Source organism: Bradyrhizobium sp. (assembly GCF_004799405.1).
GTDB lineage: Bacteria > Pseudomonadota > Alphaproteobacteria > Rhizobiales > Xanthobacteraceae > Bradyrhizobium.
This window is the reverse complement of the sequence record NZ_SSMW01000135.1, coordinates 1-57671: the sequence shown is the minus strand read 5'-3', so window position 1 is coordinate 57671 and position 57671 is coordinate 1. Positions and strand designations below refer to the sequence as shown.

Genomic DNA, 57671 nt, shown 5'->3' with positions numbered 1-57671 from the left:
TCGACCGCGAGGCGCGGATCGGCGACAACTGGCGCAATCGCTATCACGCGCTGACGCTGCACAACCAGGTGCAGGTCAACCACCTGCCCTACATGCCGTTTCCGCCGAACTGGCCGACCTACATTCCCAAGGACAAGCTCGCCAACTGGTTCGAGGCCTATGTCGAAAGCATGGAACTCGATTTCTGGACCGGCACCGAATTCGAAGGCGGCAGCTACGACGAACAACAGCAGCGCTGGACCGTGACGCTGCGCCGGGCGGACGGCAGCCGGCGCCGGATGCATCCGCGTAACGTCGTGATGGCCACCGGCGTGAGCGGCATTCCGAATTTGCCGGATATCCCGTCGCTGAAGAATTTCGCCGGCACGATCGTTCATTCCAGCCGTTACAGCGACGGCGAGGACTGGACCGGCAAGAAGGCGCTGGTGATCGGCACCGGCAACAGCGGCCACGACATCGCGCAGGATCTGTATTCAAGCGGCGCCGAGGTCACGCTGGTGCAGCGCAGTCCGACGCTGATCGTCAGCATCGAACCGTCGGCGCAACTGGTCTACTCGCCGTATAACGAAGGCACGGTCGACGACAACGACCTGATCGCGACCTCGATGCCGCTGTCGCTGGCGCGAAAAAGCCACCGGCTGGTGACGGACCAGTCGAAGGAACTGGACAAGGACCTGCTCGAGGGCCTGCAGCGCCGGGGATTCAAGCTCGACTACGGCGAGGACGGCACCGGCTGGCAGTTCAAATATCTTACCCGCGGCGGCGGCTACTATTTCAACGTCGGCTGCTCCGATCTCGTGATCTCGGGCGAGATCGGCCTCGTCCAGTTTTCCGATATCGAAGGGTTCGTCGCGGAAGGCGCGCGGATGCGCGATGGCACGATGCTTGCCGCCGACCTGATCGTGCTGGCGACCGGCTACCGGCGCTGGGAGGAACTGGTGCGCAAACTGTTCGGCGATGATGTTGCCAAGCGCATCGGCCCGATCTGGGGTTTTGGCGACGACCAGGAAATGCGCAACATGTTCACCCGCACCGCGCAGCCCGGTCTCTGGTTCATCGCCGGCGGCTTGGCGCAATGCCGGATCAACTCGAAATATCTGGCGCTGCAGATCAAGGCGATCGAGCAAGGGTTGCTGGCGAAGGCGGTCTGACTTTCTTCCCTTCTCCCCTTGCGGGAGAGGGAAAAAGGGAGAAACACATGCCGACCATTCTGGGCGCAGGCGAGCATCGCTACCGCGTGGCGGAGAACTGGGCCAGGCTTCCCGGCGGCTGGCATCTCACCGACGTTGCTTCCGTCGCGGTCGACAGCAAGGATCGCATCTACGTCTTCAATCGCGGCGTCCATCCGATGGTGGTGCTGGATCGCGACGGTAATTTCATCACCAGCTGGGGCGAAGGGCTGTTCAGCCGCGCGCATGGGCTGCATATCGACGGCGACGACAATCTCTACTGCACCGATGACGGCGACCATACCGTGCGCAAGTGCTCGACCGGCGGCAAGGTACTGCTGACCATCGGCATCCCGCACCAGCCGGCGCCCTTCATGAGCGGCGAGCCGTTCCACCGCTGCACCCACACCGCGCTTTCGCCCAAAGGCGAGATCTATGTGTCGGACGGCTACGGCAATGCCTGCGTCCACAAGTACACCCCGGACGGAAAGCTGATCAAAACCTGGGGCGAGTCCGGCACCGATCCCGGCCAGTTCAATATCGTCCACAACATCGTCACCGACGCCGACGGCTGGGTCTATGTCGCCGACCGCGAGAACCACCGCGTCCAGGTGTTCGACGGCAACGGCAAGTACGAGACGCAGTGGAACAACCTGCACCGGCCCTGTGCGCTGCATTGCTGCGGCGGCAAGGCGCCTGTTTTCATTATCGGCGAACTCGGCCCCGGCATGGCGGTCAATCGAAGGCTGCCGAACCTGGGCCCGCGGCTGAGCTTCGTCGATTCAAAAGGCAACCGCATCGCGCGGCTCGGCGGCGAGCATGGTCCGGGCATCGAGACCGGCAAGTTCCTGGCGCCGCACGGCATCGCGATGGATTCAAGGGGCGACATCTATGTCGGTGAAGTCGGCGTCACCGACTGGAAGACCAGCTTTCCGGACACGCCGATGCCGGCGGAGGTTGCCGTGGTCCGCTGCCTGCAGAAACTGGAAAAGGTTTGAACGATCTTACACCGCGCGCTTGACCAGCACCGCATGCGGCAGCTGGGCAAAGTTCGCGTTCTCGTGGGCGATCCACAGCATCAAGCCCGAGACGGCGAGTGCGAAGACAATGACGGCGACCTTGAACATGGCGGCCTCCTCTACGAGGGATATAGGTCGCGCCACTCCGCACGCCAGTTCGACGCGGCCGGAGTCTTCCGGCGCCATGTCAGGATCGTTGCCATTTGTTCATGGAACCGGCCGCTTCATTCGGCCTTGAGATTGGCCGCCTTGATGATCGGCCACCAGCGTTCGGCCTCGGCCTTCTGGAACGCTGCCAAGGCCTCCGGCGATTGCTGGTCGAGCGGCGCGATCTGGATGCCAAAATCCTGGAAGCGCTGCTTCACCGGCGGACTGGCAAGCAGTTGCGACATGGTGGCGTTCAGCTGCGCGATGACGTCTTTTGACGTCCCCTTCGGCACCCAAAGCCCGTACCAGAGCGAGGCGAAGAAGCCCGGCAAACCCGCCTCGTCCGCAGTCGGAATATCGGGCAATGCCGGCAGCCGCGCCATGCCGGTGATGGCAAACGGCTTGACGCTGCCGGCCGAAAGCAGCGACCTGAAATTGGACGACGGTTCGATCATCAAATCGATATGTTCGGCCAGCAGGTCCTGCATCGCAGGACCATTGCCGCGATACGGCACGAACTGGAATTTGGTCCCGGTCTGCTTCTGAAACGAGAGTCCGGCGAGTTGACCGGTCGCGCCGACGCCGGCGATGCCAACCGATGCTTTGTCGGGATTGGCCTTGAGCCAGGCAATCAACCCCTTCAAATCATCCGCCGGCAGGCTCTTCTTGCCGACGATCAGCAGCGGTTCGCTACCGATCAGGATGATCGGCTCGAGGTCCTTCAACAGGTTGAACGGCAGCGCGTAGAGGCCGCCGGTCAGCATGTGCGTGGTCGAAGTGCCGATGCTCAGCGTGTAGCCATCGGCGGGCGAGCGGACGGCGCGGCTGACGCCGATACTGCCGGCTGCCCCGCCGATGTTCTCGATGATGACGGGTTGGCCGAGAATTCCGCGCATCTGTTCGGCGAGGTATCGCGCCAGCGTGTCGGTGGCGCCGCCGGCGGGGAATGGCACGATCATGGTGATCGGATGGGTCGGATAGGTCTGCGCCGCGGCGATGCCGCTCCACGCCAGCCCAAGCAGAGCCGGGACAGTCATCGCCAGCAGTCTACGCATGGAGTTCCTCCGGGATAGGTACGCAGATTTAGAACTCGCCGACGGCCTCGCGCCGCCGCCGCTCGGATTCCTCCGCATAGCGCCGCATCGCGTGGGCTTCGGTGAGGATTCCGATCGGCCAATGTTCGGCGCCGGGTTCGACCACCGCCAGCGATTCGGCTTCCGCGGCGTCGAAAATCGCGATGGCTTCCTGGATGTTCATGGCCGGATGCAGCACGACATCGCGGTAATGCAGCAGGCCGGCAAGAGCGCTGGTCGCCTCGATGTCCGGTGCGTGCGCGTCGGCCACCACCGCCAGCCCGACATAATGGCCCTCGGGATCGACCGCGACCACCTGGGTCTTGGATCCCAGCGGGAATTTGCCGCGAAATTCCTCGATCCCGATATTGGCGTCCACGGTGGCCACGTCCGGCCGCATCAGGCTCCGAACCGTGAGATCGCGGATCCAGCCGATATCCGCGGCACTGCGGATGGTTTCGCCGCGCAGATGGAATCGCCAAGTCGCGAACGAGTAACCGAACAGCTCGCGGGTGATCATCGTCGAGATCATGACCGCGACCAGCACGGCGGTGGTGAGCCAGAGATTGCCGGTCGATTCCAGTGCGATGAACGACATCGTCAGCGGGCCGCCGATCACCGAGGCCGATAGCGCACTCATGCCGATGATCGCGTAGACATTCGGATCGAGGTCGAGACCCGGCCAGATCGTGTCAAAGCCGGCGCTGAACAGCCGGCCGCCAAGCGCCCCCAGAAACAGCGTGGCAAAAAACAATCCGCCGCGAAAGCCGCTGCCCAGCGATATCACGGAGGCGATCGCCTTCAGCACGAACACGCCCGCAATAACCTTCAACGGCAGCGAAACGATGTTGGAAAAATGCAGCGCGCCATGCCCCGACGACATCACTTGCGGCGTCAGCAATGCGAGCAGGCCGACGCCGAGACCGCCAAACGCGGTGCGCAACGGCGGCCAGATTCGGCTCTTAGCCAGCAGCGTCTCGCACAGCGCCACGCCGCGCATAATGCCGATGCCGACCAGCGCCGACAGGATCCCGAGCAGCGCGGCGATGGCAAGATCGCGCCCGAGGATATCGCCGACCGGGCCGATGCCGATGCCCATCGACAGCGCCGCAAATCCATGGGTCATGAAATAGCCCGCCACCGCGGCGATTCCCACCGGCGTCAGGCTGGCCGGGGTGTATCCCCCGATCACTAGCTCAAAGGCATAGAACGCGCCGGCCAGCGGTGCCCCGAACGCGCCGGCAATCGCGGCCGCGGCACCACAGCCGACCATGATGCGCTGATCGACGCGGCGCAGATGAAAGCCGCGGCCGAGCGAGGCGGCAAGGCCGCTGGCAAGCTGGGTATATCCTGCTTCAAGTCCGACCGAGGCGCCGACGCCGCTGGACCAGATCGTCTGCAAGGCCACGATGACGCTGCCGCGAAACGACATCCGTCCGCCATGGAGGGCATTGGCTTCGATCGGATCGATTTCGCGCGCCGGCCGCCATCGCAGCAAGAGCAGGAACACTACCCCCAGCAACAACCCGCCGAGGCTCGGCACCAAAAGGGCACGCAGCGGCTCAATGCTGTCCTGGCTTGAAAGACGTTCCCGGATCGAAATGTTGAACAATAGCGCGTGGAGAGCGGCGACCGCGACGCTCATCGCAACGACCACCAATCCGCCGATGGTTCCGATCAGCGCTGCAAGGACGACCAGGCTCGTTTCGTGCGCGCGGACGAACGCCCGTAACCGGCGCGGGGCTTCGAGATAACGGGACGTCGGGGCCATGTCGCTTTGCGTCCATCCGCGGCCCAAACGCGCCGCCAGCCCCGATTTAGCGGTCTTCATGCCGGATATGCAATCGGGATGCGAACCGGCGCGGCGTCGGATAAGCCCCGGAACGCTCTTCACAATCCCGTCACGCTGCCTATAGTATGTCAACTCACGCTGCTTCGCAGCTCACATGGGGGCTCGCGCGTACTCCGCAAAAGTGAGTACCGGTTTTGCGAAATGAGTACGCGCAAGTTATAATTGGGAGCATTTTCTTGCGGCAAACCGGTTCCCACTTTGCCGGAAAATGCTCTGGAGGCGTTACTTGAACGCACATGTCTCGCAAGGCGGTTGGCCGGTATTGGTGCTGAATGCGGATTTCCGGCCGCTCAGTTATTATCCGTTGTCGCTCTGGTCATGGCAGGACGCGATCAAGGCGGTGTTCCTCGATCGGGTCAACATCGTCGAGCACTACGACCGCGCGGTGCGCAGCCCATCGTTCGAGATTCAACTGCCGAGCGTGGTGTCGCTAAAATCCTTCGTCAAGCCGACCACGCATCCCGCCTTCACCCGGTTCAACGTGTTCCTGCGCGACCGTTTCGTCTGCCAGTATTGCTCGGCCGACGACGACCTCACTTTCGATCACATCCTCCCGCGCAGCAAGGGCGGCCAGACCACCTGGGAGAACGTGGTCGCGGCGTGTTCGCCCTGCAACCTGCGCAAGGGCAATCTGACCCCGCAGCAGGCGCGGATGTTCCCGCGGCAGCCGCCGTTCGCGCCGACGGTGCATCAACTGCACCGCAACGGCCGGCTGTTCCCGCCGAACTATCTGCACGATAGCTGGCTGGACTATTTATACTGGGATACCGAGCTCGATCCGTAACAGGTGGCCGGCGCGCATGGGCCCCAGCCCGACACATCAGACGGTCATCCATCACGAGGGTGACACGGATTTTGACAGCAAAACCGTCGCCTGATTCCAAATCTCCGGCGCTCCTAGGTCAAAAGTGGATTATTATGCGCACGAGACCTTTGTCTCATCGCCCGGTTGTCGAGATACACAACCCCGTTCGAGGCCGAGCTATTGATGAATTCAGCGACAAAGGCGCGCCCGATATCGTCCTGCTCAATCGTGCCAAATGGTCCCGGAATCAGACGCCCCAACCAGGCTGCATAGCGCGGCGTGTGAGCATTGCCTGCGATAACTCCCGGACGAAAAATTGCCAGGCGTTGGAAGCCTATTCCTTGGACCGTTTCTTCTTTCAACCCCATGATCCGCACATAGCGAATCCTGCTTTTCGCGGTGCTTCCGGCTGCCGATAGCAGAGAAAATCGCGTGATACCCCCAGCCTGACAACCGCGGGCAAAGCCGCCGACCACGCCAATTTCGAGGGCCTTTAATTCCTCCTCGCTCCACTTCATGCTGCCTTTACCGACGCCAACACAGGATGCCCCGTAGACAGGATCGCCTTGCGTAACCAAGCTCTGCGCAAGCCTGGTCACTTCTGCCGGAAACTGGGCAGCTGCCGTATCCAAGATCACCTGCCGCACACGGGGATCAGCGGTGAGAGAAATCGCCCTGCGATTGACCATCACGACTTCAGCGCAGGACGGCTCTGCGGCCAGCGCGCGCACCACCGCAGCTCCCACCTGCCCAGTGCCACCGATGATCAAGACACGAAATGCCATTTTCCTTCAGCTCCGACGGTACGGCCGAGAACGACGCGAGGCTTTTTCGTGGCGCCGCGGCGATGACATCATCGTATCGCGAGACTTTCAAGATCGCCATTTGCGACGTAAGATCGCGATATGCTTCGCGCGCCCCCGTTCGCTGGAATTTGCGAGGAACATGCGCACCTGATTGGCCAGGAGACCCTTCATGCCCCAGCTGACCGAATGGAAAGTGCCGCCGGCGAACCAGCCGCGCCCGGGCGATTACAGCTTCGATCTCGATCGCGTACTTTCTTCCGTGGTCGGCCTGCATTCGATCATCCCCGCCGACGCCTTTAGCGCCGACAGTCTAGGCACCGAACGCGCCGGCAATGGCGTGGTGATCGACGATGGGCTGGTGCTGACCATCGGTTACCTGATCACCGAAGCCGAATCGGTGTGGTTGCATCTCGGCGACGGGCGGGTGGTGGAGGGCCATGCGCTCGGCTCCGATTCCACCACGGGTTTCGGCCTGGTGCAGGCGCTTGGCCGCATCGATCTCGATCCGCTGCCGCTGGGTTCCTCGGCGGAGGCCCAGATCGGCGATCGCGTGGTGGTCGGCGGCGCCGGTGGACGCACGCGGTCGGTCGCCAGCCACATCGTCGCCAAGCAGGAATTCGCCGGTTACTGGGAGTATCTGCTGGACCAGGCGATCTTCACCCATCCTGCTCATCCGAACTGGGGCGGCACCGGAATGATCTCAAGCCGCGGCGAACTGATCGGTATCGGCTCGCTCCAGCTCGAGCGCGAACGCGAGGGCAACGCCGAGCATGTCAACATGATCGTGCCGATCGATCTGTTGAAGCCGGTGCTGGATGATCTGCGCAAATTCGGCCGCGTCAACCAGCCGGCGCGGCCATGGCTCGGGATCCTCTCGGCCGAGATCGAGAACAAGGTCGTGGTGGTCGGCATTTCCGCGAAAGGGCCCGCCGCGCGCGCCGAACTCAAGGCCGGCGACGTCATCCTGGCGGTGAATGGCGAGAAGGTCGCGAGCCAGACGCAATTCTACCGAAAACTCTGGTCGCTCGGGCCCGCCGGGGTCGACGTGCCGCTCACCGTCTACCACGAAGGCGTCACCTTCGATGTGGTGCTGGCCTCAACCGACCGCACCCGGCTGCTTAAGGGCCCGCGGCTGCATTGAACGCCTGACAACATGCGGTACTGGAGCGCGCGATGAGCGAGGCGGTCGTCGATGACATCGTGGCCGTGCTGCCGCCGTTGCTGCAATCGATCGAAGCGCTCGGCTTCGTCGCCCGCCATCTCAACCCGCCGGATTTCGGACGCGTGATGGAAGCTGCCGGTACGCCGGATCAGGCATTGCGGGCTGTTCGCCCGCGGCTGGCCGACTGGCCGGCGGAGTTCGTGAGCGTACGGACCGCGCTCGAAGCGGCAAGCGATGCGGCACTCGCGGCGTTCGACGGTTTGCGCGCGGTACAGCACGCCAACGGCGATCTCGTCGCCGTGTTTCGCGCGTTGCGTTATGCTCCCCGCGCACAGGAGGCGCTGTATCCGCTGGCCGCGAGATTGCCGCCGATCAGCGGTTTCTTCATCGACCCTCCTCTGCGCGACGACGCGGCTCTATTGGCGCGCCTCGCCGAGCCGGCACGCGAAAACACCGGGATCGTCCACGACCACAACGAGCCCGGCAGCCGCGGCGGTTTCTCGCTTTATGTGCCGGAATATTACACGCCCGATCGCGCCTGGCCGCTGGTGATGGCGCTGCATGGCGGCAGCGGCAATGGCCGCGGCTTCCTGTGGAGCTGGCTGCGCGATGCGCGCAGCCATGGCGCCATCCTGATCGCGCCGACCGCGACCGGCGGCACCTGGTCGTTGATGGGCGAAGATGCCGACACGCCGAACCTCGCCCGCATTCTCGACCTGGTGCGAAGCCGCTGCAACGTCGATTCGGAGAAGCTGCTGCTGACCGGGATGAGCGACGGCGGCACCTTCTGTTATGTCAGCGGGCTGGAGAGCACTTCCCCCTTCACCCATCTTGCGCCGATTGCCGCCACCTTCCATCCGCTGATGGCCGAGATGGCCGATGCGCAGAGATTGCGCGGCCTGCCGATCTACCTGGTGCATGGCCGGCTCGACTGGATGTTTCCGGTGCAAGGGGCGCGGCAAACGCATCAGCTATTGCAGGCCGCGGGCGCCGAGGTGACCTACCGGGAGCTTGACGATCTCAGCCACTGCTATCCGCGCGAGATGAACGCGCCGATCTTGAAGTGGCTCGGTGGTGGACGATGAAATGAGTTTAGTTCGATCGATTTGCCCCCCGCGCTGGCACGGCCACCTCTCCCATAGGGAGAGGTGGACCGAACACGCGGGGAAGGGCCGTTTCAAACAAGATTCTCCGAAAGAAACGCGCTCCGCGGAGTGGTCCGTTTTCCACAACCGCACAAACAATCCGGTCGGAATTTATCGCCGTAAACTAAGGGGTTTGGCGAAGGAACCATCCGCCCTCGACAACGTTGTCCGCCATCACAGGAGGGTTTGCCATGCGCGTTTTTCTTGGAATGATTTTGGGCGCGCTGCTTTTGGTCGCGGGCGTCTACGTTTATGACTCGATGTCGACCTCGACCGTCGCCAACGGCGAAGTCGCGCAGGCCAACCGCACCATCGTGAACTGGGACGTTGCGGCTCTCGACTGGAAGGCGCTGAAATCGCGCGCCCATGACGACTGGATCAAACTGTCGTCGAAATAGCCGCGCCCGCACTCAAATAGCCGCGCCCGCACTCCTTGCCGTCGGCTGCCGCTATTTTTTCGCCGCGGCGGCCTTGCGCGCGTCGGCGATGACCTGATCGAACTCGGCCATGGTCAATATGCCCGGCACGCGAAACTTGCCGACGATAAAGGAAGGCGTGCCCTTGAAGCCGAACGCCGTGGCCTGATCGTTGTTGCGCGCGAGAATCGCATCGATCGCCCTGGCGTTGGCGGCAAGGTCGCGGGTGGCGCGGTCGACATCGATGCCTGCGCCATCGAGCAGTTCGCGGATGCGCGGCTCGGTCAGCTTCGAGCTGACGCCGATCAGCGCATCATGGGCCTTGACGTATTTGTCCTGGAATTTGCTGGCCAGCACCATCCGCGCTGCGACGATTGAGACCGGGCCGAGGATCGGCCAGTCCTTCAGCACCAGGCGGACCTTGCCGTCGTCCTGCACCACCTGGCGCAGCTCGGGCTCGATCTTGCGGCAATACGGACACTGGTAGTCGAAATATTCGACGATCGTAATGTCGCCATCGGGGTTGCCGGCCACCGGAATGTCCGGATCGCGCAGCACCAAGGCTTCGGTCAGCACCTTATCCTCGCCGTCTTGCGCCAACGCCGATCCCGGCGCGATGCCGATACCCGCCGTCATCGCGACCGCGCCGAGCGCACAAAGCGCCTCGCGCCGGGTCTGTAGCGGGTTCAGCCGCGCCGGATCGATCGATTTATGCATGTCTGTTCCCGCATCTGCCCCTTGGGCTGCCTAACCGGCTTCTACGCCCAGGATAGGGATATGTTACGCACCAGCATATAGAGCGCCACCGCAATAATGACAGTAGCGAACACGGTGTTGAGCGCGCCGCGCCGCGCCGACAAGTGGCGGGCGAAGCCGGTGCCGATCAACCCGCCGGCGATGCCGCCGGCCACGAACAATCCCGCCAGCCCCCATGAGATCAACCCGGACCAGGCGTAGCTCGCCGCGGTGGTCAAGCCGAATGCGGTCACCGCCACCAGCGACGAACTGACAGCGTTCATGATCGACATTCCTGTCGCCAGCATCAAGGCCGGCACGATCAGGAATCCGCCGCCGATGCCGAAGAAGCCGGACAGCGTCCCGGTCGCAAGACCGAGACCGACAATGGCGGGCATGTTGGTCCAGTTCATCCGCACGTCGGGCAGGCCGACCCGCGACCGCGTCTTCAGCATCAGCACCGCGATCACTATCATCAGAAGCGCGAACAGCGACAGCAGTTTCTGGCCATCGAGCATCTTGCCGAAGATCGATCCGACGAAGGCGCCGATAATCCCGGCGGCGGCAAACGTCAGCGCGCACGACCATCGCACGGTGCCGCCGCGCGCATGATTCGACAAATTGACCGCGGCATTGGCGGCGACCGCGATGGCGCTGGTGCCGATCGCCACATGGGCGTCAGGCACGCCGACCACATAGACCATCAGCGGCACCGCGAGGATCGATCCGCCGCCGCCGACGAGGCCGAGCGAAAACCCGACCAGCACTCCCGATGCCAGTCCAAGCATGCCTTGCGTTGCGGAGAGGATCATTCCGTGACCTGAGCAGAACCCGCCGCATCAAGTGGTTTCGGCGAACGCTTGTCAATGTCCGGTCATTGCGCAGCCGGAAATGAGACCCGACGTGCGTTTTCGCCGTCGCGCAGCCATCAGACAGGCATCATGCGGTCACGGGAAATTCGTCCGGCGCTGGCTTGAAACAGGCTCAATCCTTCAGGCGAGCAGCCGACGCTTGCCTTGTCCCAATGGAACGGCGCGCTTCTGGCCACGCGGCTGTCCAGCGCCGCCAGGGCTGTTTGCAACCATACCATCAGCCCGATTGAGGCAGCTACATTCCGGCAAATTTTTCTCGTGCCCTGCTCGCGAAATTGCGGCTCGCGCCCGGCAATCATGTTCGGTCTCGTTCCGCCAGCTTTTGCCGGCCAACAGGCCCGGGCAAATCAGCCCGGGCCTGCCATGGATCGAAGGATACTTATCCCTTCAAACGCTTGTTGCACTCGGGATAGAAGCCGCCGCCGCCTTTCGGATTCCAGTGCATTCCTCCGGTGGTGTTGGCGGCCTTGTTGGCCTGCCATTGTGCGGAGCATGTGTGCATGCGCGCTAGGTGCGGCTTCTCCTGAGCGAATTTCGGATCGACGGCCGTCGGGAATACCGCGTTGCCGACCGCGACTGGCGCAGCTGGCGCGGCTGGCGCGGCGGCAGGCGCTGCCGGCTTTTCCTTCTTTGGCTTGGCTTCGGCAGCCTTCGGTTCCGCAGGCGCTGCCGGAGCCGCGGCGGGCGCAGCCGCCGGGGTGGCGTCCGCACTGCATTCGGCTTTGCGGAAATCGTTCCACTTCTTGCCGTTGAGCGTGCCGGCGGTCTTGGCGGCCTGATATTTTGCACTGCATTCCTGCATGGTCACGGCCTGCGACGGCGCTGTTGCCGCGAACGCGGCAAAACCCGACACCGCAACGGCGCACAATAATTTTGCTTGAATGGTCATCCTTGGTCTCCTTGGGGCATGGCAGAGGTATCTCGAGACCCCGATCCTAGCGCAGCGCTGGCGCGTGACAAAGGGCGATCCATCGCGGCGCCAAAATATCGTGATCACGAAAGCACGGCCTTCCCGGCTTTATTCATCCGCGGTTCAGCATTGTGGCGCGACGTTGCGCGCCTCTTCCAACCCGAGGTGCTTCCATGATGACCCTTTCGTCCCGCGCGGTCGCGACCGCCTTTGCGTCCCTGCTGCTGATGAGCTCCGCGTTCGCGCAGACCCCGGCGCCGGCCACGCCGGCTCCGGCGGCAAAGACCGCGCCTGCTCCGGCTGCGGAAAAGAAGGCCGAGAAACCGCGCACCGCCGCCTCGATCGAATGCTCCAAAGAGGCCGATGCCAAGGGACTTAAGGGCAAGGAACGCAAGAAATTCCGTTCCGAATGCAAGAAGGCTGCAAAGGACGCCGCTGCAAAGCCGCAGTGATTCCTCCTGCCTGATTTTATACCCAACCCTTCCCCTGTCGGGGAAGGGTTGGCCGGCTCGAAACACGCATTGCTGCAGTTGCTCTGACGCATTTGTCCCCCGCAAGGGGATTTGCCATAAGGCGGCGTGAGCCCAATTCCCGCATCGCTGGCGTTTGCCATTCCCGGCCGCGCCAAAGTCCTCCACACGCTCGAAACGCTGGCGACCGGTGCGGCCGGTGGCGCGCTGTTTTTATGGGCACACCTCCCGGGCGGGCTGATTTCCGGCGCCATGATCGCGGTGGGCGTCGCAGCCATTGCCGGACGGCCGCTCAGCGTGCCGCCGATCCTGACCCAGACGGTCCTCGTGCTGCTCGGGATCTCGCTGGTGTCGCGCCAGCTCTTGCAGCATGTGGGCGCCTATCCCCTGACCATTGCGCTACTGGCGCTGGCGACGTTCTGCTCGACATTCGGCAGCAGCCTCTATCTGCAGCGCGTCCATGGCTGGGACCAGACCTCGGCGTTCCTGGCCGGAAGCCCCGGCGCGTTGTCGCAAATCACCCTGCTCGCCGCCGAGAAGGGCGCCGATGTGCCGGCGATCGCCGTGGTGCAGACCGTACGCGTGATCATTCTCACCGCCGCTTTGCCGATGCTGCTGACGCTGACCGGAATGGCGCCATCGTCCGCACCGGCCGCGGCGATCGCCATCGCTTCGCCGCTCGAACTGACCGAACTGATCGCAGCCTCGGTGGCGGTCGCGCTGTTGCTGCGGCTGACGAATTTCCCGGCAAGCTGGATGTTCGGCGCCATGATCGGCTCGGGCGTGCTGCACGGGGCCGGACTGGTCGAAGGCGGGCTGCCGCCATGGGTGCGCGGGATCGCGCTGGTCGGCATCGGCGCGCTGATCGGCGCCCGGTTCGCAAGGATGAAGGCGAGGATCCTGCTCAGCCATGTCAATGCGGCGCTGGGATCGTTCGCCGTCGCGATTGTTATCTCCGCGGTCTTTGTCGCGGTGATCGCGCTGACCACCCATGTGCGGTTCGCCGACACCGTGGTGGCGTTCGCGCCGGGCGCGATGGACGCCATGCTGGCGCTGGCATTGACGCTGCACATCGACCCGATCTTCGTCGGCGCCCATCACCTGTCGCGCTTCGTGTTCGTCACCATCGCGACGCCCGGCATCGTCCATCTGTTCGGACGCCCGCAGGATGACGTGGATGATTAGGTTCGCCTCGCGGACCTGACGATGCCCCAGCCCGCGATTGCTGCCATCAGAAGCGAGATCAGCACGTTGTAGCCGGCCAGCGACAGGCCGAGAAACCGCCACTGCACCTCGTCGCAGCGGATCACCTTTACGGTATTGAGCCGCTCAAGCAGATTGCTGGCGCTGCCGAAGTTCACAATAGGCCCGGTGCATTCGGTCGGTCCCTGCCAGAGACCCCATTCGACGCCCGCATGATAGGTGCCGAGCCCGGCATTGCCGAGTGCCGCCAAAGCAAGAATGGCAAGGCCCGCGAGCAGTACCGCGCGCGATACGTTTCTTGCCGCCGCGAACGCCACCAGCGCGCCGAGCGGGATCGCCAGGTAGTAGGCATAGCGCTGCTCGAGACAGAGCGGGCAGGGAAGGATATCCAGCACCAGCTGGAAGAACCATGCCCCCGCCAGCGTCGCCGCCGCAATGGCCGCAACGGCCGCAGCCGCCGTCAGCGCCGGATTGGCATCGTCGCGCGCATGCGCCTGACCGGCGGTGGCATTAAGCGTCACGGTGATCTCCTGTTTGACAGCGTCCTATCCCGCACGGAAGCCGATGTCGAGACGAAGCGCTATCACACTGGAGTGTTTTGACTTGTCGGGCGCGGCCGGACGTTTGTGAAATTTGGGGCCGTGAGCCCTTACGCTCCGGGCCAATCCGATGCGCGCGGGTTGACCGGCCGTGCGCGCCCGCTATATTCCGCCGGCTTCGCGACAGCGGCCTTCCCGGCCGATGCGCGACGCGCCCCTGTGGCGGAATTGGTAGACGCGCTCGACTCAAAATCGAGTTCCGCAAGGAGTGCTGGTTCGATTCCGGCCAGGGGCACCAGAGGGAGCCCGTCAAAAGCCCTTCAAATTGTCGGACGGTGGCGGGCTTTATTTGCTGGTACAGCCCAACGCCGCGAAGTTCTGGCGACTCGCGTACCGCTTCGACGGCAAGCAGAAGCTGCTGGCGCTCGGATCCTATCCGGTGACGTCCCTGGCTGACGCACGGGCCAGACGTGATGCGGCGAAAAAACTGCTAGCAGAAGGTTCTGATCCGTCGGTCGAACGCAAGGCGGAGCGCAACGCCGCCCGCCTTTCCCGAAAAAACACATTCGGAGCTGTTGCCGAAGAACTAATGGAAAAATGGAAAGCCGAAGGCGACGCTCCCGCAACGCTGAAAAAGAAGAAGTGGCTGCTCGACTTTCTAAATGGCCAGCTCGGCAACCGACCGATCGCTGAAATCAGGGCACCTGAATTGCTCGACGCTTTGCGCAAAATCGAAAAGCGCGGACGATATGAAACGGCGACCCGGGCCCGCAGCACGGCGGGTGTCGTCTTTCGCTACGCGATCGCAACTGGCCGAGCCGAACGCGATCCCTCGGCGGACTTACGCGGTGCGCTGATCACCCCGACCGTCACGCATCGCGCCACGATTGTTGAGCCTGGGCAGATCGGCGCGCTCCTGCGCGCAATCGATGGCTTTGAGGGCCAACCTACGACAAGGTTCGCACTTCAGCTGGCTCCGCTGCTGTTCGTCCGCCCAGGCGAACTGCGAATGGCGGAATGGACCGAATTCAATATTGCGGAAGCCGAGTGGCGGATACCAGGTTTAAAAATGAAAATGCGCAGGCCGCATCGCATGCCTCTCGCGCCTCAATCGCTGGCGATCCTTCGCGAACTCCGCGCGATTACCGGAAACTCAAGATATCTCTTTCCGTCGGTGCGATCCTGGCATCGCCCCATGAGCGACAACACGCTCAACGCAGCGCTGCGGCGTCTCGGACAAAACCGAGCTGACGGCGCACGGGCTGCGAACTACGGCGTCCTCGCTCTTAAACGAAAGCGGCAAGTGGCACGCTGACGCGATTGAACGGCAGCTTGCACACCAGGAGCAAGATGAAGTGCGCGGCGCATATACGCACGCGGCCGAGTTCTGGCAGGAACGCATCCGGATGATGAAATGGTGGGCTGATTATCTCGACGAATTGCGAGCGCGCGGACGCATGATAGCCATTAAGAAGCGGGCCCAATCTCGCGTTTAAGCCACTCTTTGCATGATCTCAAACACGTAACGCTCGAGGGGTGCCAGTTTTCTTGAATTTTTACCAATTGCTCATCATCCCGCCAGTTATTGGCGCGCATTTACGATTGTCGGTTCGGTCGAGCGATTTTTCCCAGAATGCGGAAAACCCTTCAGCGCCGGAAAATTTGCCGAAACGAAAGCGTTCAATAGGTGATGGTAATCAGCGCGCTAGCTTCCGGCTGCTAACAAGCGCCGTGAGCATTCCTCACCGGGAAACTCACGTTGCAGTCAAACATCGTGGGCCGAAGCCCCGTGCACCCCAGTATCACAGGCTTATGTGAGGTGCGATTAGCACTCGCTTATTGTGACTGCCAATCCAGAAAATAAAGCAGCCGAACCGCCCGGACGAGCGACCCATCAACGAGTTGCTCACGCCAGCAATTGACCGCTACCTCGGCCAATACAGGCCGGTGCTGGCGCGGACAGGTAACCCACCTCCAGCTCTCTGGCTCTCCTCAAACGACGGCACGCCCATAAGCGACAAACAGGTGGCAATTGTGATTAGAAGGACCGCCCTCGCAACCGTGGGTGTGGAGGTGAGCCCGCATCTGTTTCGTACCTCTGGCGCCTCCGCCGCCGCGACCCACGGTGGCGAGAACCCCTATCTCGCTAGCGCGCTTTTGCACCATACCCATCCCAGCGTCACCAACGCGCACTACAACAGAGCAACAAGTCTGAGTGCCGCGGAAAGTCTCCGGAAAATTGTTCGACAGTACGAGAAAAAATGAATGGGACGACCAATAATCGAGGCAACACAGCGAATGCAGCAGATTGTCGGCAAGTCTAACGGCTAAGACCCAGAGTTTGCGGGACTGATCAGCTACAATCTGTATATGCTGGCGTTGCGCGGACTCGAAGAACCTTGCGGTTGGACGCAAGGCGAAACATGGGCCGCGATGAACATCGACGAAAATGCATAATTTCGATTACTTCCAACTCCCTTGGAGGTCACGTGTAGAAGCTGCAGGTCGTTCCCGTTCCGAGGGTCCTCCATTTAGCAGCGCTTCTCAATCACTACGGTATATGCAAATGTATGGAGGCAGAAATCCGTGAGCCTGCGCGAACGCTACACGCCGACGGGCATCGTTTTCACCGAGCAGGTGACTTCATTCCGCATCGCAGACAAAAATGCGAGCAAGCGGGAGGATGATCTGACCGACGCGTATATACCTATGGCTTATCAATATCTCTCGGCAAACAAGATGGGTGGTAATTTTACAGCTTCTGATCAATCCCAAGTGTCCGTTCAATGGCGGTGGATGCGGAAAATTCCTCGATGTGACGCCCATAGACAGCTTGTGACACCGGTGGAGACACATCCCCTAGGGAAGCGGCATACCGGCGTTGGCAACGATCAGTTTGTCGGTAAGCGCCGGCGCCAATTCGCTGGTCGTGTCGCCGCCGAGAAACTTATCGAGCGTCGCCTGAATCCTCTCTTTTGCAGAATCCGGACCGCGATCGCTCATCCAGGTGTGCTGAAACTGTGTGCGGATAATATCGATTCCATCCGCCTTGGCCTGCTCAGGCGTCGGCAGAACGCCGGGATCGGTTTGAAAATTGGGATCCTTGGATCGGAACGAAAGAATCTTCAACTTATCGCTGAGCACGAAGGGGACGCGCAAATTATCCAGCGTGACAACTTTCGATACCAGTTCCGGATGCTGCATGGCAAAGTACATGGCGGTGTCTCCGCCGTTTGAGTGTCCAACGAGCGTCAGGTGGCTGTAGTCAGCATTCGGCTGCAGTTTTTTCAATTGCCCCAGCACAAAAAGAATGTTGGCTTCGCCCTTTTCATATAACCCCTGCCTGCCCACGTAGGGCAATCCGACCTTGGTCATCAAGGGTGGGTCGGTCGGGATATCTTGCTGAATGCTGGCAACCAGATATCCTCGCGCCGCAAAGACGTTGGCAAGGAACGAATACTCAGTGTTCTTGACGGTATTGCCGTTGCTGATGATGGCGACCGGGAGCTTCCAGTAACCGGCATCCGCCTTCATTTCGTAGTCGCGGCGCACAGCGAGATCGACCGCGACCGGCCGCTGTCGCGCGGCATCGAAGAGATTAAGCGTCTCGTGCTGGATGCCCCATTTGCTGATGGCAAAATAGACGGCGCCAGTGAGCGCGCAGACGCAGAGCAAAACGGCTATTCCCCGCTTCATTGTTTCCTTCCCGATCACTTTTCATTCAACAGATAGCGTTGAAACGCCTCAGCGCCGCGGTCCGTTGGCACCGTCAAGATTAAATTTAAGCAACGTTCGTTGATAGGCTTGGCTGGAGCTCAAGTTCCATGGCTTGACGACCGTTACGGGGCAGTTGGCGTATCTATCGACGACCAGCAGGCCCGTGGCCGTGGCTGGCAGGCTCATGCTATCAACACCGCTCTGGCGTCGACGGGCAAGGATGAGCGGGCATTTAACGTGTCCGGCTATCACTTCCGCGGCTTGTGCAAGATTGCAGACGCGGCTTTCAACAAGGTCACCACGTATAATCGCCGCACACTGGATCACTTCACCGAGGAGGTGAATCCATTCCGTATTGCGGATAAGGACGCGAGCAAGCGCGAAGATGACCTTACCGACGCATATACCTATGGCTTATCAATATCTCTCGGCAACCAAGATGGGTGGTAACGCAGAACAGAGGCACGACGCGTTCGTTTCCATGGAATTTTGCAGCTTCTGATAAATGCCAAACTTCCGCTCAGATAACGGCTAGCGAATAACCGAGGCGCCCGAGCTGGTGGTCAATACCGGTTTCCCGGCTTTGACAACGCCAGCGGTCTGGGTCGAACCGATGTCGGCCCGGAATGACAGCCCGAGACCTATTCCGGCGATACCGATCACCAGAGCGACGATCACGATCTTCCGATGAGTCGCGCGATCGGCGCTGTAAATCGAATGGTTCATTGGAAACCCCTGTTATCCCTAGCCGTGCCTGCCGTCGGCATTGTCGGCGCGGCGATCCATCGGCAGCACGATTACCTTGGTCCCGACGTTGACCCGCGAATAAAGATCAGAAACGTCTTCATTGGTGAGACGGATGCAACCCGACGACACATGGGTGCCGATCGTCGCCGGCGCGTTGGTGCCGTGAATACGATACACCGTGCCGCCGAGGTACATGGCGCGCGCGCCGAGTGGATTACCGGGGCCGCCAGCCATGAAGCGCGGTAGATAAGGTTGACGCGCGATCATTTCGGCCGGAGGCGTCCAGTTGGGCCACTCTGCCTTCTTGGTGATTGATTGCGTACCGGACCAGGTGAAGCCATCACGGCCAACGCCGATGCCGTAACGGATCGCCTGACCGCCACCGAGCACATAATAGAGATAGGTGTTCGGCGTATCGATGATGATCGTGCCCGGTGCCTCGCGGGTCGGATAACTGACAACCTGGCGCTTCAGCCGCGCCGGCATTTCCGCCACGGTGCCCTCATCCTGAGACGGCTGCGCAACCTGCGGAGCTGGCTGTATCTGCTCGGCAGGCGGCGTCGTGATGAAGGGAAACAGTTGCAAGGGCGCCGCGGCGGCGGTGCTGGAAAATGCGACAACACCGATTGCCAATGCGCCGAAGGCGATGGCACGGTATGAATTCAACTTGATTGGATCCAGATTGTACATCTAACGTCCCCTGTGTAAGCGCCTGCGCCTTTTCAGCGCGTTGCACAGACAAGTAAGCGGAGACGGTTTCAGGATGATTGCCTCCGATTCCGAAAATGGTTTCGTCGCGATGAGTATTATGTCTTCGCTGCGATGCGTACGCAGCATCTCGCAACGCTGATCGAAAAACAGCGGTGCGATGACTCCAAAATTTCGGAGGTCCTCCGAATTTTCGGAGTGTCTCAATCAAACAGGCGTCCGCCTTATCTAACGACGTTTGGTCATATCACTGATCCATCACGCATTTCTTGCGAGCCTACGCCGCCTGATATGCTGGCCCGGTTCTTGCGATTGGAAAGGTGGGACGTTGTCTGTCATTTAAGCGAGCTACGTGCGGCTTCGAAAAACTGGAACCTATCGGCTCTGGCTGTCGTCACCGGTATCGGTTTCCGCCGATGCTTGGTGCGGCCGACGTCGACAGGCAGGGAGGCATTCGTTGTCGGAAAAAAGCAACAGCGGTGCGACGGCGATTAAATCATCATCCGTCGTGCTGTTTCCCCACCAACCCGCTTTACAGCTGATCTACGACACAGCGCCGATCGGTCTTGCGTGCCTCTCTCCTGACTGTCGCTATCTACAGATCAACCAGCGTCTCACAGAGATCTGCGGAATTTCCGTTGAGGATCATTTGGGACGGACGGTCAGGGATTGCGTACCGGCTTTGGCCAGCGCGGTTGAAGACATCGTCCGATCGATCATGGAGACCGGCGAACCGGTAACGGGCATCGAGGTCGCCGGCCAGCGCGCCGATCAAACCGACGAACGGTTTTGGGTCACCTATTGGCATCCGTTGCGCAGCCCGAGCGGCGAAATCGTCGCTGTCAATGTCGCTGCGGAAGAGATCACCGAGCGCAAACACGCCGAGGCGGCGCTGCAGGCCAGCGAACGCCAGTTCCACACCTTGGCCGATTCCATTCCACAACTGGTATGGATGGCCGACGCCATGGGCAAGATTTACTGGTTCAACAGTCATTGGCACGACTACACCGGCACATCGGTCAATGATACCAGCTCACACGATTGGCAGGCGACCCTTGCGCCAGTCTCGCTGGAAGAAGCTCGCTATCGCTGGACGCAGGCCTTGGAAGCCGGAACGTCTCTGGAACTCGAGTTGTCCTTGCTCGGCAAGGACGGGCAATATCGTCCATTTCTGACCCGCGTGATTCCGCTTCGCGATCCCACGGCCGTCATCTATGGCTGGATCGGCACCCATATCGATATCAGCGAGCGCAAGCGCAACGAGCAGGCGGTCCGCGATGCCAGGGATACCGCCGAGACAGCACTGCAAAATCTGCGCGAGACGCAAAACTCCCTGATCGAGATGGAGAAGCTCGCTGCCCTTGGGCGGCTGGTGGCGGGTGTTGCGCACGAGATCAATAATCCTGTCGGGACCAGCCTCACAGTCGCCACCGCGCTGGAACGTAAGACCACCATGATCGCGACGGAAATGGCGCAGGGTACGCTGCGGCGATCGAGCCTGTCTGAATTCCTCGAGATCAGCCGCCAAGCGTCGTCGCAACTGGTCGCCAACCTTAACCATGCCGCGGAACTGATTCAGTCGTTCAAACAGGTGGCGACCGACCGTAACCAGTCGAATCAGCGCACCTTCGATCTCGGCGATCTGACCGAGCAGATCGCCTTGAGTCTGCGGCCGGGTCTAGGTAAGAAGAATCTCACCCTCAAGGTCGAGTGCCAACCCAACCTGACCATGATCAGCTATCCCGGTCCCTACGGACAGGTATTGACCAACCTCTTTCTCAATTCGGCCACCCATGCGTTTGCCGACAACAAGGAAGGCAGCATCGAGATCAAGGTGCTGGCGGCTGGAAAAGATAGTGTTGAAATTATCTTCTCCGACGACGGCTGCGGCATGAGTGTCGATGTCAGGCGTAAGGCATTCGATCCGTTCTTCACGACGCGACGCGATCAAGGCAGTACCGGCCTTGGTCTGCATATCGTCCACAGCATCGTCACGAATTACCTGGGTGGCCGGCTCCATCTCGATAGCGAGGCCGGTGAAGGAACGAAAGTCCGGCTGGTCCTGCCGCGCGTGGCGCCGGCGAGTTCGTAGACCAGAGACGTCGCACCCAAATCTGGAATAACCCGAGCGCACACCCTTGTAACGCGCGACCGACTGTCAAAGATTCAGATCCGCCAGCCAGGCGGCGGCCTGGGCTTGCGTCATAGGCCGAGGATAGATCCGTGACAAGGCAACCCTGCCATCCCGCACCAGCCGGATAGCTGTCCTTGGATCGCTCGCCGAGATGACATCGAACAACGTCGACTCATCGAGAATCTCATCGATCACCTGACTCCGGCCGAGCTCAAAATGAGATAGCGCCAACGTCCGGGACCTGAACGCCCTGAAATTCACAATGCCATCGACTGATTTCAGACGAACCACATACATCGATAGGCCTCTTATAGTTCTCTAGGCGGCAGAGGCGATCACCGGTCCCTTCTCAAGCGCCGCTCGCCGATCGTGAACCAGGTTCTCCAGACGATGAGCTACAACATTCAAGGTGGTAGCATCCACGGCGCTCTCATCGCCATCAGCGGCCCTGGCACGTTGGGTCTTCAAGATGCCGTCGATTTCTTCTTCGATGGCGTCGAGTTCAGCCTGTGTACCGGCCTTGCGTATTCGCCGACCCAGCGCATACAACGCGTCCAGAGGTGCCTCGCTTTCGGACTGTCCAATCCTCAAAAATTTCCACGCGGTTGCAAGCGCCGTTGCAAGAGCGCCTAAAATCATCGGAGCCAGATAGATCCAGTTGCCATATTCATCCATAAAGCTTTGTTGCGTTCCGTTGTAGAAAGCTGCCGCTCCCGGATGCAACGGAAGGTATGCGTCGGGGTCCGTGCTGGGAGCCGTAATTTGGGCGAAGATGGGTTGTTCGACCAGCAGTTCCCGGCGCACCTTCATGATGGTTTGCGTGAGCGTCGTGACCAGATCGGTGCTGAGCTTCTTGTTCGCCACCAGATAGAGCGACGTTCTCAGCGTCGTCAGGTCGTCGTCCGGTACCGGAGGGTTTCCGCGCAGCGTTCCTTTCGGGACGTCAAAGCTTTCATAGGCGCGCTCGGCTTCTGCTATGGCGCCGGCGGAATCGATCGGTATCAGGACAGGCGACAATTTCGGATTCTGCTGGAATAGCCCGCGCACCAACGCCAGATATTTTTCCGATAAGGGGATCACAACCAGCAGTGCGCTGATTTCCTTGGTTTGAAGCGCACGCCGGGCATCCGCCAGGGTTACGTCCTTGAAGGTCTTGGCTCGAACCAGGCCGTATTGCGTACTCAAGGCATCGATGAGCTTGGTGTTCGTCTCCTCGCCGATCACTCCGACGGTGTGGCCTTTCAGCGCCGCGACACCGTCAATGGTCGATCCGGGAGGTGCCACCAGCAGCGCGACCACGCGCGCGACAATGACGACGGATCCTCCTTGCGACAGATCTCCGACATCGCCACGAACCACGGCGAGCTTGACCTTGCCTGCCGCGAACGCCTGGGCGGCTCCGAGCGCAGTCCCGGTATCGACGACCTGGAACCTTACGGGTGCGTCGATCGAGACCAGATGGCTGGCAATGGCGGACATTGCCTTGGCGGCTTCGCCATCGATGGAGCCGACCGCAACGGTTAGCGTCACCGGATGGGTGTAATAGCGATAGCCAAACAGACCGGCCGCCGCCGCGAGGATCAAGACGACGACGACCAGAATGGCGCGAAGCCAGAGCGGCAATTTTATCGAAGCCACGTGTGTCACTCCCATGCCACCATTCGCGGTTGCTACGCTAGTAGCAGCGCGAATAAATCCGTCCGTAGGGATCCACAGCCTGCACACAACTGGGTGCTACGACCACAGGCGCGGGCACGACTACCACCGGTGCGCCGTACACCGCTCCGCCGTAGACCGCTCCGGCTCCGACGGCCCTCGCCGTCGTGCGCCGTGCGACGCCGGCATAACTGAGCGGCGTCAGCGGGCGGCCGATGATGGCCTCGGCTGACGACACCAGTGACGCCTGCGAATTCAGCGGCGGGTTACCGTTCCAGACGAGAGCAGCGACGCCGAGCATGGTTGCAATTGACAGACGGGTAATGGATTGTGCAGCACGGTTCATTTTTTCTCTCCTGTAACGGTTCCCGGCGGGACTTCATCGGTGTCGGCCAGCGCTTCCATAGCCACCTTCTTTGCCCCTTGGACAGATTTGAACGCGAATGCGTCGGCCGCGACATCCGTCCGCCATTCCTTGATACGGAGCGTGTATTGAGGCATTCCGGTCACCGCTTTAGTAGTAATCACATATTTGTGGGGAATCGGACGAGCACCAAGCTCGACCCAAATCTGCCAATCGGTGTCCGTGTTTCGGAATGCCAAATGCTCGCACTCGACTCCGTCGATGACGCCACGGCCGATATCCTTCGCATCGATGACATCTGCCATCATTTCATCGAAAGAGCGAGAGAGCAGAAGGTCGCCGCCCGGAGCCAAGACCCCAAATTTATCCCTTAGTGTGCCAACTAGCTGATCGACCGATCCCGGAGCATCAACCTGCGCGAAGATATTCTTGTCCTTGCCATTGATCGTGAGTGTCTTGCCATCGAAGACAACCTCGACATCGGTGTATCCGCCCGTACGGGTGGCGCGGAGCTTGTCCGGGCGGCTCAACTGCACCTGACCCGAACTGGTGAATTGAAGCTTCTGTAGATCGGAGGTGATCACCTCGATATCCGAGTCGAAGGTCACCGAAAGAGTCTTTTGACCCGCGACGTAGTCGGACATCGCCTTGAGGGTCTTGATGGCTTCTGCATCCTTCTGGGCGTAGGCACTTGGTGCAAACGTGGTCATTGCCGCCAGCACGCCGACGGCGACGACGGGCCCAACGAGTGTTCTTCGACTGAGTTTCGATTTTTCTTTTGACTTCATCTGGTCTGCTCCTCCGTTGATTTCGCAGCGTCGTTCGCTTTCTCCATCGCAAGAAGCGGGCCAACGCGATCGCGGCCGGCGCGTGCTTGAAAGAGTCTGACGAACCAGTGGGGTAACAAGATCACGGCCCGGCTACGGCGCATCGGGCAACAAAAAAATCTCCGAATTTTCGGAGGCGCTCCGAATTTTCGGAGATTTAAACATCACGGATTTGGTGTGGCTCGCATTGGGGCCCCGTGTACTGCGCTGATCCATCGAACGTTTCTTTTTCGATCCAGGCTGCTCTTCATTGGCCCGTTTCTTGCGGAGCGGATAAGGGTGGCGGTTCGCAAACTGGCGCGCGGATTTGGCTATCGGAAGGAAACATCAATGATAAAGAGCAGTTTTCTCGCAACCGCGATACTTGCGCTCGTGTTTGGCGGCGCGGCATCCGCGCAGACGACGGCAAAGAAGCCGCCCAATATTGTCATGATCATGGGCGATGACGTCGGCACATGGAATATCAGCGCCTTCCATCGCGGTATGATGGGCGGACGCACGCCCAACATCGACCGCATCGCCAAGGAAGGCGCGCTGTTTACTGACTATTATGCCCAGCAATCCTGCACCGCCGGCCGTGCCGCCTTCATTCTCGGCCAGACGCCGTTTCGCACCGGTCTTGTAATGGTCGGGCTGCCGGGCGCCAAACAAGGCATACAGGACACCGATCCCACGATTGCTGAACTCCTCAAACCGCAAGGCTACGCGACGGCGCAGATCGGCAAAAACCATCTTGGCGACCGCAATGAATATCTACCAACGGTGCATGGGTTCGACGAGTTCTACGGCATCCTCTACCACCTCAACGCCATGGAGGAGCCCTATGCGTATGATTATCCCAAGCTGCCAGGATTCCATGAACGCTTTGGCCCGCGCAACATAGTCGATACAAAGGCTACAAACGTCGATGATCCGACGACGGACCCCCGTTGGGGCAGAGTCGGAAAACAGACTATTGCGGACGGTGGCCCATTGCCCCCGCATCCGAATATGGACCCTAAAGCAAAGACCAATATGGAGGACATCGATACGGAGCTCGTTCGCCGGTCCAACGATTTTATGGATCGCTCGGTGAAGGCCGGTAAACCATTCTTCCTCTGGCACAACGCGACGCGTATGCACGTCTGGACCCACCTCTCACCCAAGTGGCAGGACAAGAGCGGTTACGGTCTCTATGCTGATGGGATGATGGAGCTGGACTGGGAGGTCGGCGAAATTCTCAAGAAGATCGATGATCTCGGTATCGCCGACAACACCATTGTGATGTTCACCAGCGACAATGGCGCAGAAATCTTCACTTGGCCTGATGGTGGCAATCATCCATTTCGGGGCGAGAAGGGCGTGACATACGAGGGAGGCTTTCGTGTTCCGATGGTTGCGAAGTGGCCCGGAACAATCAAGCCCGGCACCATCGTGAATGACATCATGGCGATGGAGGACTGGATGCCGACGCTGCTCGCGGCCGCAGGCAACCCCAACGTCAAGGAAAATCTTCTGAACAGTATGAAGGTGGGCGACAAGACTTTCAAAAACCATCTCGACGGCTACAACTTCATGCCGTTTTTCAAGGGCGAAGTTGCCGCCGGGCCGCGTCACGAGTTTTTCTATTTTGGTCCCGACGCCGACTTGTTGGCAATGCGTTATGACGATTGGAAGATCAACTTCAAAACCATCAAAGGCAACCTCTTCAATGGTCAAATCGAAACGACAACTGCTCCCATCGTGACGAACTTGCGGCAAGATCCGTGGGAGCGTTACCAAACTGAGAGCATGAATTACGGCAAATGGTGGGGAGAAAAACTCTGGACCATGGTCCCTGCTGTTAATATCGTTGGTGGATTCCTCCAGACTTTTAAGGAATTTCCACCCAGCCAAGCCAGCGGCTCGCTCACCGTCAGCCAGTTCTTGGAGGCTGTGACAAAAGGAGCCTCGCGCAGTGGTAAATAAGGCGACGCCGGCGGTGGCAGATAGCCGGCATAGCCGCCCGAATTCATTGATGGCCGCCTTGCGCGGCCATCACAGTCCTAGCTCAGATGGTCGTACAAACCATCGACCGAGTCATAAGAAGGAAATATCATGACAAAAGCGGCCTTGATTTTAGTCTGCGGTCTGGCGGGCTCGATATTGTCGTTTAGCGCGCAGGCCGTCCCAAGCTCGCCCCCTCTCCAGTTGATGGCATCCGAAATAATACCGGTGCGTGGCTTTTGCGGACTCGGCTTTCATCGCGGCCCTTACGGCGGCTGCGTTCCTAACGGTGTGCCATACGGATATGTAGCTCCAGTGGTCGTTGCGCCCTATGCGCCGGTTGTAGTCGCGCCAGCAGTGGTGTGCCCATACGGCTATTATTACTATGCCCCCTACGCCCGCTGCGTGCCTACGCCGTAATGGATTTACTGCGGTAGATTTTTCGCTGGATATTGGGCGCGACGGTCCGGTCCTCGCGTTGAAGGCGGCGGCAAATAGCCGGCATGATCGCTTGATCCTGTAATGGCTGCGAAATCGCGGTGATCACAGCGTTCGCTTAGCGCAATGCAACAATATGAAAGATACGCCTATGAAAAACACAAAGGCACTTGGGTTTTTCGCCTTAGCGCTGCTTTGCGCGCAACTCACCGCCACCCGTGCAGCCGAGCCGATCACCGAGCAGGAGGCGCACGCGATCGGCGTCGATGCCTATGTCTATTTTTACCCGCTACTGTCGATGGACATCACGCGCAAGCAATTCACCAACGTCGAGCCGGGAAAGGTATTCGGCAGAGGCCCGATGAATATGTTCGTCAATGTCCCCGAGTATCCGCCCGCGGACTTCAAGGGCGTGGTGCGCTCGAACTTCGACACGCTCTATTCCATCGCCTGGCTGGATCTCACTAGGGAACCGCTGGTGATCTCCGCGCCCGACACGGCCGGCCGGTTTTATCTCCTGCCGATGCTCGACATGTGGACGGATGTCTTCGCGTCTCCGGGCTCGCGGACCACCGGAACCAACGCGGGCGATTTTCTTGTGACACCGCCCGGCTGGACAGGAACGGTTCCTCAGGGATTGACCCGCCTTGCGGCACCCACACCCTACGTCTGGATCATCGGCCGAACCAAGACGGACGGACCGTCGGATTACGACGCCGTGCATAAAATTCAGGCGGGTTACAAGGTCACGCCACTCTCGCTCCTGGGTAAGGCACCTGAGCCGGTGACGGTTAAGATCGATCCAGGCGTCGATATGAAGACGCCGCCGAAGATTCAGGTCGATACCATGCTGGCTGCCAAATACTTCGCCTACGCGGCTGAACTGCTCAAGCTGCATCCACCGCACGACACCGACCAGCCGATCATCGCGCAGATGAAGCGGATCGGCATCGAACCCGGCAACAGCTTCGATTTCGAAAAACTCGATCCGGCCGTAAAGAAGGCGCTCGAGAGCGCGCCTGCGGACGCCCAGCAGCTCATGGCCTGGAAACTTGCGACGCTCGCCCGGGTCGTAAACGGCTGGTCGATGAATACCGACACTATGGGCGTCTACGGCAACTACTATCTGAAACGCGCTATCGTCTCCCAGATCGGCCTCGGCGCCAATCTTCCAGAGGATGCCATCTATCCGCTGAATCTGGGCGACGATGCCGGCAAGCCGCTCGACGGCGCGAACAAATACACAGTTCACTTCGACAAGGGAGCTGCGCCTCCGGTGAACGCTTTCTGGTCTATCACCCTCTATGACCCGGAAGGCTTTCAGGTCGCCAACAGCCTGAACCGCTTCGCCGTCGCCAGCTGGATGCCGTTCACGACCAACGCCGACGGCTCGCTTGACCTCTATTTCCAGAACGAGAGCCCCGGAAAGGACAGGGAAGCTAACTGGCTGCCAGCGCCAAAGGGAGCGTTCAACCTAACCATGCGCCTCTACGGACCCCAGTCCGACGCCCTCACGGGCAAATGGAGCCCGGCGGCGGTGAAGAAGACACCATAAGCGTGTCAGATGAGCCAACGTCAGAATGGGGTGTCGGAGCGGCCTATGCGGCGCTAGTTTGCTCCCTTGAGTATCGAGGACGAACGCAGCACACTCACCTTGATATAGGCGACCGCACAGCAAAGGGACGACGTTGGCGCGTAAACGAGGAAAGCTTCCGAAGAAGGGCGGATCTCCCGGCAAACCCGCAACTTCATCGAAAGTCACGGCGCCGGCGCCTGCGCCTGACGTCACCGGATCGGGAGCCTTCTCGCTGCGCAAGACCTTGGTCCTGGCGGCGCTGGCTGCCATTGCCGTGCTCGCTGTCGGTCTTCTTTTTCAGTTCCAAAGCGGTGGCCTCGGCAAAACATCGCCCTCCCATGGCGTTGAAGCCAACGCGACATTCGTTGGCAGCGAAACCTGCGCCGGCTGCCATCAGTCCGAAGCCAAACTCTGGCAGGGCTCGCAGCACCAGCTTGCGATGGCGCATGCTACCGACAAGTCGGTGCTGGGCGATTTTTCCGGCGCGACGTTTGATTATTTTGGGATGCAATCGCGTTTTTTCCGGAAAGACGGAAAGTACCTTGTCGAGACTGACGGTGCGGATGGCAAGCTGGCGGTCTTCGAGATCAAATACACCTTTGGTGTCGACCCGCTGCAGCAATACCTCGTGGAATTCCCCGAGGGCCGGCTGCAGGCGCTGTCGATAGCCTGGGACAGCCGGCCAAAGGATGCCGGCGGTCAGCACTGGTTTCACCTTTATCCAAAGGAAGAAATCCGTCACGACGATGTGCTGCACTGGACCAAGCTCAATCAAAACTGGAACTTCATGTGCTCCGAGTGCCATTCGACGGGCGTCCGGAAGAATTACGATGCGGCGAACGATCGCTTCGCGACCAGCTTCGCCGAGATCAGCGTGGGTTGCGAAGCGTGCCATGGTCAGGGCTCCCGCCATGTCGCGTGGGCGCAGGACAAGGCGCGTTGGTGGTCGTTCGGAAGGATCGACGATCCGACCAAGGGATTGCCGGAGCGATTCAGCGAACGCCGCGATGCGACGTGGGTGCCCAATGCCACAACCGGCAACGTCAGCCGAAGCAGCCCTCCTCGGGTGCTACGAGCGGAGGTCGAGACCTGCGGTCTTTGTCACGCGCGGCGCAGCGAGTTTTCCGAAGCCTGGATGCCGGGACAATGGCTGTCGGACACTCATATGGTGTCAACGCTTGGCCGCGGTCTCTACAGCGCCGACGGACAGATGCTGGATATCGAAGAGGCCTACAACTACGGCGCGTTCAAGCAGAGCAAGATGTTCGCGGCCGGTGTGACCTGCAGCGATTGCCATGACCCGCATAGCGCCAAACTGCGAATATCCGGCGACAACACCTGCCTGCAATGCCACTCGCAGGAAAAATACGCCGCCGTAACGCATCACCGTCATGAGTCCGTGAGCCCGCCGCTGGCCTGCGCGTCATGTCATATGCCCACCCGCAACTACATGGTCATCGACAAGAGGCACGATCACAGTTTTAGGATACCGCGCCCCGACACATCGATGAAGCTCGGCACGCCCAATGCCTGCAACGATTGTCATGCCGACAAACCGCCCGAATGGGCCGCAGCGGCTATCGAACAGTGGCATGGACCCAATCGGAAGGGGTTCCAGAATTATGCGGCGGCGTTCCATTCCGCCTGGAATGACCAGGCCGATGCCGCAAAGCTGCTGGCCGCCGTGGCTGCCGATAGCAACGCACCGGCCATCGCGCGGGCCAGCTCACTGAGCGAGCTCGCCACGCGCGCGACCCCGGCCACTCTCGGCCTCGTACGCGCTGCGATATCAGATCCCGACCCGATGGTACGCATCGGCGCGATTGATATGCTGGAGAACGCGCCATTGGATCAGCGCTGGTCGATCGCATCGCCCTCCCTGACGGATCCGATCCGAAGCGTCCGTATCCGCACCGTGTCAATTTTGGCCGACGTGCCTTCGGCGCGGCTGTCGGAGAACGACCGCGGGCGGTTCGATCGAGCCGCCGAAGAATTCATTGCCGCGCAAAGATTCAATGCAGATCGGCCAGAAGCGCGAACGACCCTGGGCGCTTTTTACGCCCGGCGGGGCCGCACCAGCGAAGCCGAAGCTGAATATCAGGCAGCGCTTCGACTAAGCCCGCAATTTACCGGCGCGGCGATCAACCTTGCCGACCTGTACCGGCAGACCGGACGGGAAGATGCCGGCGAGAAGGTCTTGCGCACGGCGATCAACACTGTCCCCAGCGACGCTGGGCTGCACCATGCGCTCGGCCTCGGTCTGGTTAGGCTCAAGCGGCTTGACGAAGCTTTGGACGAATTACGCCGCGCCGCCGAACTGGACCCCCATAGCGCCCGATACGCCTACATCTACGGCGTGGCATTGCATTCGGCCGGGCATCAGCAAGAGGCGATCGCCTATCTCAGGGATAGCCTCAACGGGTATCCGGAAAACCGCGATATCATCATGGCGATTGTCAGCTTTAGCCGCGAAGCCGGCGACGTCGTTACCGCGTTGCAATATGCGGAACAGGCGGTCAGGATCGCACCTAACGATTCGGCGGCCAAAGGCCTGGTGGATGAGTTGCGACGCCAAGTTACGCCGCGCTAAGATCGCTCTGCCAGATCAGTCCTTTGGCAACTTTCGAGCTAGTTGCTGGTCCTGAAGACACGTTTGCAATTCAACGTAACTGGGAGGAGTTGCGCTATCGTCGGTTGTCATCCCGACGCACATTTTCCGGTCGGCGTTGGTAAACCCCGACCATTGTGTCTGAAGCTGATCTTTCGCCTGCTGCTCGTCGTCAATGCATCTTTTTATTGTTCCGCTCAGGCCGGCATTGGGATCGAATGCAGAAGCGCTGTCGATCTTGCAACCCCGCGCAATATCAAATTTTGGAACATCGTCGGCAACGGCGATGACCAGGCGCGAAGCAAGGATCAGCATTGAAACCGGAATCAGCATTTTGGCCTCCGTACCGAATTGCGGCTTTTACCTATTGAAACGCCGTAGCCAGTTTCAAACCAGATATACCCAGTCCAAGGGCAACTTCGATCTCCCCCTCAAGGGCGACCGGCCGCAAAGCGAGGTTCCGATTCGAGCCGCCGAAAAGCACATTGACGCCTATCTCAGTCTCCACCGAAATGCCGCCGTTGGCGCCCAAGTAAGCGCCAGCCAAACCTCCAGCTGGAGGACCACTGGTCGAGGCAAAAACATCCCACACCAATACTCCGCCGGTCGTGATTCCAACTTCAGGTCCGACGGTATTGATCTCGCCAAGATAGACCTGTTGCGGATAACCTCCGTCGGGGGTGAAGCGGCAGCTAATCGACTGCACGGCCACGGTGAGGCCGGTTCTCGGCGCCATCTGGCAGTTCAATATACCGACTTGCGTTCCTGGCTGTGCCGTCTGTCCGGCCGCCGGCGGCAGCAATACCAACACCGCAGCTGTAGCTATCGCTAAGGTGCGATGCATAGACATGATTATTTTTCCCAAGATATTTCTCATATCTATTTAATTGCTCCCTACGACGAGCCTCTCACTCGTCTTTCGCAAGAAACGGGCCAACAGCGAGGACAGCGCGCACCAAGGGAAAATATTCGATAGAACAGCGCAGTACCAAAAGTGGAATGCAAACCACGGATCGGGGTGCACTCTAATCCTCCGAATTTTCGGAGGGCCTCCGAAAATTCGGAGATCAACATTTGGCGCAAACCGGGCATCCTCACGAGGTATTTAATCGGGGATCAAGCGAGTCGACCAAAGCTTGCAAGAGACCTAAGCTACAAAAATCGGTTCTGTCCTCCAGGGGCGATGCAGTCAACCAATGGCGTCAGCCTCGATAGCACGGGCTCAAGGCGCCTTCGGGAAGATCATCTAAATCAGCAATCGGCAACAACATGTCCAGTGCGAACCTGAATACCCCCCTACATCGCCTGCGAGAGCGGTGGAACGATCCACTCCTGACGACGCTTACGATTCTGCTGATATTGATGTTATTCGTCTTCGCGCCGCTGCAGGCCATTGGCATCAAGGTTTTTCAAATCCTGGGATTCGCATCCGCACTTGGCATCATCGGCGGCTTATTCCTGATGTCGGGTAGTCCGGCCGTCGTCGTAGCGATGCTGGCCGCATTCATCATGGCGGGCACCGCCGCAGTTTCCCGCCTCAATGCCCCCTCCATTCTCGACGTCTATCTGCTTTCCGGCGCGCTTCTCATTATGGGGGCAATGCTGGTCTGGGTGGTTGCTCGGGCGGTGTTTTCTCCGGGTCGCGTAACCTATCATCGAATTATAGGCGCTATCCTGGTTTATCTGAGCGTCGCTCTGACATTTGTGGCTCTCTACTCGATCGTTGGCTTGCTGGTACCCAATGCATTTTCGGGTATGTCATTTGAGGACAACCCGGCGCTCGCCAGCAAAGTTATCTATTTCAGCTTTGTGACACTGACTTCGACTGGCTATGGCGATGTCTTCCCGGTGCATCCGGTGGCACGCAGTCTTTGCAATTTGGAGACGATTGTCGGCCAGCTTTATCCCGCAACTTTGCTCGCAAGGTTGGTATCGCTGGAGATTGAAGGACGGCGCTGATTGTTGGTGGCTCTGGAACTGCCGCAGACCTGCAGTTCGAACGTCCTTGGGCATAAACGGATATTCAGGGTGAATGGACGTCGGATTTTAAACGCTCAATCGCGCTATAGATAAGCGGTATAGGAACTGATCCAGACTGGGATGGATGCGAGAAGTCCGATAACGCCCGAGTTCTCGGAAAATGCCGTCGCACTGCCGGACATACCCAGACGAAGTGATTCACGGCTCATCTCGTCCGGTATTGATATCACTACCGGAAAAGCCGTCGCGCCACCGAGTGCGTTGGTGCGCGCGAGTGTTCCCGACACTGCAATCTGCCCTTGGCCAACGCCCTTGGGTATTGCCAAGATTTTTGCGTGATAGATATGTCCCGGGGCGTTATCGAAAACAATGTCAACGGCCGTACCCTCCTTGATCGTCTGAAATCCGTTCTGTAAAAACATTCCGACCAGCGTGATCTCGTTCTCGACGATAAACGACATCGTTGAGCGTGCTTGGAGTGCGCGGTCACCGACGGACAATGCCACGGCCGTCACATCGCCGTCGGCGGGTGCACGAACGACCGTCTGCGACAGTTCCCAGCTTGCGTTGTCGAGTTGTGCCTGAATCTCCGCGACTGTGGTGTTAACGCCGCCTATCTCAGACTCCAACGCGAGTTTGGCGCTCTGCTGGGAAGCCTTGGCCACGTTTAGCTGCGCTAGCGCCGTCTCGTATTGGTTCTGCCGGTCCTGCGCTTGGAACTGTGTGTTGGCACCCACCGCTACGAGCTTCTGAATGTCCGCATTGCGTTGTGTGTTGAATGCGACCTGTGCAGAAAGCCCGGAGACGTTCGCCGCCGCTTGCTCGTAATTGGATTTCAATATTTCAGCCTGTTGCTTTGCCGCGGCGAGCGACGCCTGCAATTGCGTGACTTTGTATTGAAATGGCGCCGGATCGATTTGGAAAAGCACTTCGCCGATCTTTACCGGTACGTTCGGCTTGACCGGATCGCGATGATTTGTCCTGTCACGTTCGGTGTAACCTCCACCACCCGGCCTGCCACTGTCACGCGTCCCGATGGTGTGAGATAATTAAAAAGCGCAAGAAATACCGCGAGAATCATTGCGCCAACAAGGGCCGCTACCGTTCCGGACAGCCAACCCCATCGTATCAGCTTGAATCTCGAGAACAGGGCCCAAAGCGCGACCACGTAAAGACACAGAATAATGATCACGAAACCCTCATTATTATGATGTGTAGCACGACCGTTGTTCAGTGATAGTCAAACTCGTGGAGCGCGATCCGCGTCTCGCGGGCAAAATTAACAAGGGCAGCGGCAAAAAATCCGAGTGTGATCACAAACAGCACCGCGATCCCGCGTTCGTGCTGGATGTCAAAGAAGGCGGTCACAAAGGCGACCATCACCAGTAACGTCGCGAAAATCGCGCTCAAGGTGGCAAAAAACGTCGCATTGTTGAGAAGTTTGGCGCGCTGTTTCATGCGCGGGAGGTCGGCCTTGAGCCGAACCCTTGCTGTGTCGCTTTCGTCAATCGCGTTCAGCATCTGCGATCGGTCGACGACGCGATTCATGCGCAAGGTCAATACCGACATGAACGCCGCCAGCGCGCCCAGGAGAAACGCAGGCGCGATAGCCTGGGTGATGACCTGCGAAAGCTGGGTGACAGATGGGGTTTCGGTAATCACCTCTCGCTAGCCTCCGAAGCGGTAATTCACGCCGACTCGCACCATGTTTTCATACAAGGTGTTGGCCGCACCGGCACCAACCCACAAATATTCGAGTTTGGTGCTAAGGTTCGGTGTCCAGCCGTATTCGATGCCAGCGCCAGCCGCCAGTCCGGCGTGCCAGTCGGACTTCGAGGTGCAGGCGACCACTCCGGTGTTACAGGTAAAGCCTACCGTTTGGGTGAAAGCAGACGTGTTGTTTGTCAAGGCGACGCCCACGGTTCCGTAGAAAAGCAGATTATCCTGAGCATAACCAATCCGGGTCCTGAGCGTATCTATAATAGACACCTTCGAAGCGATCGTCGCGGAGCCCTCGAGAAAACCAGCCTTAACCACCGGGCCCGTTCCAACCCCGCTCATGCTGGTCCAGTCGATGTCGCCTTCGAGGCCCATCACAACGTGGCCGCTCTGAATTTGGGCGCCAAGTGTGCCGCCAATCATTCCTCCGCTTAGCTTGTAGTTGAACGCGGAAAAATCATCGGAGAACAGCCCGAGCGGATCCTGCTTGCCGAAGCCATAGCCGGCGTTGGCGCCCAGATAGATTCCGGTCCAGTTATAGATCGGCGCGACCACCGGTGGGCTCACGTAAACCTGCTGCTGGGTGGGAAGGTCCGCGGCGTTGACCCCGACGGATCCGATCGCGATCACCGCGACCAGCGACGTGGCAAACAACGCTAACCTAGCCGTCGTCGATCCTGAGATAGTCTTTTTCATTGCAGTTGTCCCTGAACTGGAGTCGGTAGTCGCATGTATTCAAGATAGCGTCGCACCTTGCACTTCGGATTGACCGCCAGAAACCCCCGGTGAGGTTTTGGCGAATAGAGAAACATGTCGTAACAAACCGGATACTTAATGCGAGGACCTGACCTCAATTCTCCGATATCTCGGAGATAATCTCCGAAATATCGGACTTTTTCTGATATTTCGGAGGCAGCGTGTGAAGCGAGAACGAAGGGTGAGCTAACGCTTTGCGGAATCGCTTACTGCACCTTGATCCCCATTCTTTCCCGCATGCTTTTGAAAACGATATCGATAGCCTGAATAATTCTGAGCTGTGGGTTTGCCTTGCAATAAACGATCAACTCGTGCTCGGCTTCCCTTCCTTTTCGGATGTCCATGTAGTGCTTTTTCGCCAGACCGTTGTACCAACCGCTGTACCAGGAAGCGAGCAAGTCAGCCTGATCCTGCCATGTTCCCGCGAGCTGCGCACATGTCAGGGCTTGCACGTCCAGAAACCCTTCAGGATCGGCATACTCGCTGAGATTCACCTGAGCCCTGGCGCTTGAGCCCGCCATCAGCATTCCGGCGCCGACTGTAACAGCTATCAAAGTCTTGCGCATGTCTTCCTCTTTCTGCGAATCAAATCTCGCGTTTGGTGTCGGTACTTCCTCTGGTCTCGATCAAAACTGTCTGGAGGCCCCCGGCGACGCTACGATGAAGTGCCAGAGCGTCCACGCCCTCCTCCCTCTCGACGGCGTCAACGCGAACTACCGGTGCCTCGCTTGAGAGCTCAATAGCCGCAACGATTGCACTGAGTTTGGCCATATTCAGACTTCGATCGAACTGTTCTCGCGACTCCCACTCTTCAACGAGAAATAGCGTCTTGCGCTTGTCGAGATCCGAATAGAGACGAGCGTCCAGACAACCCGGCGCAACCCGGGTCGGACCGAGCATCGATCCGAGAGTACGCATCAATGCCGTTCGCTTTTCGTCGGGGGCTATGATCTGCATCGAAAAGACGATCAAGATCCATGTCTTTCAGTAGTCGTCTGCAAAAGTAAGAACGGACTTCCTGCTTCTCATCGCAAGAAGCGGGCCAAGGCGAAACCCGTGATACGAGCGGCGAAAACTATTCAATAAATCAGCGGGGTAACGATAATTTTACGCGGATGATCGCGCTCATCGCGTTCCCAAATTCTCCGAAAATTCGGAGAGCCTCCGAAAGTTCGGAGGTCGTCGGTTGGTAACGGCCCGACCGGACACAATTTCATTTAGGGTTCAGCGCGGACAGCCCTTGAATAAAGATCTCTATCGCAAGCTCATAGCTTCTCTCGTATTCCAGTGAGTCCAGATACGACGCAGCCATCTCGTGTATGACGAAGCCGCGTATCAAGCTCCTCAAAACTCGAAGCGCATGCTGAACTTGCTCACCCTTCAAGCCGAGCTGCGAAAATACCTCTGACACCGTTCGGGCCAATTTACTGCCCGCTTCCAGCCATTCAGGGCCATCAACGACAGGATCCCGAAACGTCGCCGCGGACAATCCCGGACGTTCCAACGAATAATTGCGCATGGCATACGCCATCGCTCGTAACGCATCGGAATCCTTCTTGCCCTCAATTTCGCGCTCGATTCGCTGATGAAGCTCCCGGTACCCCTTTACGGCGAGAAAGCGTCGCATCTCGGGGATAGTGCCGACTTCAACCAGATGCCTTTCGATCTCCGAAATAAGATCTGCCGCTATTTTTTTGTGCCAACTGGATGTTGGAGTTGCGAGCAATTCGTTGATATCGAAATTGGGCTGATTCATTTTGATTCTGCAATTTTGTTTTCTAGGCGCAAACTGTAATTTGTGATCTTCGGAATGAGGCCAGTGTGGAGAGCGGAACCTTCCGGTTAACGAGAACTGGTCTCGTCCTACCGACGCCACGTGTGAGGATTCTCACTCTGCTTCGTCGCGCGCGCGATGAAGTCTTCCAGGGAGATCACCGCGTCTTCAATACCGCAATCGCCGACGCTATCGATTGACAGTTGCCTATCATGGTCAAAAAGCTCCATCCAGAATTTGGCGGCATTTGCGGGAGATGCCCCGGGCGATTGAACCAGCCGAATTTCAAGTGAACCAAGACGCACGAGGGTTACCGTCGGTGGAACCCTAGTACCTTGGCCTGCAAGCTGCTGGAGTCTAACGTGCGCCTCGATTAGTTGTGCTTCGAGTTTTGGTCTTGACGGCTTGGACAACGTTTTTGACCTAACGAGATGCGAACACTACCGGCTAAGTAGAAGATCCCGACGTACAATTGACTCGACAATCCGCTACTGCAGATATTGCTTTTTCGAGGGCGGCCTTGGAACAATAGCTGTGGTCCTACACGTGACTCCGCGTGTTCGTCTTGTTATCGTCGGCCAAAGAGTTGTTCCTATCTACCAGTCTGAATTGCGGGTAAACACTGCATGCCGAATATCGATGGCAGCGTTAAAGCCCCTCGACCGGCGCATTTTCCTACGGCCGGCGGCGGCATGACACGGTTAGCCTATAAACGCGCGGTCGAGGGAGACCTCGACGTCAAGCCGCTGCTCAAGAAAGCCGGCCTGACGCTTCAACAAATTGACAATCCCAATCTCCGCCTGAATGTAACAAGTCAAATAACGTTTCTCAATCTCGTAGCTAAAGGGATGGACGACGAGACATTGGGACTCAATCTGGCGCTAAATTTCGATCTTCGCGAAATCGGAACGCTCTACTATGTCATGGCGTCGTCCGACACGCTTGGTGACGCGTTACAAAGAGCGTCTCGCTACAGCCGGATAACCAACGAAGCAGTTCATCTTGAATATCGGACAAACAAGGAGGTCACCATTAGATTTGAATATGTCAATGTTGCCCGACATCACGACCGACATCAAATCGAGTTCTTCATGATCTCGCTCGTCCGGTTGGTGCGCCACCTATCGGGACGCAACCTCCTTCCAACCCGCGTCAGTTTTGTACATCGTCGCAATTTCTTTCAATCTACATTTGAGAAGCTTTTTGGCTGTGACGTCGTATTCGGCAGGAATATCGACGAAATCGTATTCCCTTCAGCGATTCAGGATATACCGTTAGCGAGCGCAGATTCGTTCCTCCACGGATTGCTGATCGCTCAATGTGAAAAAGCCAATATCGACCGTCCCCGATTAGCCGCCCTGCGGGTTAGCGTCGAGAACGAAATTGCTCCGCTTCTACCTCATGGCAACGCGCAGGCCGCCGATGTTGCACACAGACTCGGGATGAGCCAAAGAACGCTCGCCCGTCATCTCGCATCTGAGGGATTAAGTTTTACCACCATCCTTGATGAAACAAAATGCGATCTCGCAACGCACTATTTGAGTCAAGCCGACTTACCGATAACCACAATCGCGTGGTTGCTGGGATACCAGGAAGTCAGCGCCTTCACGCATGCATTCAAACGATGGACTGGAACGACACCAAGACAGGCGCGGCAAAAGGGCAATTGGTAGCTTTCTGCGTCAAGTAGGTCGACCGCGGCTTCGAGCCGCAACCTTTGTCGTTCGTAAGCCGGTCAGGGATTTTTGGGATCAGCGTAACAAGGACAACGCCGAGCGATAGTTGCGTTCGGCGGGTCAGATTGATCGAAAACTCCAGGGTTACCGCTTGGGTGTAAAACCGAGCTTTTTGATGCGGGATTCCAGCGTCGTCGGCTTGATGTCGAGAAGTGCTGCGGCCCCGTTCGGGCCGCGAATACGCCAATTGCACTGCTCGACCGCCTGCAGAATGATGGCGCGCTCGGCTTCGTCGAGCGAGCCTGCCGTCGCTTTGAGGGCCACCGGTCGAAGCGACGTATGCGCTAGCTTGATGCACAGTCTCGGGCTGTGACTAAGAATCATTGCGCGTTCGATCACATTCCGGAGTTCGCGAACATTGCCAGGCCAATGATATTCTTGAAGCGCGGACATCGATTCATCCCCGATTTCGTCGATCGGCTTACCCATCGAATTGCTGAATTCCTTCACAAAGGTCCATGACAGCATCGGAATGTCTTCCCGCCGCTCGCGCAGCGGTGGCACTTCAATCGGAAATACGTCGAGCCGATAGAAAAGGTCTTCCCTAAATTTCCCTTCCTTGACGGCCTGAGCGAGTGGCCGGTTGGTGGCCGCAATCACGCGCGCGTCGACCCTGATCGTCTTGGTACCGCCCAAGCGCTCAAACTCGCCTTCCTGAAGCACGCGCAGCAATTTTGGCTGTAATTCGAGCGGCAATTCGCCGACTTCATCGAGAAAGATCGTTGAACCGTCTGCAATTTCAAAACGTCCCGCCTGCCTTGCCAGAGCTCCCGTAAAAGCACCCTTTTCGCGACCGAACAGTTCCGACTCGATCAGGCTGGCCGGGAGCGCTGCGCAATTGACCTTGATCATCGGACGATCTTTTCGGCTACTGGCGTCGTGGATTGCCTGCGCCAGAACTTCCTTGCCGCTTCCGGTTTCGCCGAGCAGCAGAACCGTAGAACTGGTTTGCGCAACTTGTGCAGCCTCTCCGATAACGGACAGAAAACATGGCGAGTGGCTGGTAAGACCTTGCGGCGGCCTGATCTGCGCGGCGTGCTGCAGATAGGCATTCTCCCGCTCAAGACGGTCCTTCAGAAGCTTGATTTCCGCCACGGCGGCCACAAGTTTTTCTTGCTCCCGTTTCCGGGCGAGCGCCTGGGCAAACACCTCACCTACAAGCTTGAGCCGTGTAACCAAACCTTCCGGCCACACGCGGGTTGCACAGACGGCTCCGAAAGTAATGACACCGACGATGCGACCGCCGATGCGGAGCGGGATGCTCAAATGAGAGACCAAACCCACCTTTCGCCAATATTCAGTCTCAACGACGGCTTCGGGCGGTAGCTCGTCGGCAAGCCCCTGGAATGCGATCGTTTCGCCAGCACGAAGTTTCGAAAGATACCAAGGCACATGCAGCATAAACGGGCCCGGCGGCAATTGCTCGACATTTTCGTTGGCGCTTGAGGATATGACGATAAGTGGGCCGTCTCCATCATCGAACTCGGAATAGTTGCACCGATCAAACCCGAGAAATTGCCGAAGTGCCGTTTGCGCAAGTTGGATCTCGAATTCGACCTTTTCGGCAGACACGTTCGCAAATCGCGCAGAGAGATCGGCAAGCATGCGCTCGAACGCCAGTACGTCCTCGGCGGATGCTTCGCTCAGCGTCGTGTGCGGGACTACGGACTGAAACCGACCGAACACCATGTTGCTTTCCGACGCGCTCATATTACCACCCCTCTTTAGCTATCGAGGCCGTAAGACAAGTTCAACATGCGTAAAAACCACAGGTTGCTCCATAATACTTGCGGAAAGCTCGGCCTTTGAAAGGATTCGATGATCGATACGTTGGTATAGTTCCGATCTGCACCAATATCCAGCGCATGATCGCGGCGCAAAGCAGCTTTCGCTGCCTGAGGGTCGATTCAGGGAAAGCATTCCTTCACAACCTGAGCGATGATCTCGGCGGAAAGCGGTTAGCCGGAGCTTCCAAGCGCGGTGTCGAGGCACTTGAGCAGACTTTCCTCGGTGAAGGGCTTGCCAAGATACCCCACCGCACCGGCCTTCATTGCATGAAGTCGCGTTCTCTCTTCCGGAAAAGCTGTAATGAAAATCGTGGGTATTTGAACGCCCCGATCGATCAGCCCACGTTGCAGGTCGATACCGTTCAATCCGGGCATCTGCACATCGGTGATCAGACAGGACGTATCGCCCACGCGATCCGATCCCAGGAACTCTTCAGCCGACGCAAAAGTCTCCGCCTGGTAACCAAGCGACCTCACGAGTCCCCTGGTGGACTCACGTATGGACTCGTCGTCGTCGACTATTGAGATCAAAGGTGCGCTCCGCATTCGAAATTCTCAATTCTCTAAATAAGCAAGTCGGAGTCATCGCGCCTTCATACGTTGGTGATAATTCAAGGCAAATAAGGCCGAGAATATTATACGTCAGTATAGATGCTATGCCCTGGTGCGTCGGATACCCAACATATCCGCCATCAGCACCAGATCGGCGAGCGAGTTTGCCTTCATTTTCCGCATAGCATTGCCGCGATGAACCTTCACGGTAATCTCGCTCACGCCCATTTCCGCCGCGACTTGCTTGTTCATGAGACCCGTGGTCACCAGCGCAATGACTTCTTGTTCGCGCGGCGTCAACGATTCGAACAGGAAACGAACGCCCGCAATTGTCATCTGGCTTTTCCGCTTGGCCTCATCCTTTTCGAGTGCAGTTTTCACGGCATCCAGCAGATCCTGATCCCGAAACGGCTTGGTGAGGAACTCGACGGCACCCGCCTTCATGGCTTTCACAGTCATGGCGATATCCCCATGGCCGGTGATGAATATGATCGGAACGTCGATGTTGGCCTTGTTTAATTCTTCCTGAAAATCGAGCCCACTCAATCCGGGCAACCTAACATCCACAACCAGGCACACGGCGGCGTCGGGAAGTTTCTCTACGAAAAACTCCGATGCAGAACCGAATGCTTTAACGCGCAAACCCACCGAGGAAAAAAGGCTTCTGAGGGACTCGCGCATGGACGCGTCGTCGTCAATCACGTAGACGGCCTTTTGCGCTTCCACTGTCTCTTTCACGTTCAACTCCTGCGTTTCTCCGCGGCCATCATGCGGCATTTAACTGATTAGCCGGAAGTTCAAGCCGAAATACCGATCCATACGGATAACCGGAGGAGACAGAGAGCTGTCCGCCGTGAGCCACCGCAATCGAGCGGCAGATCGAAAGTCCCATGCCTATTCCGTGCCTCTTTGTTGTGAAGAACGCTTCAAATATTTGACTTATAATACTCCTGTCGATCCCTGTTCCTGAGTCCTCTACCGTTACTATCAAGTTCGCAGACCCATTTCGCTCAGATCGCAGCTTTAAAACCCTGGGACGACTGCTCAAAGCTGCCATGGCGTCGATGCCGTTCAGTACCAAATTCAGCACGACTTGCTGCAGCTGGATTCGATCGACGAGAACTTCCGGCAGATTCTCGTTTAGTTCGGCTCGAACCATAATCCCTTTGTTCTCCAGTTCGGCATGAGCAAACACGAGAACTTCGCGAACGAGTCCATTTATATCGAGCAGCTCCCTTTCGCCGTCGCCCTTTACCAGCATCGTCCGGATGCCGTTGATCACCTGGCTTGCCCGATGCCCGTCATTCACGATCCGTCTGAAGCAGGCGCGCGCCTCTTCGAGATCCGGTTTGGCGTTCGCCAGCCAGCGAAGTCCCGCCGATCCGCCGGTGACAATGGCGCCCAGCGGCTGATTGATTTCATGCGCAATCGATGCCGTCATCTCGCCCATCGTGGTCAGCCGTGTGACCCGCGCGAGGTCCGATAGCGCGTCCCGCGAGGCAGCCTCTGCCCGTTTGCGACCTGTGACGTCGATCGCGGTAGCAAGGAAGAGAGGCGCCTCGGATTCATTGTCCTGCATCCTCGATACATAGGCGTGTACCCAGATCAGAGCGCCATCCTTGCGCTTGTACCGCTGTACCGATTCGTAACTTTGCTGTTTGCCTTCGTGAACCTGCTCAAAAAGCAATTTCAGTGATTCACGCTCCTCCTCTGCGCTGAGATCGAGCGGAGTAAGCCCATGGAGTTGTTCGTCCGTTCGACCAAACATTTTTTGAAAGGCCGTATTAGTGGCCTGAAATCGGAAATTGCGGTCAGCCAGGGCGATACCTACTGTCGACATCTCAAAAACGGATCGCCAGCGCTCCTCACTTTCTCTCAACCATTTTTCGGCGCGCCTGCGTGCAAGCATTTGTACCAGCAGTGCCGTGATCATGATCGCCTGCAGCAGGATTACAAAAATGGTTGCAAGCACCAGGTTGCGGTGTTCTTCCCAGATTGTCGGCTGTCTGAAGGACACGAGCGTACTCTTGGGAATATTCCTCTCCGGAATATGCCATCGCAGCAATTGCCGGGCATCGACCTGAAATTTGCGATTCTCGCTGGATCTCGGGGCGAGCATAGCCGGGTCCCTGCCAGCAAGAATCTCCAACGCCATATCAGCCGCGTCAGCACCCATGGATTCGAACGAACTCATGTGGCCGCCCACGATTCCCCGGCCGAGATAAGTATCGGAAGGACCGTAAACGGGAGCGCTAGCGGCAGTAGCAAGGGCCTCCACAACAAGCGCCGGCACAAATGGCCGTCCCGTGCCGTCGCCGTAAACCGTTATGAAAATCACAATCGTGTCACGCGACAAATGCGAGGCGCGCTCGAGCAGCGTTTCGTAGGGAAGTCCAACCCAATATTCGATATTGAAACTGTGCTCGTAAGGTTCGATTCCTGTTCGAAGCGACTTTAACCAGCCCTGATCAATCTCCGAGGAACCGGAAACGATTATGAGATTGCGCGCGTCAGGCTGAAGTTGCTGCGCTAAGGCAATCGTTTTATTGGCGTCAAATTCGCTGAATACGCCTGTAACATTTGCAGGTCTATCGGCGGCCATAGCGACCTCGGGCCGCGCGCAGCAAAAGACAATTGGAACATTCGGAGCGATGATGCTGCGGTATTTAAGTAAGAAGTGCTCAGCCTCCGAGTTCAATGCCACTATGAGATCGAGCGGCTTGCTTGCGTATTTATCGGCCAGATGGTGAGCCGACCGAAGTTCGTCCGCCTCAGTGGGAAACCGGGCGAGATCCAGAAAATCGGTGTAGATATCGAGCTTCGAGGGAGACTTTTCGACCAGCCGTTTCCTCATCCCGGCCCCAGCTTCTGCCGTAGAAGGATGGACATCATCGTAGGGGTAAAGCAAAAGAACACGCCGCTGGTAGTTTTGGGCGTTGACCGCACAATTACCCAGAACGAGCGCTACCGCTGCGCCGAACATGACAGATCTGGATAAAGAACGAATCTGCGCCACCCCACCGCTCCGACGCTGCTTAGCGTTTACCCTCGGATTGCGGATCGTATCCCAGGTTCCGAACTACAGCCAACTCTAAGGAGCTGACTGTAAGATTTCTGAATCAAACCAAGGGAGCTTTCGTGAGCAGCGAAGCCGTTGAATTTGCTAACGAAACAAGAACAGCCTGAACTGCGGCGGAGCGTGGCCGGCAATATGGCGCCTTGGCTCAGCTATATCGTCCCCTTCTGACTGCCTGCACATAACCGCGCCAGAAGAGACCGTTGCAAATTCCATCGCGGGCATTTCATCGGGGCTCGCCGCGATCGTAGATCCGCTTACTTATGGATCAACGGTGGGGACGCAGCACTCGCCGGCGCCGGCGGCGCATCCGAGATTGCGAAGGTCAGCCAGGTATTCCAGCCTTGGGGTCGGTTTTTGGCTTCGAACTCGAAATACGACTTCAAGCCAAGGAACCCCTGCTTTCCGGCAATCGGGAAAATGTATCCCAATTGGGGGCCGACCGAGAAAACCCGCGACTCGAACGCACCAAGCTTGTCGCCAGCGCCGCTGTCGGCCGTGAGCTGGTCATAGGCATAACCGACGAGGCCGATGAAAAACTGCTTGGACAGGAATTGCGACGCGCCCCAATCCAGATGGAAATCGACGCCGCTCTGATATTGGGTGGTCGGGTTCATGAAATTATAGGTAAACCCCGCGACCGCCGAAAACTCACGCCCTGTCGCCGGATTGAAGTACGTATACCCGCCGCCGGCATCGATGGCGCCGTGCCCTAACCCGAGGTTGGACACGCTCGTCGAGCTATAATCGCCGACCGGAATGTCGCCGGTGATGTAGGTCATGAAGTTGTTGACCCCCATATTCCACTTCAACGAAGCAAGCGGATAGAGGTCTCCGACACCCGTCGTGGTATCGCCGATATTGGCGGTTCGTATCACAGTGAAGGGAGGCAACGAAGCCGTCACCGTTCCGTTGATGTTGGCCGTGGTGGTGCCCACGATCGTTCCCATTTGCACCGCCAACTGGCCACCGAGAACAGGCGTCGCAAACGTATAACTGGGAACGATGACCGCCAGATCAGCGGTAGCATGCAAACTCGCATTGAGACTGACAGTCACCGAGGGACTAAATCTGCCGATCTGAATTTCGCGCGCAGCAGCGACATCCGCACCGGCGTTGACGGTCGTATGATAGTAAACCGACGCAACTGCCCATCCCGGTGTGCCCGGCACCGCCGACAGACTTCCATATGTGCCCGGAAGCCAGAAGCTGGTGCCGCTTTCATCGGCCAGCGCGACCGACGCGGTCGTCGCGAAAATGCCAGCACAGAACAGCGCCACGGACGATCGCAGCAGCCCTCTCTTGCGCGTGAAGATGTTGCCCGTAAAATTCGAATTGATACGCTGCATCGAACTGTCCCCCGATCGATCGGTGGGTGCATGTTAGTGGTTTTGCATCGGGTGTCAGTCAGATTCGTCAACGCCTGCAACGAACTCCGTCGCATTGATGCAAAGAGGACACGGTCAACGCTTCAACTCACGCAACGCGTTGGTGTAGTATGCGGAGCAGCCTCCGAAATTTCGGAGGGCCTCCGAAATTTCGGAGTTCTTATTTTGACCCGCGTGCTACCTCTCGCGGGAGGTTGGACCGCCCGTCACATGAGCGCGTCGAGTCCCAGGGTATTCTCCATGCAAATCGTGCGTACACATCACCGTCGGCAACGGTTTCTGATTTAACCGGCGGATCCTTTGGAAACGTGTATCGTCCGGTTGCGGTGGTCCGCTTCTTGCGAAGCAATTAAGTCCGCGGCGTCGAACGACAGCGGATTGGGAAAATGGGTAAAGCGTCTAGGATCAAAAGCAGCCTTTTCGCGACCGCAATAATCACGGTCTCTCTCGCACTAGGCGGCGCGAGTCTCATCGATAGTCCACACAACTGATGGAGCAACCCGGTCTTGCAACGGTTTGCGGCGAGTACCTACGGTGAGATTTAACAGACGTTCCCTTGGTGCGCCGCTGCTCATGCTGGTCATCGCCTGCGGCTCTTGCGGAATCCGTCCACCGCAAGGCGCGCTGATCCCGGTCACGACAACTGTGGAAGGAACTTCTCGCATTCCTATTTTTGTCGCGACCACACGCCAACGTTCGACCGATTCCGGCGAGATGTTCAGCGGCGAACGCTCCGCCGAAATGTCCTATGCCGCAATCACCGTTTCGATTCCGCCCGATGCGGCTAGGAAAATCGGCGAGGTTCAATGGCCCACGACCATTCCCGGAGATCCGCGAACGAGCTTCGTCACCGTCTCGGCTGAGTACATCGAAAAGCAAGCGTTTACTTTGTCGATCGCCGCGATGATGAAGCGGACCGGCCGAACCAAGGTGTTGGTGTTCGTTCATGGATTCAACAATCGCTTCGATGAAGCGGTCTATCGATTTGCCCAGATTGTCCACGACTCGAAAGTCCAGGTCATTCCCGTCCTGTTTACGTGGCCATCGCGCGGCGAGGTCCGTTTGCGCACCTACAATTACGACCGGGAGAGTGCGAACTATTCGCGCGATGCGCTCGAAAGTCTGCTTGGAACGCTGACAGGTTATCCGGCTGTCACCGAGGTGAACCTGCTGGCCCATTCCATGGGCAATTGGATCGCCCTTGAAGCGCTGCGCGGAAGGTCGATACGCGGTGGACAAACCACAGCGTCGATCAGAGCCGACAAACTCACGAATGCCATGCTGGTCGCTCCTGACGTGGACGTCGATGTGTTTCGCGCGCAGATTCAAAGGATGGGCACCGCCCGGCCCCGCATTGCCCTTTTTGTGTCGCAGGACGATTCAGCCCTCAGATTATCCAGAAACCTGGCGGATGATGCGCCTCGCCTAGGCAACATCGATCCTACCCAGGAACCATATCGAAGCGAGCTTGAACGCGACAAGATACTTGTGTTCGACCTGACACACCTTGCGACCGCGGGCGACGACGCCCACGATCGGGCTTTTGACGACGTGACTTCTGTCATGGGCATGATCAGGCAGCGCCTAAGCGCGGGTCAGGCCATGACCGAGCATAGTGCCAGTTTGAGCGATCAACTGCCGGACGTGACCGCATTGGGCAAATAGCCCGACGCGGGCACGCAACATCTGTGGTCACACAACAAAAAGCCCCGGATGAAGCCGGGGCTTGAGTTTATCGGGAGAACAGACAAAATCAATAACGGGCGACGACCGAGCCGTTAAAACCTATAGTTCACGCGCAAGGTGAGCATGTTTACGTTTTGATTGACCTGATTAACGATCGCCGCGGCGGGCGCAGGGACGGAGAAGGAGTTGTTGGCGTTGCCCATGAACAGGTAATCGTACTCGATGCCGGCCGACCAGTTCGGCGTGAAGCCGTACTCAAATCCGACGCCGACGGTCGCGCCCCAGCGGGTAGCTTTAGCAGAGTCGACCTGTACGCCGCCAATGTTCGTGAGCTGATCGTATTTATTGATCGTCACCGCTACGCCGCCCTTCACGTAGAGCAACGCCGCGTTCATGGCATACCCGACCTGGCCGGTGAAGAGGCCAAGACCGCTGACGGTGGTGCGATCGGACAAGGCCGGGTTGACGACGCTGATGTGCGAACTGCGCAACGTGGCCCAGTCGCCCTGAGCTTCTAGTCCGAACACAAAGCCGCCCGCCTGCCAGCGGTAACCCATCTGGCCGCCGAGAATGCCTCCAGCCATGTTATTGCAACCATCGGGGATCACCGTGCCGCCTACCGGCACAAAACCCCAGCAATTGTGACTGTTGCCGTATCCGCCGTTGCCGCCGATATAGAAACCGGTCCAGTCGTAGACCAATACAACCGCCGCGGGCGCTACGGGCGGCGGGGCGTATACTCTTTGCGGCAGATCGGCGGCCTGCGCTACCAGCGAAGTCGCCAGCAGCGCTGTTGCGACTGTCGTCGATACCAAGATCTTTTTCATTTGGCCGTCTCCCAAACATTTCGAATAAGTGTTCAGTTATCTCGCAACAACGTTCTTGAGTTCTGTACCTCTATAGCGGCCGGGAAAAAACAGTAGTTGGAGCGGGTAGCGCACAAAGAAAACGTCGGTGACAAAACGGACACAGACAGGTTTAAGAATCTCGAATTTCTCCAAAAATTCGGAGAATTTCTCCGAAACTCCGTAGGCTCTCCAAAACTTTGGAGAGCGATACATCAGTGTAAAATCACAGCTTTCCGTGCTCATTCGTCTACCAATAACGTGACGAGCCTGTCCGTCGATACAAAACCTTACCGAACTTCATCCTGATTCGGCTTCGCACGTTACAGACGGCGCCGCATTTCGCGACTATCTATCGTTTGACTGCCGCATGAAAACCGCGAACATCACGCAAACGCCAATGATCGCGGCACTGGCTATCGACAGCACGACAACGCAAACATTGCATCCCCGAGGTGACGGACGCGCCGATTTCATCAGAGACGACGATGCCAAACATGCTCGATCCTGAGTCAATGCGTCGCCATCGCCTCAATTTTGCCGAGCGCGTCTCCGCAAGCTTTTGAGGCCGTCGATTTGTTCGCGAACAGGCAGGCTGCAACCCGTCCCTCGCCTGGTTGCGTCTTGCCGCAGACGCCGCTGATCTCCGCCTTGCAGGCGGTGACGGCCTCTTTCAGATTATCCGCGGAAAGCTGCACGTCAGCCGCGGCCTGCTCCAGATCGTAGGCACATTTTGCGCTTATTTTGTCTTCATAGGCGTGCATGCAGTAAAGCAGGCGCCCTTCACCCGGTGTGACGTCGCTGCAGTGCTTCTTGATATCGTCAGCGCAGGAATTCTCCAGTTTTGCGGCCTCGCCGGCCAGCTTCGCCTGGATCGCCTTGGGGATATCCGTTTGCGCGGATACTGAACTTACCGGCAAGACGGCCAGCAAGGACAAAACTCCGAAGCTGGCTAGTAAATGCATCGTGCGTATCATTGGTCGTCCTCTGATTACTGCCTCCGAATCTTGGCCGCCGCTTCGTTGAAGCGCAGCCGCGCAGGGAGCTACTGCGGATTCTATCGACGCCCCGTTCACCGCGCCAACGCTAGCGTGAGACCGGAAACACCAACGGACAGATTGACCCCGACCGATCCTTCAACTGACAGGGGTTGCAGGGCGATCGAACGGCCGGTGCCACCGAACAGAAGATTGGCGCCCACGCCAACGCCGGCGCTGACCGAGCCACTTGCCCCGACATAGGTGCCGGCAAGTCCGCCATACATCGGACCTGCCGTCGGCGCGAGCACACCCCACGCCAACGCCCCACCCGCGGTGATACCGATATCAAGGCCGATCGTGTTCATGACACCGATATAGGCCTCTGGCGGGTAAGGACCGTTTGGTTGAAACTGGCAAGCCATCCGCTGCTGTGAGCCGAAGATCAAGCCGATCGACGGCGCCATCCGGCAGGTGAGCGAACCGACGCTGGTCCCCGGCGTTTGTGCACCCGCCGGCGAGCTCAGTGCCGTGGCGAATGCCAGCAGCAACAGCACGGTGAGATATTTTGACATGTCGGGGTTTCCTGCCTTGAGTCGTGTTCAATCCGTCGGACGCAAGCCTCTTGATTGCCTGCTTCGCAAGAAGCAGGCCAACTCGCGACACGTGCGAAGCTGTGAGGAAATGACCGTCGAAACAGCGGCATAGAATTTTCGAATGCGCTGACGACGCCCTCGGTCCGCTTGGAGTTCTCCGATATTTCGGAGCATCTCCGAAATATCGGAGGAACAGCGTTAAGCCGAGCGTCTCGTCGCACGCGTTTATCGCGATGTTTCTTCTGTCCATTTCTTACGCGCACGCGACTTTGTGTCATGGCCCGCTTCTTGCTGACCAATTGTCTTCAAGGTGAGCAATTAGTCATAACGTCGGGGAGCAGAATATGCGCACGTTTTTGATATTCGCATCGGTTGTCGCCGCCTTCGCAGCAACAATGGCCGTGGAGACGACAGAGGCCAACGCAGTGACCTGTGTGGCGGGCGTTTATCGTACTGGTTGCGCTGGACCGAGAGGCGCTGTGGTGGTGACGCACCCACCGGTCACGGTTTGCCACTATGTCGTCGTGAACGGCGTGCGCGTTCACCGCTGCGGATAACCGCCCCTGGGGTGACGGCGACGCAAGTCGACCAACTGCAAAGAGGTAACTGAAGTTGAAATCGGACCGCACGCTTTTCGACGTCAACCGACGCGCGATGCTGTCGGCACTTGCCGCGCTTCCGGCGTTACCGATGCTCCTCCCCGGCTCCGCGCAGGCGCAAAGCGGTACGGGTACCCTTCCCCTAGCTCCGGTAGCACCGGTGCCGATCGCCGATCCGCTGCCAGCCTGGAACGATACCGCATCCAAAAATGCCATTTTCAATTTCGTCGAGCGGGTGACTAGGCAAAGCTCACCCGACTTCGTGCCCGAAGGCGATCGTATCGCCACTTTCGACAATGACGGCACGTTGTGGGGCGAACAACCGATGTGTTTCCAACTCCTGTTCGCGCTCGACCGCGTCAAGGTGTTGGCGCCGAAGGATTCGGAGTGGAAGACTGAGGAACCCTTTGCCTCGTTGCTGAAAGGCGACCTCAAGGGTGCGCTCGCCGGCGGCGAACCAGCCATCTTCAAGCTTGTCGTGGCGACGCATTCAGGCATGACCGTCGACGAATTCAACGATATTGCCCGCGACTGGCTCGCCACCGCCAGGCATCCCATCACCAAGCGGCTCTATACGGAAATGGTCTATCAGCCGATGCTGGAGCTACTCGCCTATTTGCGAGCGAACGCATTCAAGACCTTCATCGTCTCCGGCGGCGGCATCGATTTCATCCGCATCTTCTCCGAGCGGGTCTACGGCATTCCGACGCAGCAGGTCGTTGGCAGCAGCGGCAAGACTAAATTCGAGTTGCAGAACGGCAAGTGGGTGCTAACGCGCCTGCCCGAGGTCGACTTTATCAAGGATGGTCCGGGCAAACCGGCAGGCATCAATGCGCATATCGGCCGCTGTCCGATAGCGGCCTTTGGCAATTCCGATGGCGACATGCAGATGCTGCAATATACCACGAGCGGCAGCGGCGCCCGCTTCGGCCTGATCGTGCACCACACCGACGCCGAACGGGAATGGGCCTACGACCGCACGTCTTCTATCGGCAAACTCGACAAGGCGCTCGACGCCGCACCGGCCGCTGGCTAGACCGTTGTCGACATGAAGAACGACTGGAAAACGATATTTCCGTTTGGCAGCAAGTGACCGCGCAGACGAGCTTTCTGCCAACCGTGCCACTGAAACGGCGGCGGATCAGGGAGTGACAGGCATGCTGCGCCGCCGCGAATTTGTTTTTGGTTTTGGAGCATTGCTGGCGAACGTTGATCGCTCGTTTGCCCAAGGCGTCGCCGCTATCAAGGCGATGAAGCCTGGAGATTTCATATGGCGGCCCGAACTATCTCCGAACGGCCCGGTCGTGATCGTCGTCTCGCTGCCACTTCAACTGGTTCATGTCTATCGAAACGGGCTCGCGATTGCGGTCTCGACCTGCTCCACGGGAGCTCCCGGGCATGTAACGCCGACGGGGGTCTTTACGATCCTGCAAAAACGCGAAGAACACTATTCCAGCACCTATAACAACGCGCCGATGCCGAATATGCAGCGGCTGACTTGGCGCGGTATCGCTCTGCATGCCGGCCATCTTCCGGGCTATCCCGCCTCGAAAGGCTGCATTCGATTGCCGGTTGAGTTTTCCCGGATGCTGTTTTCAATCACCGGGCTTGGCACATCGGTGATCATTGCCGATAAAACAAGCGCCCATAACATGGTCGTGCAACCCGGACTCGTCCTGCCGAACGATGTCGCGGAGGATGCGAAAGCGGCCAATACCAAAGCTGCTCAGGCGCAAACCCGTGCAAAGAAAGGATTATCCCAACGTATTGCTGCGTCTATTCTGGTGTCTGGCGCTGACCGCAGAGCGTATCTCCTTAAAGACGGCGCTGTTACTTTTCAGACGCCGATCAGCATATTCGATGAAAACAAGCCGCTTGGCACGCATCTGTACTCACTTATCGGCCCCTCCCCGGACGGTCATTCGCTGAAGTGGAACTCGTTCGATCTCGGTGGCGATCCCGAGAGCAGCACCACGGTCGATCTCTGGTCAGATCCCGTCTTGGGAAGAATCGAATACCTTGATGGCGCTGGCGTTAAGCAAGTTGCCGCCACGCTGCTTCCGGGCACGACCATGGTCGTGACCGATTTTGCAGCGAGCGCGGAAACCCGTACAGGACCGGATTTCACCGTTATCGCTGAGGACCGCGCGATAAAGGGAAAGCGCGTGAAAAGCTGATCCGACGTAGTTCAATTTCGTATACAGGGGGATCTGCATGATTAGAAAAGCGATCTTTTGCATACTGGCTTCAGACAGCAGCTTGCCACGCTAAATCAATCGGCGGGGCCAGTGTCGCGGTTTGGTCAGAACCTTTGCCTGAATCCGAGCGAGACGCCGGTACTACTCGGTTCGCCATCTTTCCAGTTACGCATGACTTTCGCCGAGATCGAACTCTGCGTATCTAGATTGAAGGTGAGACCAGTAGCGATCTGAGGCGTGTTGTAATTGTCGTTGCGATCGAACGAATCCCGAAATCGATAGGAAATGGCGTTCCAGGTTATCGCCTGACTTAGCTTGAAATCGGCTGCGATGCGCAGAACGTAATATGGAAAGTCGGTGCCCGGCTTTTGGCGCCAATGCTCACCAATTCCCGCACTGCCGGTCACCGAAAAACCCGGGTCGAGCAGCATACGATAACCAATCGTTGCTTCAAGATTTTGGCTGGTCTGGTCACTAAAGGTCGTGTCGGTGTATTGAAATGAGCCTCCGAAGATCAGGCCGTTATCAAAGGTGTATGCTCCGTTGAGTTCGTATTTCATGTCCTTGGGATCGCCAAAATTGCCCAGATCGCGATCGGATGTGATGCCCACACCGATGGAGCCGCTTTCAGCAGCGGCATCGGAGGCGACAACCAGAATCGCTGCGGCAACAAGCATCCCCGCTGTCACATGCTTCATGGCACGATCTCTGCGCAGAGAACCATTTAAGTCCCAGCCCCCGGCGAGAAAAAAGGATGACGACCGGAGAGTGCTGGAAGATGCCCGCCAACACGACCAGACGGCGATAAAGCGTCCATTCCTTCAATATCGAGGCCGGCGCGACGCAGGCTAGCCCCGATCAGTGAAGAGTCTCCAGAGGTTACCATCTCCCAGACGGAGGGAGATGCCGCGAAGGGCAAAATACGGAATCAGGATCAGCAGCATGAGTATCCCTACTGCGAAGGCTTCCGTTAATGTGCCCCCTGCTATCTCGCTTAGTACCGCTCGACCGACCTTTCCGTGAAAATAGCCAACAATCATCTCCTCGATCACGGAGAGGGTGATAAGAAGCACGACGAACAGAAACGACGTTTTGAGGATGCCGGCGAGTAGAGAGTCGGCACGGTTCTGATTTTCGCCGATCTTGAGCGCCTGCATTATTAGAACAAACTTGCCGAGAACGAGGGCTTTCACAATGGCCAAACCAAATAGCGAGGTGAACTCGATCCCGTGACCACGAAGGATGGCTGCTTTATAAAAGATCAGGGAACCGAAACAGACATATAGATAGGCAGAGATTACGAAGTACTCGGTCAATTCGCGGCGCAAACGCTGTACGAGTGTCGGAGCGGCCGAAGGTTCATTCGATTTTGTTCGATCGTGGGTCTCGGACGAGACACGCGGCGATACCGATTGGAAGAGCTGTGAGAAAGCGGCTACGGAACTTGCCTCTGTCCAATCGGGCATTCCCTTTGTCCAAACCAGACGCGATTGGCCTCCCACGATCCTGATCTGACTGGATATGTCCTCCAGCGTAGTCGGACCGATCGTAACATCGTTGTCAATATGGTACCACGCTTGGGCCTTCATGAATTTGCTCTCCTCAGCGCGCATAGCGCAGTCACGCACGGGCGCGGCTCGGCGCTGTAGAACCCGGTTAGTGGATAGTGTGCCATTTACGCGCGTTCGCTTGACGAGGACATGTTTCAACGTGCCGTCTGTCCGATGGCGTGACGATATCTCGGAAGATAATGCGGCTGATAAGGAGCTATCCCTGATAAGCCGCTCCGGCTCGACAACCTTTGAGACGTTCCAACCGCACCCGCGAATGTCGACTAGGAGAGAAGATCAGAAGTAAGGGACGAAATCAAAACGAAGTAGTGCCCCGAGATTTCGGAGGCCCTACGAAATTTCGGAGATTAGCCAGCCCGTGAGTGCCTGGGCCGATCGTCTCACACCGCTGATCCTTCGAGCAATTCCCTTTGAACGCGATGCTTCGTGGGGTGGCCCGTTTCTTGCGATGAAAAATGGAGAAACTCTTGTCGGTAGGAGAGTGCTCGTGGCTTCGAGAGTCCAGCAACGCTGTAACAGGCCATCCATGCGCTCGGCGCTGTATATGACAAGTCTGTTTTTACTGGTGATTTTTGTCACCCGGTTGGCTCTACCGATGGCGATGGCGGAGGACGCATGGTATCCGGTACAAATCGACGTCTGGTCACCGCCGTTCAACGCTGAACATCAGCACGAACTACAGCAATACACGCCGCCCGGTCATGCAAGCCGAGCGTGGCGCATATGCGCTTCAATTCCGCACCTCAAAGACGACTATTGGTTGGCGGTCAATTTCGGTCTCGTCAACGAAGCCAAACGAATGGGCGTCGCGCTTAATCTCTACGAAGCAGGGGGATATGAGAATCTCGCAACACAACAAAGCCAAATCGCCGAATGCGTCACACAGAACAAGGCGGATGCCCTGATTATCGGTGCAATCTCAGCCGATGGATTGAACAGCGTCATTGCCGATTACAGCGCCAAAGGCATGCCTGTGATCGACTTGATCAACGGGATCAATTCGGACAAGATTGCCGCGCGGGTGGCCGCGGATTTCTATGACATGGGACTTGCCTCGGGAAAATACCTTACAGCTCTCCAGTCGGATAAGAAGGCAGCCAAGGTTGCGTGGTTTCCGGGTCCCGCCGGAGCGGCCTGGGTCGCCGCTGGTGATAAAGGGTTTCGAGCGGCACTCAATGGATCCTCACTATCTGTCATTGACGGGGGATTTGGCGACACCGGCATCGCCGCACAAACTCGCCTGATCGAAGCCGTGCTGGACAGTCACCCGGACATCGACTTTATCGCCGGGACAGCCGTTTCGGCTGAAGCAGCCGTACAGGTGCTACAGAAACGGAAACTGGAGCAACAGATCAAGGTGATCGCCTATTACTTCGGCCCGGGGGTCTATCGTGCCATCAAGCGGGGGGCGATTTTGGCAGCGCCGAGCGATAGTCAAGAAGTGCTGGCACGCATTTCGATCGATCAGGCGGTGCGCGCTCTGGAAAAGCAAAAAATGATCCAGCACCTTGGTGTCACCATCAAAATGGTAGATCTCAAATCGCTGTCGGAATTCGATCTGAATTCGAGCATTGCACCGGCCGGCTTCCGCCCGATTTTCAGCGTCGCGCCCTAAATCCGGATCGGACAAGCGTTGGCAGCGAGGATAACCAAGAGCAGTGTCTGGAAATCACATTTTCTGCCTCCCGCGATTGTATGCTTGGCAGGCTTGCTGGCGACGCTTGGCTTTAGCTATCTCGCCTACGCAAAGGCGGAGAAGGACTGGCGTATTCGCGTCGATCAAACCGCGGAACGACTTTCCAATACGCTTCTGTCATGGATGGAGGAAAGCTACGCGCCTGTGTCGGGGCTGGTGGCGTTGGTCGAGAACTCCAGCACGGTCGAACCTGGCGAATTCCTTAATGCCTTCGAGGGTATGCAATCTCGGTCGACCACGGTGCTGCTCGACGAGGCGAGCCTTCTTCGACTTAACCGTGACGGCCGATGGCAAGTGGCCATTTCATCAGACATGCTCGGTTATCCCGGCCGATATATCATGCTACCCGATGTCGCCGCGACGCTGTCGCTGGCGTCCGCGCGACCAAACCAGTTCATTCTCAGTCCGCCGTTCAAATCCGAGAGCGGCCGGGCGGTTTCAGCGATCGCGCTTTCCGCTTCCGTCGCCGAGGCGACAATCATTGTCGGGACGTTAAACTACGATACCCTACTGGACGGAATGCGCTCCGGACCGATTCCGAGGGGCATTTATCTAAAGCTAAGCGGACGCTTTCTTGGTCAACCTGACCTTAAGACCGTGGTCGCACTTCCAAACGGCCGACAATTTCAACACGTTTCAAATACCAGAGTGGCGACCGCTGGCGCCGATATAGAGATCTCATGGGCCGCGACGAGGGAATTCGATGGTGGTCCATCCTACGGAGTGGCGTTAGCCGGATTGCTCGGTGGTTTGGGTCTGACGATTGGCCTCACGCTGTTCATTGGCTTTTTGGTTCGACAGAACAGACAGATTGAGCGGAAGGTGAATGAAGCGACGCTTGCGTTGCGGCAGTCTTCCGAGAGACTTCAACGCATACTCGATGCCTCACCGGTAGGAGTAGCGATAACGACCGATAATGTTGCACGCTTTACCAATCCTCGAATGGAGGAAATGTTCGCGCTCCGAGTGGGATCCGACGTGCCTGATCTGTACGTTGTTCCCGGACAGCGAAAGGCGCTGCTAGATCAACTCGACCGCGAGGGTATCGTCCGGGACTTCGGCGTCCAGCTGCGCGGTCCTGATGGCGAGATACGCGACAGCCTCACCACTCTTATGCACATGGAATATGACGGGCAACAGGGAGTCTTGGCCTGGGTGGTGGATGTCACCGAACTAAAAAAGATTCAAACGGCCTTATCGGAAGCCAAGGTCGCCGCCGAGGACGCCACAAAGGTAAAGGCCGAGTTCCTGGCCAACATGAGCCACGAGATCCGTACTCCGATGAACGCCGTCATCGGTCTCGCGTATTTGTGTTTGAAAACAGACCTCAGCGCCAAGCAACGCGACTATGTCGGCAAGATTCACAATGCGGGTACTTCGCTGCTGTCAATCATCAACGATATTCTCGATTTCTCCAAAATCGAGGCCGGCAAGCTCGACATCGAGAATGTCACCTTCGAGATTGACTCGGTGATGAGCAACATTTCGACCATGGTCGCGCAGAAGATCCAGGACAAGGACCTAGAACTTCTGTTCAACATCTCACCTGACATCCCGCCTGCCCTTCTCGGCGATCCGCTGCGATTGGGACAGGTGTTCATCAATCTGCTTGGCAACGCGGTGAAGTTCACGGAGACAGGTGATATCTGCCTGATCGGCGAGTTGTTGGAGC

56 protein-coding genes, 1 tRNA gene and 1 pseudogene (1 of these 58 running past the window's edge) are annotated in these 57671 nt (G+C 58.2%); 24 read left to right on the top strand and 34 right to left on the bottom strand.

Features of this window, described 5'->3' with window-relative positions:
- A protein-coding gene (locus E7813_RS21395) for an NAD(P)/FAD-dependent oxidoreductase (protein ID WP_291577250.1) crosses the window boundary here: on the top strand, positions 1-1151 show its 3' portion. Its footprint begins 616 nt before the window's first position; 1151 of the gene's 1767 nt are visible here — the last part of the coding sequence; the start codon falls outside the window, past its left edge; its stop codon occupies positions 1149-1151.
- 47 nt (positions 1152-1198) lie between these two features.
- A complete protein-coding gene (locus E7813_RS21390) occupies positions 1199-2167 on the top strand; it encodes a peptidyl-alpha-hydroxyglycine alpha-amidating lyase family protein (protein ID WP_291577248.1) in 969 nt (322 codons plus the stop codon).
- Between the two features lie 6 nt (positions 2168-2173).
- On the opposite strand, the gene E7813_RS21385 is transcribed toward E7813_RS21390, so the two are convergent.
- Genes E7813_RS21385 through E7813_RS21375 form a run of 3 tightly spaced genes read right to left on the bottom strand, consistent with a single transcriptional unit; the run spans position 2174 to position 5179 of the window.
- The gene (locus E7813_RS21385) at positions 2174-2374 is read right to left on the bottom strand and encodes a hypothetical protein (RefSeq protein ID WP_291577246.1); all 201 of its coding nucleotides are present in this window, start codon (positions 2372-2374) and stop codon (positions 2174-2176) included.
- A gap of 38 nt (positions 2375-2412) precedes the next feature.
- Entirely contained in the window at positions 2413-3390 is a 978-nt protein-coding gene (locus tag E7813_RS21380; protein WP_291577244.1) for a tripartite tricarboxylate transporter substrate-binding protein, read from the bottom strand.
- A 28-nt stretch (positions 3391-3418) separates the two neighbouring features.
- Positions 3419-5179 carry a chloride channel protein gene (locus E7813_RS21375; RefSeq protein ID WP_291577242.1) on the bottom strand — a complete coding sequence of 587 codons (1761 nt, stop codon included), beginning with the start codon at positions 5177-5179 and terminating at the stop codon, positions 3419-3421.
- 307 nt (positions 5180-5486) lie between these two features.
- Between E7813_RS21375 and E7813_RS21370 the strand changes: the two genes are divergently transcribed.
- Positions 5487-6044 (top strand): HNH endonuclease, encoded by a 558-nt coding sequence (locus E7813_RS21370; RefSeq protein ID WP_291577240.1) that lies wholly within the window; start codon positions 5487-5489, stop codon positions 6042-6044.
- A 113-nt stretch (positions 6045-6157) separates the two neighbouring features.
- Here E7813_RS21370 and E7813_RS21365 read toward each other — a convergent pair whose 3' ends face one another.
- On the bottom strand, positions 6158-6850 hold the full coding sequence (locus E7813_RS21365) for a hypothetical protein (protein WP_291577238.1): 693 nt from the start codon (positions 6848-6850) through the stop codon (positions 6158-6160).
- 190 nt (positions 6851-7040) lie between these two features.
- On the opposite strand from E7813_RS21365, the gene E7813_RS21360 reads away from it, so the two are divergent.
- From E7813_RS21360 to E7813_RS21350, 3 genes are all read left to right on the top strand, one after another.
- Positions 7041-8012, top strand: coding sequence for a S1C family serine protease (locus tag E7813_RS21360; RefSeq protein ID WP_291577236.1), 972 nt, complete (start codon positions 7041-7043; stop codon positions 8010-8012).
- Between the two features lie 32 nt (positions 8013-8044).
- A complete protein-coding gene (locus E7813_RS21355) occupies positions 8045-9118 on the top strand; it encodes a phospholipase (protein ID WP_291577235.1) in 1074 nt (357 codons plus the stop codon).
- 251 nt (positions 9119-9369) lie between these two features.
- Entirely contained in the window at positions 9370-9576 is a 207-nt protein-coding gene (locus E7813_RS21350) for a hypothetical protein (RefSeq protein ID WP_291577233.1), read from the top strand.
- 51 nt (positions 9577-9627) lie between these two features.
- Here the strand turns inward: E7813_RS21350 and E7813_RS21345 are convergent, their stop codons facing one another.
- From E7813_RS21345 to E7813_RS21330, 4 genes are all read right to left on the bottom strand, one after another.
- A complete protein-coding gene (locus E7813_RS21345; RefSeq protein WP_291577231.1) occupies positions 9628-10311 on the bottom strand; it encodes a DsbA family protein in 684 nt (227 codons plus the stop codon).
- Between the two features lie 41 nt (positions 10312-10352).
- Positions 10353-11138: a sulfite exporter TauE/SafE family protein gene (locus E7813_RS21340; RefSeq protein ID WP_291577293.1), complete on the bottom strand. Its 786-nt coding sequence runs from the start codon at positions 11136-11138 to the stop codon at positions 10353-10355.
- A gap of 119 nt (positions 11139-11257) precedes the next feature.
- The gene (locus E7813_RS21335) at positions 11258-11500 is read right to left on the bottom strand and encodes a hypothetical protein (RefSeq protein ID WP_291577230.1); all 243 of its coding nucleotides are present in this window, start codon (positions 11498-11500) and stop codon (positions 11258-11260) included.
- A gap of 80 nt (positions 11501-11580) precedes the next feature.
- Positions 11581-12090: a hypothetical protein gene (locus E7813_RS21330; protein WP_291577228.1), complete on the bottom strand. Its 510-nt coding sequence runs from the start codon at positions 12088-12090 to the stop codon at positions 11581-11583.
- Positions 12091-12284: 194 nt separating this feature from the next.
- Between E7813_RS21330 and E7813_RS21325 the strand changes: the two genes are divergently transcribed.
- On the top strand, positions 12285-12563 hold the full coding sequence (locus E7813_RS21325) for a PsiF family protein (protein ID WP_291577227.1): 279 nt from the start codon (positions 12285-12287) through the stop codon (positions 12561-12563).
- A 126-nt stretch (positions 12564-12689) separates the two neighbouring features.
- Positions 12690-13766 carry an AbrB family transcriptional regulator gene (locus E7813_RS21320; RefSeq protein WP_291577226.1) on the top strand — a complete coding sequence of 359 codons (1077 nt, stop codon included), beginning with the start codon at positions 12690-12692 and terminating at the stop codon, positions 13764-13766.
- Here the strand turns inward: E7813_RS21320 and E7813_RS21315 are convergent.
- The gene (locus tag E7813_RS21315) at positions 13763-14305 is read right to left on the bottom strand and encodes a disulfide bond formation protein B (protein ID WP_291577224.1); all 543 of its coding nucleotides are present in this window, start codon (positions 14303-14305) and stop codon (positions 13763-13765) included. The genes E7813_RS21320 and E7813_RS21315 overlap by 4 nt on opposite strands.
- 231 nt (positions 14306-14536) lie before the next feature.
- On the opposite strand from E7813_RS21315, the gene E7813_RS21310 reads away from it, so the two are divergent.
- A tRNA-Leu gene (locus tag E7813_RS21310) sits at positions 14537-14621 on the top strand.
- 27 nt (positions 14622-14648) lie between these two features.
- Positions 14649-15638 carry an integrase arm-type DNA-binding domain-containing protein gene (locus E7813_RS21305; RefSeq protein ID WP_363331199.1) on the top strand — a complete coding sequence of 330 codons (990 nt, stop codon included), beginning with the start codon at positions 14649-14651 and terminating at the stop codon, positions 15636-15638.
- A 1544-nt stretch (positions 15639-17182) separates the two neighbouring features.
- On the opposite strand, the gene E7813_RS21300 is transcribed toward E7813_RS21305, so the two are convergent.
- Positions 17183-18019 carry an alpha/beta fold hydrolase gene (locus E7813_RS21300; protein WP_291577222.1) on the bottom strand — a complete coding sequence of 279 codons (837 nt, stop codon included), beginning with the start codon at positions 18017-18019 and terminating at the stop codon, positions 17183-17185.
- Between the two features lie 99 nt (positions 18020-18118).
- Here E7813_RS21300 and E7813_RS21295 point away from each other — a divergent pair, with 99 nt between their 5' ends.
- A complete protein-coding gene (locus E7813_RS21295) occupies positions 18119-18490 on the top strand; it encodes a hypothetical protein (protein ID WP_291577220.1) in 372 nt (123 codons plus the stop codon).
- Between the two features lie 81 nt (positions 18491-18571).
- On the opposite strand, the gene E7813_RS21290 is transcribed toward E7813_RS21295, so the two are convergent.
- Complete coding sequence (locus E7813_RS21290) at positions 18572-18766, bottom strand: hypothetical protein (protein ID WP_291577218.1); 195 nt, start codon at positions 18764-18766, stop codon at positions 18572-18574.
- Between the two features lie 18 nt (positions 18767-18784).
- On the bottom strand, positions 18785-19477 hold the full coding sequence (locus E7813_RS21285) for a L,D-transpeptidase (protein WP_291577216.1): 693 nt from the start codon (positions 19475-19477) through the stop codon (positions 18785-18787).
- 370 nt (positions 19478-19847) lie between these two features.
- Here E7813_RS21285 and E7813_RS21280 point away from each other — a divergent pair.
- Positions 19848-20378, top strand: a pseudogene (locus E7813_RS21280) (PAS domain-containing protein); the annotation flags it as partial.
- Entirely contained in the window at positions 20358-21587 is a 1230-nt protein-coding gene (locus E7813_RS21275) for a PAS domain-containing sensor histidine kinase (protein ID WP_291577292.1), read from the top strand. The pseudogene E7813_RS21280 and the gene E7813_RS21275, both read left to right, overlap by 21 nt.
- Positions 21588-21653: 66 nt before the next feature.
- On the opposite strand, the gene E7813_RS21270 is transcribed toward E7813_RS21275, so the two are convergent.
- Genes E7813_RS21270 through E7813_RS21255 form a run of 4 tightly spaced genes read right to left on the bottom strand, consistent with a single transcriptional unit; the run spans position 21654 to position 24437 of the window.
- Positions 21654-21926: a hypothetical protein gene (locus E7813_RS21270; protein WP_291577214.1), complete on the bottom strand. Its 273-nt coding sequence runs from the start codon at positions 21924-21926 to the stop codon at positions 21654-21656.
- Positions 21927-21947: 21 nt separating this feature from the next.
- Complete coding sequence (locus tag E7813_RS21265) at positions 21948-23267, bottom strand: TAXI family TRAP transporter solute-binding subunit (RefSeq protein WP_291577212.1); 1320 nt, start codon at positions 23265-23267, stop codon at positions 21948-21950.
- Between the two features lie 37 nt (positions 23268-23304).
- Positions 23305-23631, bottom strand: coding sequence for a hypothetical protein (locus tag E7813_RS21260; protein WP_291577210.1), 327 nt, complete (start codon positions 23629-23631; stop codon positions 23305-23307).
- Positions 23628-24437, bottom strand: coding sequence for a DUF2092 domain-containing protein (locus E7813_RS21255; protein ID WP_291577208.1), 810 nt, complete (start codon positions 24435-24437; stop codon positions 23628-23630). Before E7813_RS21255 ends, E7813_RS21260 begins: the two co-directional genes overlap by 4 nt.
- A gap of 318 nt (positions 24438-24755) precedes the next feature.
- Here E7813_RS21255 and E7813_RS21250 point away from each other — a divergent pair, with 318 nt between their 5' ends.
- The 3 genes from E7813_RS21250 (at position 24756) to E7813_RS21240 (ending at position 31045) form a co-directional block, all read left to right on the top strand.
- Complete coding sequence (locus E7813_RS21250; RefSeq protein ID WP_291577206.1) at positions 24756-26423, top strand: arylsulfatase; 1668 nt, start codon at positions 24756-24758, stop codon at positions 26421-26423.
- 607 nt (positions 26424-27030) lie between these two features.
- Complete coding sequence (locus tag E7813_RS21245; RefSeq protein WP_291577204.1) at positions 27031-28434, top strand: DUF1254 domain-containing protein; 1404 nt, start codon at positions 27031-27033, stop codon at positions 28432-28434.
- Positions 28435-28894: 460 nt separating this feature from the next.
- Positions 28895-31045, top strand: coding sequence for a tetratricopeptide repeat protein (locus E7813_RS21240; protein WP_363331200.1), 2151 nt, complete (start codon positions 28895-28897; stop codon positions 31043-31045).
- Between the two features lie 15 nt (positions 31046-31060).
- Here E7813_RS21240 and E7813_RS21235 read toward each other — a convergent pair whose 3' ends face one another.
- Together E7813_RS21235 and E7813_RS21230 are read right to left on the bottom strand one after the other, a co-directional pair.
- On the bottom strand, positions 31061-31396 hold the full coding sequence (locus tag E7813_RS21235) for a hypothetical protein (RefSeq protein WP_291577202.1): 336 nt from the start codon (positions 31394-31396) through the stop codon (positions 31061-31063).
- Positions 31397-31427: 31 nt separating this feature from the next.
- Positions 31428-31928: a DUF992 domain-containing protein gene (locus E7813_RS21230; RefSeq protein ID WP_291577201.1), complete on the bottom strand. Its 501-nt coding sequence runs from the start codon at positions 31926-31928 to the stop codon at positions 31428-31430.
- A 404-nt stretch (positions 31929-32332) separates the two neighbouring features.
- Between E7813_RS21230 and E7813_RS21225 the strand changes: the two genes are divergently transcribed.
- Positions 32333-33022 carry an ion channel gene (locus E7813_RS21225; RefSeq protein WP_291577200.1) on the top strand — a complete coding sequence of 230 codons (690 nt, stop codon included), beginning with the start codon at positions 32333-32335 and terminating at the stop codon, positions 33020-33022.
- A 104-nt stretch (positions 33023-33126) separates the two neighbouring features.
- Here the strand turns inward: E7813_RS21225 and E7813_RS21220 are convergent, their stop codons facing one another.
- The 6 genes from E7813_RS21220 to E7813_RS21195 form a co-directional block, all read right to left on the bottom strand.
- Positions 33127-33972, bottom strand: a complete 846-nt coding sequence (locus E7813_RS21220) for an HlyD family secretion protein (RefSeq protein ID WP_291577199.1) — start codon at positions 33970-33972, stop codon at positions 33127-33129.
- Between the two features lie 301 nt (positions 33973-34273).
- Entirely contained in the window at positions 34274-34705 is a 432-nt protein-coding gene (locus E7813_RS21215; protein ID WP_291577197.1) for a DUF2721 domain-containing protein, read from the bottom strand.
- 6 nt (positions 34706-34711) lie between these two features.
- Positions 34712-35458, bottom strand: coding sequence for an outer membrane beta-barrel protein (locus E7813_RS21210; RefSeq protein ID WP_291577196.1), 747 nt, complete (start codon positions 35456-35458; stop codon positions 34712-34714).
- 266 nt (positions 35459-35724) lie between these two features.
- The gene (locus tag E7813_RS21205; protein ID WP_291577194.1) at positions 35725-36084 is read right to left on the bottom strand and encodes an HdeA/HdeB family chaperone; all 360 of its coding nucleotides are present in this window, start codon (positions 36082-36084) and stop codon (positions 35725-35727) included.
- 19 nt (positions 36085-36103) lie between these two features.
- Entirely contained in the window at positions 36104-36490 is a 387-nt protein-coding gene (locus E7813_RS21200; protein ID WP_291577192.1) for an antibiotic biosynthesis monooxygenase, read from the bottom strand.
- A gap of 241 nt (positions 36491-36731) precedes the next feature.
- The gene (locus E7813_RS21195) at positions 36732-37274 is read right to left on the bottom strand and encodes a TetR-like C-terminal domain-containing protein (RefSeq protein WP_291577190.1); all 543 of its coding nucleotides are present in this window, start codon (positions 37272-37274) and stop codon (positions 36732-36734) included.
- Positions 37275-37918: 644 nt separating this feature from the next.
- On the opposite strand from E7813_RS21195, the gene E7813_RS21190 reads away from it, so the two are divergent.
- Entirely contained in the window at positions 37919-38965 is a 1047-nt protein-coding gene (locus E7813_RS21190; protein ID WP_291577188.1) for an AraC family transcriptional regulator, read from the top strand.
- Positions 38966-39112: 147 nt separating this feature from the next.
- On the opposite strand, the gene E7813_RS21185 is transcribed toward E7813_RS21190, so the two are convergent.
- From E7813_RS21185 to E7813_RS21165, 5 genes are all read right to left on the bottom strand, one after another.
- A complete protein-coding gene (locus tag E7813_RS21185; protein WP_291577186.1) occupies positions 39113-40738 on the bottom strand; it encodes a sigma 54-interacting transcriptional regulator in 1626 nt (541 codons plus the stop codon).
- Between the two features lie 248 nt (positions 40739-40986).
- Entirely contained in the window at positions 40987-41361 is a 375-nt protein-coding gene (locus E7813_RS21180; RefSeq protein WP_291577184.1) for a response regulator, read from the bottom strand.
- Between the two features lie 108 nt (positions 41362-41469).
- Positions 41470-42105 carry a response regulator gene (locus E7813_RS21175; RefSeq protein WP_291577182.1) on the bottom strand — a complete coding sequence of 212 codons (636 nt, stop codon included), beginning with the start codon at positions 42103-42105 and terminating at the stop codon, positions 41470-41472.
- Positions 42106-42133: 28 nt separating this feature from the next.
- The gene (locus E7813_RS21170; protein WP_291577181.1) at positions 42134-44383 is read right to left on the bottom strand and encodes an ABC transporter substrate binding protein; all 2250 of its coding nucleotides are present in this window, start codon (positions 44381-44383) and stop codon (positions 42134-42136) included.
- Positions 44384-44700: 317 nt separating this feature from the next.
- Positions 44701-45792: a transporter gene (locus tag E7813_RS21165; protein ID WP_291577179.1), complete on the bottom strand. Its 1092-nt coding sequence runs from the start codon at positions 45790-45792 to the stop codon at positions 44701-44703.
- A gap of 612 nt (positions 45793-46404) precedes the next feature.
- Between E7813_RS21165 and E7813_RS21160 the strand changes: the two genes are divergently transcribed.
- Positions 46405-47496, top strand: a complete 1092-nt coding sequence (locus E7813_RS21160) for an alpha/beta hydrolase (RefSeq protein ID WP_291577178.1) — start codon at positions 46405-46407, stop codon at positions 47494-47496.
- Between the two features lie 113 nt (positions 47497-47609).
- Here E7813_RS21160 and E7813_RS21155 read toward each other — a convergent pair whose 3' ends face one another.
- The 3 genes from E7813_RS21155 to E7813_RS21145 form a co-directional block, all read right to left on the bottom strand.
- Positions 47610-48344: an outer membrane beta-barrel protein gene (locus tag E7813_RS21155; RefSeq protein WP_291577177.1), complete on the bottom strand. Its 735-nt coding sequence runs from the start codon at positions 48342-48344 to the stop codon at positions 47610-47612.
- 530 nt (positions 48345-48874) lie between these two features.
- Positions 48875-49339: a cysteine rich repeat-containing protein gene (locus tag E7813_RS21150; RefSeq protein ID WP_291577175.1), complete on the bottom strand. Its 465-nt coding sequence runs from the start codon at positions 49337-49339 to the stop codon at positions 48875-48877.
- A 95-nt stretch (positions 49340-49434) separates the two neighbouring features.
- The gene (locus E7813_RS21145; protein WP_291577174.1) at positions 49435-49914 is read right to left on the bottom strand and encodes a DUF992 domain-containing protein; all 480 of its coding nucleotides are present in this window, start codon (positions 49912-49914) and stop codon (positions 49435-49437) included.
- A gap of 365 nt (positions 49915-50279) precedes the next feature.
- On the opposite strand from E7813_RS21145, the gene E7813_RS21140 reads away from it, so the two are divergent.
- The 3 genes from E7813_RS21140 (at position 50280) to E7813_RS21130 (ending at position 52711) form a co-directional block, all read left to right on the top strand.
- A complete protein-coding gene (locus E7813_RS21140; RefSeq protein ID WP_291577173.1) occupies positions 50280-50492 on the top strand; it encodes a hypothetical protein in 213 nt (70 codons plus the stop codon).
- A 55-nt stretch (positions 50493-50547) separates the two neighbouring features.
- Positions 50548-51570 (top strand): HAD family hydrolase, encoded by a 1023-nt coding sequence (locus tag E7813_RS21135; RefSeq protein WP_291577172.1) that lies wholly within the window; start codon positions 50548-50550, stop codon positions 51568-51570.
- Positions 51571-51691: 121 nt separating this feature from the next.
- Positions 51692-52711: a L,D-transpeptidase gene (locus E7813_RS21130; protein WP_291577171.1), complete on the top strand. Its 1020-nt coding sequence runs from the start codon at positions 51692-51694 to the stop codon at positions 52709-52711.
- A gap of 125 nt (positions 52712-52836) precedes the next feature.
- Here the strand turns inward: E7813_RS21130 and E7813_RS21125 are convergent, their stop codons facing one another.
- Both E7813_RS21125 and E7813_RS21120 read right to left on the bottom strand, forming a co-directional pair.
- Positions 52837-53430 carry an outer membrane beta-barrel protein gene (locus E7813_RS21125; RefSeq protein WP_291577170.1) on the bottom strand — a complete coding sequence of 198 codons (594 nt, stop codon included), beginning with the start codon at positions 53428-53430 and terminating at the stop codon, positions 52837-52839.
- A 150-nt stretch (positions 53431-53580) separates the two neighbouring features.
- Positions 53581-54321 carry a DUF4339 domain-containing protein gene (locus E7813_RS21120; protein WP_291577168.1) on the bottom strand — a complete coding sequence of 247 codons (741 nt, stop codon included), beginning with the start codon at positions 54319-54321 and terminating at the stop codon, positions 53581-53583.
- 508 nt (positions 54322-54829) lie between these two features.
- Here E7813_RS21120 and torT point away from each other — a divergent pair.
- A complete protein-coding gene (torT, locus tag E7813_RS21115; RefSeq protein ID WP_291577166.1) occupies positions 54830-55918 on the top strand; it encodes a TMAO reductase system periplasmic protein TorT in 1089 nt (362 codons plus the stop codon).
- An 84-nt stretch (positions 55919-56002) separates the two neighbouring features.
- On the top strand, positions 56003-57671 hold a 1669-nt coding region (locus E7813_RS21110; RefSeq protein WP_291577165.1), incomplete at its 3' end, for a histidine kinase dimerization/phospho-acceptor domain-containing protein.

What these genes read in the sequence shown, in the direction of transcription:
- E7813_RS21195 (WP_291577190.1), bottom strand. Translation starts at nt 37,274, where the DNA reads ATGAATCAGCCCAATTTCGATATCAACGAATTGCTCGCAACTCCAACA.
- E7813_RS21160 (WP_291577178.1), top strand. Translation starts at nt 46,405, where the DNA reads ATGCTGGTCATCGCCTGCGGCTCTTGCGGAATCCGTCCACCGCAAGGC.
- E7813_RS21390 (WP_291577248.1), top strand. Translation starts at nt 1,199, where the DNA reads ATGCCGACCATTCTGGGCGCAGGCGAGCATCGCTACCGCGTGGCGGAG.
- E7813_RS21180 (WP_291577184.1), bottom strand. Translation starts at nt 41,361, where the DNA reads ATGCGGAGCGCACCTTTGATCTCAATAGTCGACGACGACGAGTCCATA.
- E7813_RS21205 (WP_291577194.1), bottom strand. Translation starts at nt 36,084, where the DNA reads ATGCGCAAGACTTTGATAGCTGTTACAGTCGGCGCCGGAATGCTGATG.
- E7813_RS21140 (WP_291577173.1), top strand. Translation starts at nt 50,280, where the DNA reads ATGCGCACGTTTTTGATATTCGCATCGGTTGTCGCCGCCTTCGCAGCA.
- E7813_RS21365 (WP_291577238.1), bottom strand. Translation starts at nt 6,850, where the DNA reads ATGGCATTTCGTGTCTTGATCATCGGTGGCACTGGGCAGGTGGGAGCT.
- E7813_RS21270 (WP_291577214.1), bottom strand. Translation starts at nt 21,926, where the DNA reads ATGTATGTGGTTCGTCTGAAATCAGTCGATGGCATTGTGAATTTCAGG.
- E7813_RS21130 (WP_291577171.1), top strand. Translation starts at nt 51,692, where the DNA reads ATGCTGCGCCGCCGCGAATTTGTTTTTGGTTTTGGAGCATTGCTGGCG.
- E7813_RS21330 (WP_291577228.1), bottom strand. Translation starts at nt 12,090, where the DNA reads ATGACCATTCAAGCAAAATTATTGTGCGCCGTTGCGGTGTCGGGTTTT.
- E7813_RS21375 (WP_291577242.1), bottom strand. Translation starts at nt 5,179, where the DNA reads ATGGCCCCGACGTCCCGTTATCTCGAAGCCCCGCGCCGGTTACGGGCG.
- E7813_RS21335 (WP_291577230.1), bottom strand. Translation starts at nt 11,500, where the DNA reads ATGATTGCCGGGCGCGAGCCGCAATTTCGCGAGCAGGGCACGAGAAAA.
- E7813_RS21245 (WP_291577204.1), top strand. Translation starts at nt 27,031, where the DNA reads ATGAAAAACACAAAGGCACTTGGGTTTTTCGCCTTAGCGCTGCTTTGC.
- E7813_RS21235 (WP_291577202.1), bottom strand. Translation starts at nt 31,396, where the DNA reads ATGCTGATTCCGGTTTCAATGCTGATCCTTGCTTCGCGCCTGGTCATC.
- E7813_RS21385 (WP_291577246.1), bottom strand. Translation starts at nt 2,374, where the DNA reads ATGGCGCCGGAAGACTCCGGCCGCGTCGAACTGGCGTGCGGAGTGGCG.
- E7813_RS21345 (WP_291577231.1), bottom strand. Translation starts at nt 10,311, where the DNA reads ATGCATAAATCGATCGATCCGGCGCGGCTGAACCCGCTACAGACCCGG.
- E7813_RS21255 (WP_291577208.1), bottom strand. Translation starts at nt 24,437, where the DNA reads ATGAAGTCAAAAGAAAAATCGAAACTCAGTCGAAGAACACTCGTTGGG.
- E7813_RS21190 (WP_291577188.1), top strand. Translation starts at nt 37,919, where the DNA reads ATGCCGAATATCGATGGCAGCGTTAAAGCCCCTCGACCGGCGCATTTT.
- E7813_RS21150 (WP_291577175.1), bottom strand. Translation starts at nt 49,339, where the DNA reads ATGATACGCACGATGCATTTACTAGCCAGCTTCGGAGTTTTGTCCTTG.
- E7813_RS21260 (WP_291577210.1), bottom strand. Translation starts at nt 23,631, where the DNA reads ATGAACCGTGCTGCACAATCCATTACCCGTCTGTCAATTGCAACCATG.
- E7813_RS21300 (WP_291577222.1), bottom strand. Translation starts at nt 18,019, where the DNA reads ATGAAGCGGGGAATAGCCGTTTTGCTCTGCGTCTGCGCGCTCACTGGC.
- E7813_RS21225 (WP_291577200.1), top strand. Translation starts at nt 32,333, where the DNA reads ATGTCCAGTGCGAACCTGAATACCCCCCTACATCGCCTGCGAGAGCGG.
- E7813_RS21120 (WP_291577168.1), bottom strand. Translation starts at nt 54,321, where the DNA reads ATGAAGGCCCAAGCGTGGTACCATATTGACAACGATGTTACGATCGGT.
- torT (WP_291577166.1), top strand. Translation starts at nt 54,830, where the DNA reads ATGCGCTCGGCGCTGTATATGACAAGTCTGTTTTTACTGGTGATTTTT.
- E7813_RS21355 (WP_291577235.1), top strand. Translation starts at nt 8,045, where the DNA reads ATGAGCGAGGCGGTCGTCGATGACATCGTGGCCGTGCTGCCGCCGTTG.
- E7813_RS21155 (WP_291577177.1), bottom strand. Translation starts at nt 48,344, where the DNA reads ATGAAAAAGATCTTGGTATCGACGACAGTCGCAACAGCGCTGCTGGCG.
- E7813_RS21350 (WP_291577233.1), top strand. Translation starts at nt 9,370, where the DNA reads ATGCGCGTTTTTCTTGGAATGATTTTGGGCGCGCTGCTTTTGGTCGCG.
- E7813_RS21325 (WP_291577227.1), top strand. Translation starts at nt 12,285, where the DNA reads ATGATGACCCTTTCGTCCCGCGCGGTCGCGACCGCCTTTGCGTCCCTG.
- E7813_RS21380 (WP_291577244.1), bottom strand. Translation starts at nt 3,390, where the DNA reads ATGCGTAGACTGCTGGCGATGACTGTCCCGGCTCTGCTTGGGCTGGCG.
- E7813_RS21290 (WP_291577218.1), bottom strand. Translation starts at nt 18,766, where the DNA reads ATGAACCATTCGATTTACAGCGCCGATCGCGCGACTCATCGGAAGATC.
- E7813_RS21360 (WP_291577236.1), top strand. Translation starts at nt 7,041, where the DNA reads ATGCCCCAGCTGACCGAATGGAAAGTGCCGCCGGCGAACCAGCCGCGC.
- E7813_RS21165 (WP_291577179.1), bottom strand. Translation starts at nt 45,792, where the DNA reads ATGCAGCGTATCAATTCGAATTTTACGGGCAACATCTTCACGCGCAAG.
- E7813_RS21240 (WP_363331200.1), top strand. Translation starts at nt 28,895, where the DNA reads ATGGCGCATGCTACCGACAAGTCGGTGCTGGGCGATTTTTCCGGCGCG.
- E7813_RS21125 (WP_291577170.1), bottom strand. Translation starts at nt 53,430, where the DNA reads ATGAAGCATGTGACAGCGGGGATGCTTGTTGCCGCAGCGATTCTGGTT.
- E7813_RS21285 (WP_291577216.1), bottom strand. Translation starts at nt 19,477, where the DNA reads ATGTACAATCTGGATCCAATCAAGTTGAATTCATACCGTGCCATCGCC.
- E7813_RS21185 (WP_291577186.1), bottom strand. Translation starts at nt 40,738, where the DNA reads ATGAGCGCGTCGGAAAGCAACATGGTGTTCGGTCGGTTTCAGTCCGTA.
- E7813_RS21210 (WP_291577196.1), bottom strand. Translation starts at nt 35,458, where the DNA reads ATGAAAAAGACTATCTCAGGATCGACGACGGCTAGGTTAGCGTTGTTT.
- E7813_RS21145 (WP_291577174.1), bottom strand. Translation starts at nt 49,914, where the DNA reads ATGTCAAAATATCTCACCGTGCTGTTGCTGCTGGCATTCGCCACGGCA.